General features: G+C 68.1%; 53 protein-coding genes and 2 tRNA genes (1 of these 55 running past the window's edge). 19 read left to right on the top strand and 36 right to left on the bottom strand.

Going from position 1 to position 57308, the window contains the following annotated elements:
* Positions 1–7 precede the first annotated feature (7 nt).
* A complete protein-coding gene (locus ABT130_RS04560) occupies positions 8–559 on the bottom strand; it encodes a dihydrofolate reductase family protein (RefSeq protein WP_350952823.1) in 552 nt (183 codons plus the stop codon).
* Between the two features lie 68 nt (positions 560–627).
* On the opposite strand from ABT130_RS04560, the gene ABT130_RS04565 reads away from it, so the two are divergent.
* Positions 628–1536: a sigma-70 family RNA polymerase sigma factor gene (locus tag ABT130_RS04565; RefSeq protein ID WP_350952825.1), complete on the top strand. Its 909-nt coding sequence runs from the start codon at positions 628–630 to the stop codon at positions 1534–1536.
* A gap of 70 nt (positions 1537–1606) precedes the next feature.
* On the opposite strand, the gene ABT130_RS04570 is transcribed toward ABT130_RS04565, so the two are convergent.
* Positions 1607–2809, bottom strand: a complete 1203-nt coding sequence (locus tag ABT130_RS04570; RefSeq protein WP_350952827.1) for an FAD-dependent monooxygenase — start codon at positions 2807–2809, stop codon at positions 1607–1609.
* 141 nt (positions 2810–2950) lie between these two features.
* Here ABT130_RS04570 and ABT130_RS04575 point away from each other — a divergent pair, with 141 nt between their 5' ends.
* The gene (locus ABT130_RS04575) at positions 2951–3898 is read left to right on the top strand and encodes a TetR/AcrR family transcriptional regulator C-terminal domain-containing protein (protein ID WP_350952829.1); all 948 of its coding nucleotides are present in this window, start codon (positions 2951–2953) and stop codon (positions 3896–3898) included.
* Between the two features lie 233 nt (positions 3899–4131).
* On the opposite strand, the gene ABT130_RS04580 is transcribed toward ABT130_RS04575, so the two are convergent.
* From ABT130_RS04580 to ABT130_RS04590, 3 genes are all read right to left on the bottom strand, one after another.
* Positions 4132–4578, bottom strand: a complete 447-nt coding sequence (locus ABT130_RS04580) for a hypothetical protein (RefSeq protein ID WP_350925467.1) — start codon at positions 4576–4578, stop codon at positions 4132–4134.
* Between the two features lie 124 nt (positions 4579–4702).
* Positions 4703–4936 (bottom strand): hypothetical protein, encoded by a 234-nt coding sequence (locus ABT130_RS04585; RefSeq protein WP_350952831.1) that lies wholly within the window; start codon positions 4934–4936, stop codon positions 4703–4705.
* A 275-nt stretch (positions 4937–5211) separates the two neighbouring features.
* Positions 5212–7380 carry a transglycosylase domain-containing protein gene (locus tag ABT130_RS04590; RefSeq protein ID WP_350952833.1) on the bottom strand — a complete coding sequence of 723 codons (2169 nt, stop codon included), beginning with the start codon at positions 7378–7380 and terminating at the stop codon, positions 5212–5214.
* Positions 7381–7906: 526 nt separating this feature from the next.
* Between ABT130_RS04590 and ABT130_RS04595 the strand changes: the two genes are divergently transcribed.
* Complete coding sequence (locus ABT130_RS04595; protein WP_350925461.1) at positions 7907–8254, top strand: hypothetical protein; 348 nt, start codon at positions 7907–7909, stop codon at positions 8252–8254.
* Positions 8255–8325: 71 nt separating this feature from the next.
* Here ABT130_RS04595 and ABT130_RS04600 read toward each other — a convergent pair whose 3' ends face one another.
* Positions 8326–8490 carry a hypothetical protein gene (locus ABT130_RS04600; RefSeq protein WP_350952835.1) on the bottom strand — a complete coding sequence of 55 codons (165 nt, stop codon included), beginning with the start codon at positions 8488–8490 and terminating at the stop codon, positions 8326–8328.
* Positions 8491–8878: 388 nt separating this feature from the next.
* Between ABT130_RS04600 and ABT130_RS04605 the strand changes: the two genes are divergently transcribed.
* On the top strand, positions 8879–9802 hold the full coding sequence (locus ABT130_RS04605; protein WP_350952837.1) for a hypothetical protein: 924 nt from the start codon (positions 8879–8881) through the stop codon (positions 9800–9802).
* A gap of 201 nt (positions 9803–10003) precedes the next feature.
* Here the strand turns inward: ABT130_RS04605 and ABT130_RS04610 are convergent, their stop codons facing one another.
* Complete coding sequence (locus ABT130_RS04610) at positions 10004–11629, bottom strand: serine/threonine protein kinase (protein WP_350952839.1); 1626 nt, start codon at positions 11627–11629, stop codon at positions 10004–10006.
* A 449-nt stretch (positions 11630–12078) separates the two neighbouring features.
* Positions 12079–13314: a 5'-nucleotidase C-terminal domain-containing protein gene (locus ABT130_RS04615; protein ID WP_350952841.1), complete on the bottom strand. Its 1236-nt coding sequence runs from the start codon at positions 13312–13314 to the stop codon at positions 12079–12081.
* An 861-nt stretch (positions 13315–14175) separates the two neighbouring features.
* Between ABT130_RS04615 and ABT130_RS04620 the strand changes: the two genes are divergently transcribed.
* Positions 14176–14940: a maleylpyruvate isomerase family mycothiol-dependent enzyme gene (locus ABT130_RS04620; RefSeq protein WP_350952843.1), complete on the top strand. Its 765-nt coding sequence runs from the start codon at positions 14176–14178 to the stop codon at positions 14938–14940.
* A gap of 368 nt (positions 14941–15308) precedes the next feature.
* The gene (locus ABT130_RS04625) at positions 15309–15749 is read left to right on the top strand and encodes a tyrosine-type recombinase/integrase (protein WP_350952845.1); all 441 of its coding nucleotides are present in this window, start codon (positions 15309–15311) and stop codon (positions 15747–15749) included.
* A 37-nt stretch (positions 15750–15786) separates the two neighbouring features.
* Here the strand turns inward: ABT130_RS04625 and ABT130_RS04630 are convergent, their stop codons facing one another.
* From ABT130_RS04630 to ABT130_RS04640, 3 genes are all read right to left on the bottom strand, one after another.
* On the bottom strand, positions 15787–16194 hold the full coding sequence (locus tag ABT130_RS04630) for a hypothetical protein (RefSeq protein ID WP_350952847.1): 408 nt from the start codon (positions 16192–16194) through the stop codon (positions 15787–15789).
* A 270-nt stretch (positions 16195–16464) separates the two neighbouring features.
* On the bottom strand, positions 16465–16875 hold the full coding sequence (locus tag ABT130_RS04635) for a hypothetical protein (protein ID WP_350952849.1): 411 nt from the start codon (positions 16873–16875) through the stop codon (positions 16465–16467).
* Between the two features lie 347 nt (positions 16876–17222).
* Positions 17223–18245 carry an RDD family protein gene (locus ABT130_RS04640; protein WP_350952851.1) on the bottom strand — a complete coding sequence of 341 codons (1023 nt, stop codon included), beginning with the start codon at positions 18243–18245 and terminating at the stop codon, positions 17223–17225.
* A gap of 96 nt (positions 18246–18341) precedes the next feature.
* Between ABT130_RS04640 and ABT130_RS04645 the strand changes: the two genes are divergently transcribed.
* The 4 genes from ABT130_RS04645 (at position 18342) to ABT130_RS04660 (ending at position 21896) form a co-directional block, all read left to right on the top strand.
* Positions 18342–19571 carry a replication initiator gene (locus ABT130_RS04645; protein WP_350953024.1) on the top strand — a complete coding sequence of 410 codons (1230 nt, stop codon included), beginning with the start codon at positions 18342–18344 and terminating at the stop codon, positions 19569–19571.
* Complete coding sequence (locus ABT130_RS04650; protein WP_350952853.1) at positions 19568–19753, top strand: helix-turn-helix domain-containing protein; 186 nt, start codon at positions 19568–19570, stop codon at positions 19751–19753. Before ABT130_RS04645 ends, ABT130_RS04650 begins: the two co-directional genes overlap by 4 nt.
* Complete coding sequence (locus tag ABT130_RS04655) at positions 19750–20994, top strand: site-specific integrase (RefSeq protein ID WP_350952854.1); 1245 nt, start codon at positions 19750–19752, stop codon at positions 20992–20994. Before ABT130_RS04650 ends, ABT130_RS04655 begins: the two co-directional genes overlap by 4 nt.
* Before the next feature lie 161 nt (positions 20995–21155).
* Complete coding sequence (locus ABT130_RS04660; protein WP_502992072.1) at positions 21156–21896, top strand: HNH endonuclease; 741 nt, start codon at positions 21156–21158, stop codon at positions 21894–21896.
* 512 nt (positions 21897–22408) lie between these two features.
* Here the strand turns inward: ABT130_RS04660 and ABT130_RS04665 are convergent.
* From ABT130_RS04665 to topA, 11 genes are all read right to left on the bottom strand, one after another.
* Positions 22409–22485: transfer RNA gene (locus tag ABT130_RS04665), tRNA-Thr, on the bottom strand.
* A gap of 64 nt (positions 22486–22549) precedes the next feature.
* The gene (locus ABT130_RS04670; protein WP_350952858.1) at positions 22550–24046 is read right to left on the bottom strand and encodes an alpha/beta hydrolase; all 1497 of its coding nucleotides are present in this window, start codon (positions 24044–24046) and stop codon (positions 22550–22552) included.
* A gap of 148 nt (positions 24047–24194) precedes the next feature.
* Complete coding sequence (locus tag ABT130_RS04675; RefSeq protein ID WP_502991638.1) at positions 24195–25052, bottom strand: PSP1 domain-containing protein; 858 nt, start codon at positions 25050–25052, stop codon at positions 24195–24197.
* Between the two features lie 199 nt (positions 25053–25251).
* A complete protein-coding gene (locus ABT130_RS04680) occupies positions 25252–25920 on the bottom strand; it encodes a permease-like cell division protein FtsX (RefSeq protein WP_350952860.1) in 669 nt (222 codons plus the stop codon).
* Positions 25917–26444, bottom strand: a complete 528-nt coding sequence (locus ABT130_RS04685; protein ID WP_350952862.1) for a SigE family RNA polymerase sigma factor — start codon at positions 26442–26444, stop codon at positions 25917–25919. Before ABT130_RS04685 ends, ABT130_RS04680 begins: the two co-directional genes overlap by 4 nt.
* Before the next feature lie 184 nt (positions 26445–26628).
* Entirely contained in the window at positions 26629–27783 is a 1155-nt protein-coding gene (locus tag ABT130_RS04690; protein WP_350930220.1) for a glycosyltransferase family 4 protein, read from the bottom strand.
* Positions 27780–28532 (bottom strand): hypothetical protein, encoded by a 753-nt coding sequence (locus tag ABT130_RS04695; RefSeq protein WP_350952864.1) that lies wholly within the window; start codon positions 28530–28532, stop codon positions 27780–27782. The genes ABT130_RS04690 and ABT130_RS04695 overlap by 4 nt, the downstream gene beginning before the upstream one ends.
* Positions 28533–29036: 504 nt before the next feature.
* Complete coding sequence (locus tag ABT130_RS04700) at positions 29037–30218, bottom strand: DNA polymerase III subunit delta' (protein WP_350930222.1); 1182 nt, start codon at positions 30216–30218, stop codon at positions 29037–29039.
* Positions 30219–30317: 99 nt separating this feature from the next.
* On the bottom strand, positions 30318–32381 hold the full coding sequence (gene tmk, locus ABT130_RS04705) for a dTMP kinase (RefSeq protein WP_350952866.1): 2064 nt from the start codon (positions 32379–32381) through the stop codon (positions 30318–30320).
* Positions 32382–32575: 194 nt separating this feature from the next.
* A complete protein-coding gene (locus ABT130_RS04710) occupies positions 32576–33982 on the bottom strand; it encodes a metallophosphoesterase (protein ID WP_350952868.1) in 1407 nt (468 codons plus the stop codon).
* Positions 33983–34115: 133 nt separating this feature from the next.
* A complete protein-coding gene (topA, locus tag ABT130_RS04715) occupies positions 34116–36767 on the bottom strand; it encodes a type I DNA topoisomerase (RefSeq protein WP_350952870.1) in 2652 nt (883 codons plus the stop codon).
* Here topA and ABT130_RS47720 point away from each other — a divergent pair.
* Positions 36694–37110: a DUF5703 family protein gene (locus ABT130_RS47720; RefSeq protein ID WP_425427982.1), complete on the top strand. Its 417-nt coding sequence runs from the start codon at positions 36694–36696 to the stop codon at positions 37108–37110. The genes topA and ABT130_RS47720 overlap by 74 nt on opposite strands.
* A 182-nt stretch (positions 37111–37292) precedes the next feature.
* Here the strand turns inward: ABT130_RS47720 and ABT130_RS04725 are convergent, their stop codons facing one another.
* The 3 genes from ABT130_RS04725 to ABT130_RS04735 all read right to left on the bottom strand — a co-directional run bounded on the left by ABT130_RS04725 (position 37293) and on the right by ABT130_RS04735 (position 41797).
* Complete coding sequence (locus ABT130_RS04725; RefSeq protein WP_350952872.1) at positions 37293–39509, bottom strand: chaplin family protein; 2217 nt, start codon at positions 39507–39509, stop codon at positions 37293–37295.
* A 250-nt stretch (positions 39510–39759) separates the two neighbouring features.
* The gene (locus ABT130_RS04730) at positions 39760–40380 is read right to left on the bottom strand and encodes a hypothetical protein (protein ID WP_350952874.1); all 621 of its coding nucleotides are present in this window, start codon (positions 40378–40380) and stop codon (positions 39760–39762) included.
* A gap of 109 nt (positions 40381–40489) precedes the next feature.
* A complete protein-coding gene (locus ABT130_RS04735; protein WP_350952876.1) occupies positions 40490–41797 on the bottom strand; it encodes a M20/M25/M40 family metallo-hydrolase in 1308 nt (435 codons plus the stop codon).
* A gap of 164 nt (positions 41798–41961) precedes the next feature.
* Here ABT130_RS04735 and ABT130_RS04740 point away from each other — a divergent pair.
* The 5 genes from ABT130_RS04740 to ABT130_RS04760 all read left to right on the top strand — a co-directional run bounded on the left by ABT130_RS04740 (position 41962) and on the right by ABT130_RS04760 (position 44166).
* Positions 41962–42050: transfer RNA gene (locus ABT130_RS04740), tRNA-Leu, on the top strand.
* A 448-nt stretch (positions 42051–42498) separates the two neighbouring features.
* Positions 42499–42915 carry a PASTA domain-containing protein gene (locus ABT130_RS04745; protein ID WP_350952878.1) on the top strand — a complete coding sequence of 139 codons (417 nt, stop codon included), beginning with the start codon at positions 42499–42501 and terminating at the stop codon, positions 42913–42915.
* Positions 42916–43128: 213 nt separating this feature from the next.
* Entirely contained in the window at positions 43129–43377 is a 249-nt protein-coding gene (locus tag ABT130_RS04750) for a DNA-directed RNA polymerase subunit alpha C-terminal domain-containing protein (RefSeq protein ID WP_350930230.1), read from the top strand.
* Positions 43378–43550: 173 nt separating this feature from the next.
* Complete coding sequence (locus tag ABT130_RS04755) at positions 43551–43685, top strand: hypothetical protein (protein WP_350952880.1); 135 nt, start codon at positions 43551–43553, stop codon at positions 43683–43685.
* A gap of 223 nt (positions 43686–43908) precedes the next feature.
* Entirely contained in the window at positions 43909–44166 is a 258-nt protein-coding gene (locus tag ABT130_RS04760) for a hypothetical protein (RefSeq protein WP_350952882.1), read from the top strand.
* Between the two features lie 124 nt (positions 44167–44290).
* Here the strand turns inward: ABT130_RS04760 and ABT130_RS47725 are convergent, their stop codons facing one another.
* The 5 genes from ABT130_RS47725 to ABT130_RS04780 are packed head-to-tail and all read right to left on the bottom strand — an operon-like array spanning position 44291 to position 46751.
* Positions 44291–44596, bottom strand: coding sequence for a DUF8825 domain-containing protein (locus ABT130_RS47725; protein ID WP_502992074.1), 306 nt, complete (start codon positions 44594–44596; stop codon positions 44291–44293).
* Positions 44597–44622: 26 nt separating this feature from the next.
* Complete coding sequence (locus tag ABT130_RS04765) at positions 44623–45294, bottom strand: enoyl-CoA hydratase/isomerase family protein (RefSeq protein ID WP_350952884.1); 672 nt, start codon at positions 45292–45294, stop codon at positions 44623–44625.
* A complete protein-coding gene (locus ABT130_RS04770) occupies positions 45291–45599 on the bottom strand; it encodes an acyl-CoA dehydrogenase family protein (protein WP_350953026.1) in 309 nt (102 codons plus the stop codon). The genes ABT130_RS04765 and ABT130_RS04770 overlap by 4 nt, the downstream gene beginning before the upstream one ends.
* Complete coding sequence (locus tag ABT130_RS04775) at positions 45496–46473, bottom strand: acyl-CoA dehydrogenase family protein (RefSeq protein WP_350952886.1); 978 nt, start codon at positions 46471–46473, stop codon at positions 45496–45498. The genes ABT130_RS04770 and ABT130_RS04775 overlap by 104 nt, the downstream gene beginning before the upstream one ends.
* A 14-nt stretch (positions 46474–46487) precedes the next feature.
* Entirely contained in the window at positions 46488–46751 is a 264-nt protein-coding gene (locus ABT130_RS04780) for a hypothetical protein (protein ID WP_350952888.1), read from the bottom strand.
* Between the two features lie 82 nt (positions 46752–46833).
* On the opposite strand from ABT130_RS04780, the gene ABT130_RS04785 reads away from it, so the two are divergent.
* Complete coding sequence (locus ABT130_RS04785; protein WP_350952890.1) at positions 46834–47052, top strand: hypothetical protein; 219 nt, start codon at positions 46834–46836, stop codon at positions 47050–47052.
* Between the two features lie 166 nt (positions 47053–47218).
* On the opposite strand, the gene ABT130_RS04790 is transcribed toward ABT130_RS04785, so the two are convergent.
* Positions 47219–49042: a CASTOR/POLLUX-related putative ion channel gene (locus ABT130_RS04790; RefSeq protein ID WP_350952892.1), complete on the bottom strand. Its 1824-nt coding sequence runs from the start codon at positions 49040–49042 to the stop codon at positions 47219–47221.
* Positions 49043–49668: 626 nt separating this feature from the next.
* Here ABT130_RS04790 and ABT130_RS04795 point away from each other — a divergent pair.
* Both ABT130_RS04795 and ABT130_RS04800 read left to right on the top strand, forming a co-directional pair.
* Entirely contained in the window at positions 49669–51726 is a 2058-nt protein-coding gene (locus ABT130_RS04795) for a cellulase family glycosylhydrolase (RefSeq protein ID WP_350952894.1), read from the top strand.
* 376 nt (positions 51727–52102) lie between these two features.
* The gene (locus ABT130_RS04800) at positions 52103–52774 is read left to right on the top strand and encodes a hypothetical protein (RefSeq protein ID WP_350952896.1); all 672 of its coding nucleotides are present in this window, start codon (positions 52103–52105) and stop codon (positions 52772–52774) included.
* Between the two features lie 209 nt (positions 52775–52983).
* On the opposite strand, the gene ABT130_RS04805 is transcribed toward ABT130_RS04800, so the two are convergent.
* The 5 genes from ABT130_RS04805 to ABT130_RS04825 form a co-directional block, all read right to left on the bottom strand.
* Positions 52984–54966, bottom strand: coding sequence for an FtsX-like permease family protein (locus ABT130_RS04805; RefSeq protein ID WP_350952898.1), 1983 nt, complete (start codon positions 54964–54966; stop codon positions 52984–52986).
* Positions 54963–55676 (bottom strand): ABC transporter ATP-binding protein, encoded by a 714-nt coding sequence (locus tag ABT130_RS04810; protein WP_350952900.1) that lies wholly within the window; start codon positions 55674–55676, stop codon positions 54963–54965. Before ABT130_RS04810 ends, ABT130_RS04805 begins: the two co-directional genes overlap by 4 nt.
* A gap of 165 nt (positions 55677–55841) precedes the next feature.
* A complete protein-coding gene (locus ABT130_RS04815; RefSeq protein WP_350952902.1) occupies positions 55842–56285 on the bottom strand; it encodes a carboxymuconolactone decarboxylase family protein in 444 nt (147 codons plus the stop codon).
* Positions 56282–57106: a class I SAM-dependent methyltransferase gene (locus ABT130_RS04820; protein WP_350952904.1), complete on the bottom strand. Its 825-nt coding sequence runs from the start codon at positions 57104–57106 to the stop codon at positions 56282–56284. Before ABT130_RS04820 ends, ABT130_RS04815 begins: the two co-directional genes overlap by 4 nt.
* Before the next feature lie 3 nt (positions 57107–57109).
* Positions 57110–57308, bottom strand: partial view of a class I adenylate-forming enzyme family protein gene (locus tag ABT130_RS04825; RefSeq protein ID WP_350952905.1) — the 3' portion only. It continues 1475 nt past the right edge of the window; the window shows 199 of its 1674 coding nt (coding positions 1476–1674); the start codon falls outside the window, past its right edge; the stop codon is at positions 57110–57112.

A 57308-nucleotide genomic window follows, 5' to 3' on the forward strand; every position in this document is an offset into this window, starting at 1 on the left:
CAGCCCCCTACCCCACGCTCTGCTGTTGTGGGGCTTGGGGGTTGACCTCGGTCTCTCTTTCTTCCCGCGGGGCCCCGCCCCCCTCTACCCGGCGGGCCCCCCACCCCAGCAGCAGCGGGACGATGTGCAGCCGCAGATGATCGACCAGGCCGGTCCGCAGCGCCTGCTGGACGATGGACGCACCGCCCATCACGTGGACCCGCCTGTCGCCGGCGGCGGCCGCGGCCGCTTCGATCGCGGCGGCGACCCCGCCGGTCACGAACGTGAACGTGGTGTCGCCCTTGCGCACCGCCTCGTGCGGCCGGTGGGTCACCACGAAGACCGGCATCCGGTAGAAGCCGTCGTCGCCCCAGCCGCCGGTCGCCTCGTACACCGACCGGCTTGTCACGACGGCGCCGGACGCGGCGAACGTCGCCTCGCTCAGCCGCCGCCCCTCGTCGTGCTCAAGCCACGCGTGCAGCCGCTCGCCGCCCTTGCCGAAACCGGGCCATGTGTCCAGGTCGGGACCGGTGACAAAGCCGTCCACCGACATCGAGATGTCCACCTCAACGATTGTCATGTCCAGGTAGACGCACTCCGGCCGGAATGTCACCGATGATTCGGCCGACTTTTTTCGTCGGTACAGGTATGAACGTTGCTGTGGACGCCACGAGGTTCGCGGACCTGACCCGCCGCTACCACCGCGAACTGCAGGTCCATTGTTACCGGATGCTCGGATCGTTCGACGCGGCCGAGGACCACGTGCAGGAGGTGTTCCTGCGAGCGTGGCGGTCCAGGGACACGTTCGAGGAGCGGTCCAGCGCCCGGACCTGGCTGTACCGCATCGCCACGAACGCGTGCCTGGACACCCTGCGGCGCACGACCCCGCCGCCGCAGCCGTACCCGGACCAGCTGCTCGACGAGCGCCCCGGCCCCGATGCGATGGCCGTCGGCCACGAGACGATCTCCCTGGCGTTCCTCGCCGCGATCCAGCTGCTGCCGCCCCGCCAGCGGGCCGTGCTCATCCTGCGCGACGTGCTGTCCTGGCCGGCGAGCGAGGCCGCGACGCTGCTCGACACGACCACGCCGGCGGTCAACAGCGCCCTGCAGCGGGCCCGGGCGACGCTGCGCGAGCGGTGGCCGGGCGGTCGTCTGGAGTGGTCACCCGTCGGCGAACCGGACCCGGCGCAGCGCGAGCTGCTGCAGCGGTACATCGCCGCGCACGAACGGGCCGACCCGCAGGCCCTGGTCGACCTGCTGCGAGAGGACGTCCGGCTGACCATCGAGCCCGGCGTCGGCGAGTGGACCGGCAAGGCCGCGGTCGCCCGGGCGCTGCGCCGGGACATGAACTCCCTCGGCCGGTGGCGGATGCTGCCGACGGCCGCGAACCGCCAGCCGGCGGTCGCCGCCTACGTCCGCGGCGCCGGTGACACCGCGTTCCGCCCCTTCGTGCTGATCGTGCTGCGCCCGGAGGCGGGCCTCCTCGCCGCGATGGACGTGTTCGAAACACCCGGCCTGTTCACCGTGTTCGGCCTCCCGGCGAGCCTGGACCACTAGGGTTTGGGGCGGCCGGGCTGGTACGTAGCCAGATGATTTTGAACGGCGGCCCAGGGGCCGTACGGAACGCTCAGGGTCGCGGGGTGGCGGCGAAGCCGTAGTTCTTAAGGGTGATGGCGTCGGACCTGCCGGCCATTCTCTCGACCAGACCGGCCCATGGCATGTGGGGTAGCAGTCTGATCGACAGGTTGCGCAGCCGGATGACCGACCGCGTCTTGGGCACGAAGCCGTTGACGCCGCCCGGCGGGAGCTTCTGGCTCTGCTGGACGAAGCCGCGCATCTCCCGCTCGTACGCGGCGAAGGCGGCCGGATGGTCCCCGCCCGCCTCGGCCAGCTCTCCGGCCAGCACGTAGGCGCCGACCACCGCCAGCCCGGTGCCGCCGCCGCCCAGCGGCGACGGGCTGTATCCGGCGTCGCCGAGCAGCACGACCCTGTCGCGGGACCAGGTGTCCATGACGACCTGGGTGGCCGCGTCGAAATAGAAGTCGGTGGCCGCCGCCATCTCCCTGAGCATGGCGGGCACCTGCCAGCCCGCTCCGGCGAAGACCTCGGCCACGATCTGCTTCTGCCTCCGCACATCACCGTGGTCGAGCGGCTTCGAGGCGAAGCCGAACAGGACCTTGACCTCCTCGGCCCGCCGGGACGGGCGCAGTGCCGCCACCCTCCTGCCCGGCATGTTGTGGAACAGCTCCCAGTGCTGGATGCCGAAGACGTTGGGCGCGGTGAAGTACGCCAGGTAGCAGCCGAGCTCGCGGCCGAAGCGCGACTCCTCGCCGAAGGCCAGGGACCGGGTCACCGAGTGCGCGCCGTCCGCGCCCACCACCAGGTCGAAGACACGCGACGCGGACCGCTCGAAGGTGACCCGTACGCCGTCGTGGGTCTGGGTCAGCGAGGTGATCGTGTCGTCGAAGACGTACTCCACCTCGTCCCCGGTCGCCCGGTGGAGGATGTCGACCAGGTCGCCGCGGAGTATCTCCACCTCACCGACCAGGCCGTTTCCACCGAGGAAGGAGGCGGGCATGTCGGCCACGCGCCTGCCGGTGGCGTCCACGTAGGACATCCCGCCGGAGTCGACGGCCGCGCGTCGGACCTCGTCAAGGAGCCCCATCCGCCTGACCACGTCGACGGAGACGCCGCGCAGGTCGACCGTGTGGCCCTGGGCGCGCGGAGCCGGGGCTCGCTCGATCACGGTCGGGGTGAAGCCGTGGCGATGTAGCCAGTAGGCCAGGGCGTGCCCCGCGATACCGGCACCGGAGATCAGAATGCTCTTCATAAGCGCTCCCTGCTGGACGATGCGTATACCGTACGCATAGTGCGCTTACCCTGTAAATTATGTCCTAGTGCACCAAAGTTACGGCAGTATGCGACCAGGTCATTGCGGAAATGGTGCACTAGGGCACCGGGAGGGCGGACAGTGGACGGGACAGAGCCTCCGTACCTGCGGATCGTCGCCGAGCTGCGGCGGCGCATCGCGACGGGGCGGCTACGCCCGGGCGACCGGGTGCCCTCGACCCGGCAGATCATCCAGGAGTGGGGCGTGGCGATGGCGACCGCCGGCAAGGTGCTGGCGACCCTGCGCCGGGAGGGGCTCGTGCGGGTCGCACCCGGCGTCGGGACCCTAGTCGCGGACGGCGCCGTCGCGGACACCAGCCCCTCCCGCAGGCCCGTGCCCGAGCTCACCAGGGAACGGATCGTGCGCGCCGCGATCGGGATCGCCGACGTCGAGGGGCAGGCGGCCCTGTCCATGCGCCGGATCGCGACCAGCCTGGAGGTCTCGGCGATGTCGCTCTACCGGCACGTTTCGGGCAAGGAGGAGCTGATCATGCTCATGACCGACACCGTGCTGGCCGAGTGCGCGCTCGATGAGTCACCGACGGGCTGGCGCGCCCGGCTGGAGCTGACCGCCAGGGCGCAGTGGGCCCTCTACCACCGTCACCCCTGGCTGGCGCAGGTCACCTCGTTCACCCGCCCGATGCCCACGCCCAACGCGATGGCCCAGGGCGAGTGGGCGATGCGCGCGGTGGACGGCCTCGGTCTCGACCCGGCCACGATGGTCCACGTGTACGCCACCGTGGCCAACTACGTACGCGGGACCGCGATCAACCTGGAGGCCGAGACCGAGGCCGTACAGCAGACCGGCATGACCGACCAGGAGTGGCTCGATTCGGCGGTGCTCCCGCGCATGGCGGAATTCCCGCTGCTGTCGAGCATCCCGCCCGACTCCCTCGACCTGGACACGCTCTTCGAGTTCGGACTGCGACGCCTGCTGGACGGCCTGGAGGTGTTCATCGAGGCCCCCGGTCCCGGCCTTTCTCGCGGCCAGGACGCCACGTCCCTTCATGGAGATCGTCAAGGGACGTAGATCGGACCCCGGCGAACGTGGGCGGTCACCGCGCCAGGGGGTCCGAAAGTCACGGTCGAAGTGCTCCGAGGAGACGTAGACGACATTCTCGGAGCTCGTGCGAGGTCGATGATCTGAATTCCGGGCTTCAACCTCGGTAGCGGCACGGGACCTTCGCCTATGACTTCAGACGAACAATGCCCCCGCCAGGTGAGCGGGGGCATTGTCATCATGTCCGTGAGACGATCGTCGGCTCAAACACCTCGGCAGGTATAGGAGTTCAGCTTGACCGTCTGATTGGAGGAGAAGGAGAACCACAGATTTCCGTTGACCGTGTTGTTGCTCCTGACATAGCTCACACCATTGACGGTGAGATTCACCGAACAGCGGTAGGGGATGCCGTACTGGTCCCAGTCGATTCCATCGTTCCAGTAGCCGCCCTTGTGCTGGCCCGGGCCGATCGATGAGGTTATCCAGGGGCCGCTGTCACTGTCTTTCCGGCGGATGGGCCACCATGTATTGGTGTAATTATAGATGTCGCCACATGGCGGCACCGTGCACTTCGAAAGTACCTTGGCCTGCCCCGCCGAAGCGGATGTGACCAGCCCCGCCGAAGCGGACACGGTCGGCAGGATCGCGGTGAGCGAGGCCACCATGACCACGATCATGGCGAGACGAGAAGTGAAACGACGTGCGTTCATCGGACTCCTGGACGTCTTCATTGGGCGAGATCGCTGGGAGACATGTGGCGGATCGGTGCTCGTCGGATCCGCCAGGTCCGGCAAGGTGATCAGTTCAGCGATCTGCGAGTTGTTCGGAGGGTGATCACTCCGTCAAATAATCGGTTACAGAACAGGCGTACGGAAACCTGGAAGCTTCCAGGGTTGACGAAGAGCCGTCCAGACACCCAACGACGACGGCACCGATGCGTCCGCGGGCCAGCACAGGGGCTCCGAGCTCATCGAGGCCGAGGGCGGCGGCTTCCTCCACATCCGGGAACTCGAAGTCGACGTCTCCGGCATGGAAGATCACGAACGGGCGATACTCGACCGCTTCCACCGGTGGTCACTGCCCGAGGTTCGGAGCACCGCCGAGCGGGTCATCCCGCTCGGCCTGGCCGGGCTGATGGAACGTCTGCTCGCCGGCGACATCCCACGCGAGCCCGTCAACTTTCCCTGGCACCACCCCGACCGACTCGGCCGGATTACCGTCGCTCCGACGGCCTCGCTCATCGACCGGCAAAAGGCATACGGAAACGCTGCTCCCGCCGGTGGACCCGACCTGCGACAAGGGCCCACACCGACGATCGGATCGGGGTGAGCCCTCGCGTCGCGTCAGTCGCCGTAACCGCCGAGGGGGATGTTGACCTGCTCGTTGCCGTCGGGTGCGTCGTCGTTCGACGGGGGCGGCGCGGGCCGGCAGCTCTGGCCGCAGCCGCCGAACCGTGCCGAGTTGATCGGGGTGAACGACGTCGGCTCGACGTTCCTCAGCGCCGCCAGCATCGTGTCCTTCCAGATCGGGCCAGGGATACTGCCGCCGAAGACCGAGCCGTAGTAGCGTCCGCCGATCGTGACGCCGGTCAGCTTGTACTTCTGCGAGCCGCGCGGGTCGCCGATGCTGACCGCGCCGGCCAGGTCCGGGGTGAACCCGGCGAACCAGGCGGTGGCGTAGCCGTCGGTGGTGCCGGTCTTGCCCGCCGCGTCGCGGCCGATGCCGCCGACCGCCCGCATCGTGCCCTTGGTGAACACCCCGGACAGCACGTCCGCCGCCGCGTCGGCGACCTCGGGGTCGAGCGCCTGACGGCACTTGGGCTGGTATTTGGAAATCTTGCCGTCGCGGTCGGTGATCTGGGTGATCGCCATCGGCGCGCAGTACTTGCCGCGCGCGCCGATCGCGGCGTACGCGTTCGCCACGGTCACCGGGTCCATCTCGTTGATGCCGAGCGTGAACGTCTCGTACTCCTGGAGCGCGAGCCCGTCGGAGCGGTGGATGCCCAGCGACTTGGCGATCTTGACCGTGTCGCAGAGCCCGACGTGCTGCTCCAGGGTCATGAAGAAGGTGTTCACCGAGCTCCAGGTGCCGGTCTGCAGGGTCCGCCAGCCGGGTGAGCCCTCGTCGTTGGTCACCGTGTGGGTCGGGTCACCGATGTTCTCGCCCTTGCAGTTCTTGAACGCCGAATAGCCCGAGGCGAGGTAACCGGCGCCGACGTTGAAGCCGTCGTCGACCTTCATGCCCTTGTTCAGCGCGTTGAGCAGCGTGAACGTCTTGAAGGTCGAGCCGGCCTGGAAGCCGACGCCACCGCCGTGCGCGGCGTCCGCGACAACGTTGTAGGAGATCTCGTTCCTGGCCTTGCTCTGACCGTACGCCCGGCTGGCCGCCATGGCCTTGATCGCCCCGGTGCCCGGCTGGACCAGGGCCTCGGCCGCCACCGGGTTGTCGGTGGGGTTGACCCACTTCCTGATCGCCCGGTCCGCCGCCGCCTGCATGGTCGGGTCGATGGTGGTCCTGATCGTCAGACCGCCTCGGTTGAGGAACGCCAGGCGTTCCTTGGCAGTCTTCCCGAAGTCAGGATTTTTCAGGATCTCGTTGCGGACGTAGACGCAGAAGTACGGATAGTCGCTGGCCTCGCAGCCACCGGGCAGCTTCGTACCCTTGTAGCCGAGCTTGGTGGCCTTCGCCTCAGCCGCCTCGGCCGTGGTGATCTTGCCCAGCTCGGCCATCCGGTTCAGCACCACGTTGCGCCGGTTCAGCAGCCGCTCGCGCTGCTTCGCCCCCAGGTTGGGGTCGGTGGCGTTGGGGTCCTGCACGGCGCCGGCCAGTGTCGCCGCCTGCGGCAGGGTGAGCTCGGCCGCCGTCACGCCGAAGAACCGCTTGGCCGCCGCCTCGACGCCATAGGCACCCGCGCCGAAGTAGGCGATGTTCAGGTACTTCTCCAGGATCTCGTCCTTGGAGTACTTCTGCTCCACCGCCATCGCGTGGCGCAGCTCGTTGAGCTTGCGCGCGTAGCTGGCCTCCAGCGCCTTGTCCTTCTCCGCGTCGGTCTCGGCGGAGTTGAGCAGCACCTGCTTGACGTACTGCTGGGTGATGCTGGAGCCGCCCTGGCTCACCCCGTCCGCCTGGAGGTTCTTGGCGAACGCGCGGAGGGTGCCCTCGATGTCGATCGCACCGTGCTCGTAGAACCGGTAGTCCTCGATCGAGACGATCGCGGTCTTCATGACCTCGGACACCTTGTCGAGCTTGACGACCTCGCGGTACTCCTCGTAGAACCGTGCGATCTCCCTGCCCCTGGCGTCCTGCACGACGGTGACCTCCGCCGGCGGAGGTTCGACGAGCTCCTCGGGGTTGAGGTTCAGCCCGTTGGTCGCCGACACGATGCCGAGCCCCGCACCCCCCACGGCCGGTAGTGCGATCCCCGCGACCAGCACCCCCGCCGCCGTCCCCACGGCGGCAAGACGCATGATCTTCGACACGGCCCCTGACTGACCCTTACCCCGTTCCGACATAAGCGTAGATTCTAGGCTTTAACCCTGTTCTGTGCACATAAAGCGCTTTCTGCCACATAGCGCACAGCGCCAGCCATCCCCAGGGGCGGCCCAGATCATCCGGCGGGAAGAGAGTTCTAGATCATCTGCGAACACACAGCCTAGGGGAACTTCCCGACGCCGCAGGCGAGGTTGGCGGCAGCGCCCCGGGAGCGCCAACCGCCCGGCGGGAGCCTCGGCGATCCCGCCAAGACGCTCAGCTCGTGGCGGAACCGACCGCCAAGCAAAATCCAAGTGACATCCAAGGCGCCGGGAGCAGACTCCTCCACGAGGTCTCCTGGGAGGATAAATCACAAAAAGTCGCCTTTCAGCCCGAATATCACATTCGCCATCCGGCTGGCGAAAAGAAGTCCGGGCACCGCGGCGAGAGCGTGGTGGTCCGCACCGCCTCATCACGCGTTCGCACGACAGGCCGCTTGCCGCGCCCGTTCCCGCCATTCCGGTACGACTTTCCGCGCCCAGAAAACACAGCACAAGAAGGAATGTCATGAGAGTACGCAGAGTCGCCGGTGTGGCGGCCGCCGCCGCCCTGGCCGGTGGGCTTCTCACCACCGCGCTCCCGGCCTCGGCCGTCACCGAACCCGACACGGTCACCATCACGAACAGCAAGCTCCTGGCACCGTGGGAGGGCGCCTCCCTGTGGCTCAAGTGCCCCGACTCCCACCCGTACTTCCTGAAGACTGGGTGGGAGGGTCCCTACGTGAGCTCGGTGTCGCCGCCCGCCGGAATCCGGGGATACAGGCAGCAGGCGACGTTCTTCTTCAACAACTCCGGGACCACGCAGTCCAAAACGGCCTCGATATGGATGAAGTGCACTCCGGTGAAGCCGTTCTAGTTTCGGTGTGGGGCGGCACCGGCGCAGCCACCGTGAGCGGTGACCCGGTGCCCGCTTCGCACTGATCTTGCCTACTTTTCGCTGTCGCGATTGATGAGCCGGTACCAGGCGTTGGCGTCGATCACCGCCGCACCCGCGGGACGAACGCAGTGGGATGGTGACCGGCTCATGTCTCCGGTCACCGAGGGTTTCCAGAGGCCGATGTTGGCCTGCGGGCCAGCGTAGGCGCGCAGCAACGCCGGGACGTTCGCCGCCGGGTCGAGCGTGTAGGAGTAGAACGAGCTCGGCGTGAAGGCGGTTCTCCTGGGCGGATCGGACTCCGGGGCGGCTCATCTGCGGTTTCGTGCGAGGAGCAGGCGCTCCATCCGTGACGGCCTGGGAAACGTTCATGTCCGAGGCCGCTGTCGAAATGCCTCGGGGCCGTGGCCACGGTCGGTGCCGCGCGAAGTCCGGCGTCCTCCGCGTCCGGCATGCCTACGTTCACCCTCGGGTCGCGATGCGCATCCCAACAGTTCGGTGACCGGCTGTGGCAGGACGAATCGGCGCGAGTGGCCGGCCTGGTTTCGAAGACCGGGCATCCACCACGGCAAGCGGGCTGCAAGCGGGCTGCACACAATGGCTGGCATGAAAGCCTCCCCCACCGGACGCCTCAGCATGCCCCTCCGGCTTGCCGCCGGCGTGACCCTTGTGTTCCTGACCGTCACCGGATGCGGTGCCGGCGTTGACACGCTCCAGAGTGATCAGCCCGTTCCGGAACGCGTGACCAGCACAGCGACCGCCGAGACCCCCCAAACCGCCGAGACCACCCAGCCCACGGAGAACAGCGAGCCCACGGAGAGCGGCGAGCCGGCCGAGACCACGAACGAGCCGGACGACCCGGGCCAGGCCCAGGAGGCTGTGCAGCCGGGTGGAACCCTCACCGACGGCAGCACCGTCGCGGCCGAGCTCACCCGCGCCGGGCAGCGGGACAAGTTCACCCTGGACCTGGGCGGCACCAGGGAGTTCTACGTCACCGACATGTCCGGCGACGACATCCAGCTCCAGGTGTTCTCCGAGGTCGACGGTAAGCCGGTCGGCCCGTCCGACATCGCTCTCAGCTGGGGCACGTCGGTCATCAAGTTGACCAAGGCGGGCAAGTACCGGCTGGAGGTCTTCGGGAGCACGAACGTCATCGGCCCGTACAGCCTCAGGGTCGCGACGGTGAAGATCCGCACGTTCCCGGCGACGATCGGCCTGCAGATCGGCGAGGGCAACCCGGACGGCGCGGGACGGCTGGACGTCCCAGGACGCATCGACCGCTTCGAATTCGACGCGGACGGCGCGTCGGCCATCAAGATCCTCGGTGGGGCCGGGGCGTGCACGGCTATCGAGCTGGAGCTCACAGATGCCGCGGAGAAGAACATCGCCGGCCCACGGCAGCCCGTCCCACTCTGCGGATACGAGTTCGACATCCCGCTCTCCAATGGAGACGGCAGGTATGCGCTCGTGGTCAGATCAGGTACGGCGAAGACCGGGGCCTACTCGTTCCAGATCGCGCGGGCGGGTTGAGCGTCGGCCGGGCGTCTGGTCGTGGTCACCAGGTAACCGGAGGATGCCCCGGCCTTCAGGACTCCGTCCCCCAATTCGTTTTCGATCTCCGCGACCTGCGTGTCCGGCACCGGATGACGACGCTGGACGTCGACCGGAGATAATTGAGCAACGGAGTCCTTCAGGCCGGGGAGGATGTCACGTGCCTGTGCCGGTCCCGCGTCAGGACCGGCTCAGGCTCCCGCGATACTCCAGCCCGCCGGCGCCCTCCTGGCCCACGAAGTCCAGCGTCGCCGGGTCCTTCAGAGTGAGGGTCATGTCTCCCCCAATACACTGATTCCGCTGCATGCGGGTCAGATCGAGCACATTCCCGGCCCTGACCCGGGTCAGCATGACCTGCTGCTCGCACGCATCGGCCCGCCACGTCCCGGCCGACTGGTCACTCAGCAGGATGAGCGTGACCGCGACGGTCTTCTCCCGGACGTCCTGCGAGACGACCTGGCCCGTCCACGTCCCGGCGAACGCCTCCGGGACTCCGCCTCCCGGCTGGGCCGAGGGCGACGTCGATGGCGGTGTCGACGGTGGTGGTGTCGACTGCGGCATCGACTGCGGCGGGGAAGCCGGTTGTTTGCCTGCGGCCGTGCGTGATCCGGAGTCCCTGCCGCTACTGGTAACGGCCTCCGGCCTCGCCGCGCCGTCGCCGGAGGAGCCACCGAACGCCCCTGTCGCGTACAGCGTCACCGCCGTCGCGAGCGCCGCTGCGATGCCGGTGACCGCGATCAGCACGGCAGGCCTCCGTCCCCGTCGGGGCACCGGCTCACCACGCCGCGGCTCCGTTTCCTGCACCGCCGTATCGGAACGGCCGAGATGGCGGGTGGGGGCCGGGCCGTACGCGGGTCCGGCCGGACCCTGTGCTCCGGACGAATCGGCTGGAAGCAGCCTGGTCGGCCCGGGACCGGCCGCGACCGGAACCTGATCCGCCCGGCCGCTCCAGTCAGCGGGAAGGTAGGCGGTGGGCACCGGGCCGACGTCGGGGACCGTGACGGTGGGGGCTCCGGTGTCGACCAGGCGGATCATGAGCGCCCGGGCGGAGGGGCGTACCCCGGGGTCCTTGGCCAGACAGACGGCCAGCGTCTCCCGCAGGGGCGATGGAATGTCCGTGAGGTCGGGCTCGGCGTTGAGTATCCGGCTGAAGACCGCGGCAACGGTGTCGCTGCCGAACGGCGCCCGGCCGGTAGCGGCGTAGACCATGGTCGCGGCCCAGGAGAACACGTCGGCCGCGGGTGATCCGTGCACGCCGTTGAGCTGCTCGGGAGCCATGTACGGCGGGGTGCCGGACATGGCCGAGGGCATCGTGCTCGCGTCGAGCAACTGGGCGATGCCGAAGTCGACCACCCGCGGGCCGTCCGGGCCGAGCAGCACGTTGGCCGGTTTGAAATCCCGATGGATGACTCCCGCACTGTGGATGGCGGCGAGCGCGGTAGCCGTGGCGACCGCCAGGCGATCGAGGTCGCCGCCACGAAGGGGACCCTCGTCACGCACTCGATCCTGCAGTGCGGGACCCGCGATGAACTCGCTCACGACGTAGGGGTCTGGCCGGTCGGTCTCCGCCTTCAACACCCGGGCTGTGCAGAAGGGGGCCACCCGCAGTGCCGACTGCAACTCCCTGGCCAACCGGCGGCGCGAGTCGGGATCCGCGCCGCTGCGAAGTACTTTGATCGCCACCCGCTCGCCGGACCGGTTCCACCCTTCGTAGACGATCCCCTGCCCGCCCTCGCCCAGACGTCCGACGATCTCGAACTCCCCCAGCACGCGCGGGTCTCCCGGCTCCAGCGGGCCAGCGGGCATCGGCTCCTCCATGCACGGTCGTCTCCACACATTAGCGATGCGAGACCCGCCCCACCATGGTCCTTTATCAGGGCGATGACCAAGGAGCCGGCATGGCGGGGGAATCGGGCTACTGGAGCTTCGCCGAGGCAGCCGCGGGACATGGGAGCCACCAGGTTGGCATATGTATACGACAGAGACCCTCCCGAACAGACCGGAAGGGCCTCTTACTTTGAGCCGCCTTGGGGAATCGAGCCCCAGCCACCTGCATTACGAGTGAACGACACGTCCCGGCTCGGCGGGCTCATGCCCTGGTCGGGCGATAGGTACGGGGCCGTGACGTGTGATCGCGCAAAACGGCGTTGCTGTAGTGCGCCACGAGGCGCTGGGTGACCGAGTGGAGTTGGGAATCCTGAACCGGGAGGCTCCGCACTCTGGCGTTATGCCTGCCTGACCGGGCTCCGGGTGACTTATCGAAGGGTGACGCGGTCACCCTTCGGCGCGTGAACCGGCGAGTGGTTGGCGATGTACGACGCCAGCGCTCCCGTGTCGTCCGGTCCGCCGTGGTACACGTTGGTGCTCCCCTGCCAGGCCGGGAAACCCTCCTGGCCGCCCATCAGGTTGTAGTTGGCCGCGATCTTGATCACCTGGGTGTCGGACACCGGAGCACCGTTCAGCGTGAGTTCGGTGACCGCTGTGCCGGTCAACGTATAGCGAAGCGAGGCTGACGGGGTCAGTACCCCGACCGTCGGGCTCGCGTACCCCAGCAGCTTCTTGAGCTGCGCGCCGGTCATCGCGTGTACGTCGACGGCGAACCCGGCGGGCTGAACGGCCCACAGCTCCTCGGCAGTGACCGGACCCGCCTTCAGGCCCGCCTGGGGCGCGCGGATCGCATGCCTGCTGACGAGGGCGACCTGTGCGCCGGAGACGGCCTGGACCGCTTCCAGTTGGGCGTCGGCGACCAGTTCGGCCAGCGGGCCGCCCATGGTGGTCCGCGAGATGTCCTCGGCGGCGACGCCGACCGTCGTGCCGGCACTCAGCGGGCCGCACTTGAAGTAGTAGATGATGTTGGACTTGAGTCCGTCCGGCTGATTGATCTCGATTCGGATCGAGGTCTTGCCCGACTCCCAGTCCCACTCGACCGTCTCCAGCACGGTGGTGAAGACGGCGCCGTGGTCGGCCGGCACGTTGACGGTCTTCCACTCCTGGGTGCCGACGAGACGGTACCGAACCGTCTGCGCGCCAGCGGGAAGCCCTTCGAAGTAGCCGTGAATCTTGAAGGTCACCGGGCACTTCACCGCGGTGGTCCGCTCGAAGGCGATGCTGGCCTTCCGCACCAGGTTCGGGGCAGGTTCTTCGTCGTCCTGCCGGGTAGGAGGCGGCGTAGCCGGGTCGTTCGGCTTGTCGGCCTCCTGGGCGGCGGTGGCCACGCTGTCCCACACGTCGCCGGTACCCTGCCCGTCAGCGGTACAGGTGACGGAGAACGGGATCTTCTTGGAGGTCTTCTTCACCGGGCCGGCCAGGCGAACCGCGCCCCAGCCACGGGCGTCGCCGGTGGCCTTGATCGACGTGGACAGCCGAACGGTCTTGAGGCCCTTGCCGCCGACCTTGTAGACCTTGGCTCTGCTCTTGTCCCCGTCACTGAAGGTCCACGCGTACTTCAGCGCCACCGGCGCCTTGACCTTCACCGTGATGGACAGCGTCACGGTCGTCGGGCAGGCACCGGTATGGGCCCTGGGTGAAGCGGAAGCCGTACCGAAAACAACCGGATTCGGGGCAGCCTGCGCCCCCGAGGAAAAGGCGCCGGATGCCAGGGCGATAACAGCCACCAACACCCCGATTCGGCGCCCAGACCTACCTGATAATCTCACAGTGTTCCCCTCTTGCGACCTGCGACGACGAATCGCGACAGATCTAGATATACAAGGAATAACGGATTAGCCCGTTCCCTTGGAGGAACAGATGCTAGCCGGACCGGCCGACAATTCCACGAGGACCGAAAGGTGGAAGGTTCGAGCGCTTCGAACGGCACTCGCAAATCTCAGTGACCATGAACGTCTACACGCAGGTCCCGCCCCCGGAGACCCGCAAGGCGCTCGACCGGCTGCACAGCAGCTTCGAGAGCCACTGACCTCGCCACTGCTGAAGACCAGAGAAGCCTTCCAAGATCATTTCGGAAGGTGGCTGAAGTGGTTCAGACACACATTCCGTGAAACCGGCAGGGCTGGACGACCGACGGGACTGTCAACGCGGATCAGGGCGGTTCGCCCGCAGGATGGGCAGAGCCCTCCATGAAATATGCGCCAAAACCTGAAAAATGACAGTGGGTGGACGGGCCGCGCGGTAGCGATACTCCTTTTTGTGCCAACGTGGTCTTTGCCGGGTGTGGCTAGGGGGCGCGGATCTCGTAATGGAGGTTGTCGACGCAGGCTGATCCGCACTCTCGCGCGTGGATGGTTAGCGATAGCTGCCGGGATGTGTCTGCGGACATGCTGGGCGACCGGTGGCCCGATGGCCCGTCGCCGGGCGGGCTGAACGAGCCATGAGCGTGTGCTGAACTGTTCGGCATGGAATATCCCCGACTCCTTGACTGCCTCGCGGCCGACTTCGGCCGCCTGCGGGCCGTCGTGCCGACCGACCCAACCGCGGTGGTGCCGAGCTGTCCCGGCTGGACCGTCGCCGACCTGACCCGTCACATCGGCGAGGTGTACCTGCATAAGATTCTGGCCATGCGCGGGGACGCCGAACCGGACCCGTGGCCGCCGAAGGAGCTCGCGGACGAGGAGCCGATCGCGCTGCTCGACCGTGCGTACGCCGGGCTGCTCGACGAGTTCGGCGCCCGTAAGCCGGGGGATCCGGCCGGCTCCTGGTACACCCCGGATCAGACCGTCGGCTTCTGGATCCGACGGATGGCGCAGGAGACGGTCATCCACCGCATCGACGCCGAGCTCGGCACCGGGCAGCCGGTCACGCCGGTCCCGGCAGACCTCGCCGTCGACGGCATCGACGAGCTGCTCAAGGTCTTCGTGGCATACAGCGTCGCCGAGTGGGGCGACTACTTCACCGACATCCTGGCCGGCTCGCCGGGCCGGACGTACACGGTGCGGACCGACGGCGCGGCGTGGCGGGTGCGGACCGGCCCGGGGCTGTTCGCCGTCGAAGACGGCGCTGACGACGACGCGGCCGACGTGACCGTGAGCGGCCCGCCGACGGCCGTGCTCCGCTGGATGTGGAACCGGGAGAGTGCCGGCGAGCCGAGCGGCGTGACGGTCGAGGGCACCCCTGAGGCGGTCGAGGAGCTGCGGCGCTGCATCGTCATGGCGACGCAGTGAGGCCGGTCGGTCGGCACGGCGTGCTGAGCGATCGGGCCGCCTGCCCCTTACCCAACTCGGCGGTCCGATCCGCACCGGGCTCAGGCGGATGACCGCCCAGGCCTCCTGACGCCTTCGTGGTTCACACCAGCCTGATCACTCCGTGACACCTTTTCTGGCACACATTTCGTGGAGGGCTCTGCCCGTCCTGCGGGCGAACCGCCCTGATCCGCGTCGACAGCCCCGTCGATCGTCCAGCCCTGCCGGTTTCCCGGAATATGTGCCAGAACCTGTTTTCATCCGTCGTTGACACTGGCTCGTCTTCGCCGATGAGTCCGGCCGGAACCTGAAACCGCCCAAGCCGCAAGGGGCAGCCCCCGGCGTCGCGGGTGTCTTATCGCGGCCATGGGCGGACGGCCTCTCTGCTCCTGTTCGGGTTGTGCATAGCAGCGTTCCTGGATCGTCAGCGGATTCAGGATGCCGGGAAGAGGTGGAAGCACTCCGGCCTCGTGTTCACCACGAAGAACGGGACCCCGGTCGAGCCGCGCAACTTCTACCGGTCCTTCGAGCGCTACTGCGAGAAGGCCGAACTTCCCCGTATCCGCGTCCACGACACCCGGCACACCTGCGCCTCGCTCCTGGCCGCGCTCGACGTTCACCCCCGGGTCGCGATACGCACCCTCCGGCACTCGCAAAGCTCGGTGACCATGAACGTCTACACGCAGGTCCCCTCACCGGAGACCCGTAAGGCGCTCGACCGACTCGGCCAAAGCCTCGACGGCCAATCACCGTCCAAGCAGGACAGAAAAGGACTCTTCCGGATGACCTGAGAGGAACTCTTGAGCATTAGCCGGATCCAACGCTTGATCAGCGGTTAAACCAAGCTCTCGCGGAGGGGAGAAGCAGTAGAACGACCACTATGACCGGCAGAACCACGTTGATATTCAGCAAGCTACGCATGCTGAGATCGGAATCCAAAGCAAGCACGGAGACGAAGCCAAGCGCCATGAGGGTTTCGAGCGCGAGCACGGCGATTCGGTCTCGCCTTTCACGATAGATCCACTTACTTGCCAACCAACCGGTCAGGACTGCGATAACGACGCAGAAGCCAACGGACAACAGCACAAGCCCGGAGTTCACGTCGTCAGCTGAGTTCACGAAGACAAAGACGAGCAGCGCACCACCCGCCAGCGCTTGCACTGCCTGGAGCGACACAATGAACTCGGCGACCTTCATCACGCGCGGCATGTGTTGGGTCTTGCCTGTCTCAACCACGGGAACCTCTTGAGGGGTAGGAGATCACCGGCAATCCCCCTAAGTGTATGGCCTAGATCACATCCGCCAAAGGGCCGGCCTCGCCGCCGCGGCTAGGCGAAGCACAGTTCGCCCGACTGCAGGCCGCACTGCTGCAGGGGCCGACCGCGCACGGCTGGGACGACCAGTAGCAGCACACCCCATCCCACAGACACTCACGCTTAACCTGTAGAAACAGGATCACACGAAGGTCAACTCATACACCACTCCGCTGGACGTGACCTAGGACTATCAGAGAAGTTGCGGCTTGGCATGGTCTGTCTGCCGCTTCCTCCATTCGATGCGTACGGCGCGGACGATCAGGTAAGTCAGTAGCAGTACACCTATGACGAAGGCGCTCACGCGGATAGCGGGGGTCTTAAGTTCTCCTGACGCCCCTTTGAACACGACGAATACCCCCAGATAGAGCAGGTAGCCTCGTCCGCCGAACCATAGGTGGACACGGGGAATGCCGCTGAGGACCATCAAGCTGAGAAGTGCGTAAGCAAGGATCAGGAAGAACGGCGCGGGCTCCATTAGTGGCCCAAACACGAGGTAGGCCGCTCCACCTACGGAGCCGATCAGCGACATTACGATCGCGACCACCTGTTGCGGCTTGGACAGCGCGTTGAACCACGACGAAGGCCGATCCGGGGAATTCACGAGATCAATCTTGCACGGGACGACAATCCACCGCCAGATGTGGCCCGGGTACACCCACCACCGACATGGCCATGTAGACGGTCCCGCCCTGGGCTCAGTCACGCGGTTAGACACGCAGAAGGCCCCCACGATCTTCGTGGGGGCCTTCTGACCTGAAGCCGCCTTGGGGGAATCGAACCCCAGACCCCTTCATTACGAGTCAGAACACGATCGTCCAGAACCGTCCACCGCCGTCTTCTGGGCCTGGTCAAGCGGGTGTTACGGAGTCCCTTAGTCCATGGTCGTCCAGGACCGTCCAGACCTGTGGTCAGCACCCGCGTTAGCAAGATCATGCCGATGGTGGCCGGTTACGTCTGAGGCTGAGAGTCCCGTACCCGGTCGCGTACCACCGCGGCGCCCAGCCAACGGTCATGAAGAACCCGGCCTTCGGGATCGAGGAACATCCACAGCCCGCCCGCGAGGAGACACAACAGCCCGACGTCGGGAACGAAAGCGAGGAGAGGAAAGACCAGCGTGCGGAGCACGGTCCTGCCCGCGCCCAGCCGTCCACCCGTCCGCACGGCGATGACCCGAACACCCAGCAACCGCTTGCCCAGCGTCCGCCCCCACAGAGCGTGCTGTACCCCGAAGTAAAGGAACAGCCCGGACAAGATGACCAGCTCCTCGAGGTCCGTACCGACCTGAAACAGGTCGACCTGCACCAAAAGCCCGAACCCCATCCGGAACCCGGAGCCGAGGCCGATCAAGGGCCAGACCGGTCCCACGACGACACCCAGGACGGCAACAGCGATCAGATAGTCGACCAGGGCCGCCGCCAGCCGCCGCCACACCATCCCGGCCCGTAACGCAGTCGGCTCGTCCTCGGTGACAGGCCGCATCTCGCGCGACGCGGCGAACACCAGCGCCGCGGCCGCCAGGAGACACAGCTGGGTGATCCCCCACCCGCTGGCGCTGAAAAGCGGGATCGTCTCGCCGTAGATTCCCCACCCGCTGTACAACCAGGCGAGAAGTTCGATGCCCGCGATCAGGACGAGAAGCCCCGCCACCCTCCGGCCCGTCACCCCGGGATCCCTGCGGCCGAGACACGCAAGGAGGCCGAGCAGGACCACGAGAGCCGGAACCGCCCAGTCCTCCGTGATCGTCATGACCGTTTCGAGATCACGGCCCAGCGGGGCAAACGGCGACAGCGTCGTTCCGCTGTTGTACAGGCCCACGACCCCGTAGATCGGGTCGGCCCCCGCATGGGTCCGGGTGAACTCCTCAGCAGCGAGGCGCTCGCGCCACAACTCCCAGGTCGGCAAGGCGGCGACGACCGCAGCCGCCACCCATACCGACAGCGCTGACCGCGATAATCGGGAGAACTGCGGCACAATGATCCTTTCGGCCTGAGAGCGACACCTTACGACGCCCCGGCACGCAACACAGACACGACGGCCGGGTCGGACACCGCACCGCACCGGGGAAGGATCCGAGCCGGTTTCCCACCGAGCTACAGCACCGCCACCGAACCGGACGGCATCCTGCGCGCCCCCTGCAAGACCCGCCGCGCCTCCCGCTGCCCGTCCTGCGCCGAGACCTACCGGGCCGACACCTACCAACTCATCCGCGCGGGCCTCATCGGCGGCAAGGGCGTCCCGGCCTCGGTCACCGCGCACCCCTGCCTGTTCGTCACCCTCACCGCTCCCTCCTTCGGAACCGTCCACACCCGGCGAGAGAAGAACGGCACCGTCCTGCCGTGTCACGCTCGACGAGACGCGGCCACCTGCCCGCACGGACGCGTCATGTCCTGCACCGCTCGGCACGGAGCCGACGAGAGTCGCCTTGGTGAACCGCTCTGCCCGGACTGTTATAACTACGCGGGCTCGGTGCTGTTCAACGCGATGTCCCCGGAGTTGTGGCGGCGCTTCACCGAAGCTCTCCGCCGACGCGTCGCCAAGAACGCCGGGCTGACCCAGCGGGAGCTACGGGAACAGGCTGTGCTCTCCTTCGCCAAGGTCGCCGAGTACCAGCGGCGCGGGGTCGTCCACTTTCACGCGGTCGTCCGCGTCGACGGTCCCGAGGGGCCGGCTACCCCTCCACCGGCCTGGGCGACCGCCGACCTACTGACCGACGCCGTACAGCACGCCGCCTCCGCCGTCGCGGTCACCGTCCCTGCGGTACCCGGCGAACCCGCGCGGGCCTTCCAGTGGGGCGCTCAACTCGACATCCGCGAGATCACCATGACCGGTGACCTCACCGAGCAGGCCGTAGCCGCCTACATCGCCAAGTACGCCACCAAAGCCGCCGAATGCGTCGGCACCCTGGACCGGCGCATCAACCCCCTCGACGACCTGACCGCCCTGCCAATTCGGGACCACGCCCGGCGGCTCATCGCCGAGTGCCTGCGCCTGGGCGCCTTCGACGAACTGACCGAGTTCCGGCTCATCAAATGGGCTCACATGCTGGGCTTCCGCGGCCACTTCTCCACCAAGAGCCGCCGCTACTCCACCACCCTCGGCGACATCCGCGCCGCTCGCACCGAGTACATGCACGGGGAAGCCATCACCACCGGCCGCCTGCCGCTCTTCGACGAGGACACCGTGCTCGTCGTCTCGCACTGGGAGTACGCCGGACAGGGTCACTCGGTCGGCGACGCCCTTTTGGTAAGCGCCCTTACCGGAAACCGTCTGTCCACCTTGCCCGGGGGTGGCTCATGACACGGCTCCTTCTCACCGTTCCCGAAGCCGCAGCTGCCCTGGCGGTCTCCCGGAGCAAGCTCTACCAGCTCATCGCCTCCGGCGCGGTCGCCTCGATCCGGATCGACGGCTCCCGGCGGGTCCCGGTCTCGGCTCTGCAGGACTACATCACTGACCTGACCTCGGCGGAGCGTGCGGCATGACCAAGCCCCTCGCCGGCACCTCTGACAAGCCGAACAAGAAAAGCGCGCCCAAGCTCCGAGACGGCGTCATGAAGCGCGGAACCACCTGGTCCTACGTGATCCGCGTCAAGGATTCGGAGACAGGCGAGAGCAAGCCCAAGTGGGTGGGCGGTTTCGCCACTGAGGAAGCCGCCAAGGCTGCTCGTGACGAGGCACGTGTGAACGCTCGACGCGGCGAGTACGTCGACCGGAACGAGATCACCGTGAGCGAGTTCCTCGATGACTGGATCGAAGATCACGCCATGGAAATCAAGCCGGGAACGCTTGAGGACTACCGGATCACTATCCGCCTCTACATCAAGCCCTTCATCGGGAAGGCGAAGCTTCAAGCGGTCCGGCCTGCCACGATTACGAAGCTCTACCGGGACCTGCTGTCCAGGGGCGGACGCGGTGGAAAGCCACTGGCGGTGTCCACCGTCGTTCACACTCACGCGATCCTGCGCCGAGCCTTCCGTGACGCTGTCGAGGTTCACGAGTATCTCAGCAGTTCACCCGTCGACAAGGCCAAGCGTCCCCGCGGGGACTGGCGTGAACCAGGCCTGATTTGGACCCCCGCCCAGCTCCGGACGTTCCTCATGCTGGCCCGGTCGCATCGGCTCTACGCCTTCTTCCACCTGGCCGCATATACGGGCGCGCGACGGGGCGAGTTGCTGAACCTCCGGTGGCCTGACGTCGACCTGGAGGGACGGCAGATCACCATCAAGGGATCAACGGGCGTTGTCGACGGTGAGCACATCGCAGGCACCACGAAGAGTGGCCGGACTCGCGTGGTCACCCTCGACGAGGGAACGGTGAACGTCCTCCGGGCACACTGGGAAGCACAGGAAGCCGAAAAGCTCCAGGTCGGTGACGTCTGGAAGGGTGAGGAGAACGGCCACGTCTTCACAACCGCCTGGGGCGGCCCCATCTACCCGACCACCGTGACGGCGCTACCGGGCAAGCTCATCAAGGCGTACAACGAGCCAGAGGACAGGAGCCAGATTCCGGCCGAACCTCTGCCCTACGCCCGTCTCCACGACCTCCGGCATATCCATGCGACCACGCTCCTGTTGGCTAGCGTCCCGGTCCACGTGGTGGCTGCCCGACTTGGACACTCCGATCCGGCGATCACCCTCCGTGTCTACGCCCACGTGATCCGCTCCGCGGAAACCGCCGCCGCTGACGTCTTCGCTCATAGCCTCCAGCTCAACGAAGGAACTTAATACATACCTGCGCCTCGTAAACCTTGTCCTTAAGTAGAGGGCTCCTAATTTTTGTTGCTTCAGACCCTTGCCGCGGCATGCCGCGGCAAGGGTCTGGTGTATGCTGATCTAAGACAGCCTCAACTGGCAGCCCTCGACACCATCGCCACAGGAGAGATCAGGTGCACCCCATCGCTTCTCATGAGCGCCCTAGCTGGCGCAGCAGGAAGCTGGGTACGAGAGTTCGGGTTGCCCTATGGCTTCTAGATGAGGTTGGCGAGGGGAAGACCTTCACAACTGATCAGCTACACCAGGCGTTCCCCGAAGATGAGCACGTTAGTCGGCGGCTACGAGACCTTCGCAGGTCAGGATGGGTAATCCAAACTTCCAGAAACTCCTCGGAGCTGGGCGGCTCAGAGATGCTCTTCGCGAAAGCAGGCGAACCCGTCTGGGAGCCAGATCCCGCCGTCTACACGAGGCGCGCCCCAGCCCGCCGGATCCGGGACGAAGTTCTTGCACGCGACGGTTACAGCTGCACCAACTGCGGACTCTCAGTCGTCGAGGGATTCATTGAGGCACCTGTTACAGCCGTACTTGAGCTTGCCTACCTGAGGCCCCTCACTGCTGGCGGCAGTAACTCTCCCGAGAACTTGATCACGCTCTGTGCCAATTGCCACCTGGTTTTTGACCGGGAACGGGACAAGCTGTTCGACACGGAAGACGTATGGAACCTGGTGAGCGTGCTCTCCTCGCAGGATCGGGCCCGCCTGCTCGCCTGGATAGCCATGGATCAAAAGCCACCTACCCCCGCAGAAAAGGCTTGGGCGCTGTACCGGCGCCTTCGTCCCGATCAGCGAACTGCCATAGCGCGCCGCCTAGGGCAGGCCGTAATCGATCAAACGGAGTCCGACACGCCTACTTAATCATCCACCTCAGACTCCGTCGGCCCCTGCTCACCTCTCACAGCAACACAGGGGCCGACGGTTGCGACCCATCCTCAAAGAACAGGTGCACTACCTATGATGACCGATCCACGCTCCGAACCCCCACCCAGGTTCAAAGCTCCCCGCCCCCTGCTGATCATCGTCCTCGTTCTGGTTCTCGCCTTCCAGGCCAAATACACCCCGGAGCAGGTTGGGGAGATCCTCACCACCGTTGTGGCTTCGCTTGTAGCCCTAGCAGCAGCGTGTGTCCTGAACCACCCGCTCACTGAATGAGATGAGTGAGGTGGAGCCTCGCCTCCAGGTACGCCTGGCGAGGCTCCACCCCTCAAGCAGGACCCATCATGACGTAAAGCGCGCAGACAGTACCGCGCCCGCCTCAATAGATGATCATTTGCTCTAAGCGACGACGACACCAATGCCAACAGACTTACCGTTGTTAGCAAGGGTGTTAGCAAAAGGCCCCCACCGGTGTCCGGTGAGGGCCTCTGACCTGGAGCCGCCTTGGGGAATCGAACCCCAGACCCCTTCATTACGAGTGAAGTGCTCTGGCCGACTGAGCTAAGGCGGCGTGCCGTGTTTCACCACGACTTACGGCAGTCTACAGGCTCCCAGGGCCTTCCCGCGCACCGGAATCAGCCGATCTTGGGACACTGGATTCCATCGGCGGGGACGGTCAGATCGATCAGGTAGTCGTCCACCAGGCGATCCACGCATGCCGAGCCGGTCAGATAAGCGGTGTGGCCGTCTCCGTCGAAACCGACGAGGACGCCGGAGGAGAGCTGGGAGGCGAGGGCCTCTGACCACTGGTAGGGCGTGGCGGGGTCGCGTCTGGTGCCGACGACCATGATGGGCGGGGCTCCGGGGGCGTCGATCTTCTCCCGGGCCCCCGCCTTGACCGGCCAGTACGCGCAGGGCAGTGAGCTCCACATGACGTACGCGCCGAACAGGGGGGCGACCTTGGCCGCCTGTTCGGCCGCCTTGGCGTAGGCGGCGGGGTCGCGGGGGTAGATGCTGTCGACGCAGTTGACCGCCAGGTTGGACTCGGTCTGGTTGGTGTACTCGCCGTCCTCCCCACGGTCGACCAGCAGGTCGGCCATGCGGAGCAGGACGGTGCCGTCACCCTTCAGCGCCTGGGCCAGCGCCTGGCGGAGGACCGGCCATGCCTGCCGGTCGTAGAGCGGGGTGATCACACCGAGGATGGCCCAGGCCTCGGTCACCGTACGGTCGTCGCCGGTCCTGTTGGCCAGGGAAGCGGTGTCCGCCCTGCGGAGCAGCGCGGTGATCTCCGCACGCGCGGAGGCGACGGAGCCCTGGAAGGGGCAGTCGGTGGCCGCGAGGCAGTTTTCGAGGAACGCGTCGAGGGCGACCTCGAAACCGCGTGCCTGCGCGGTGTTCAACTCCAATGGGCCGAGCGAGGGGTCCACGGCGCCGTCCAGGACGAGGGCGCGGACCCGGTCGGGGAAGAGATCGGCGTAGACGGCGCCCAGCTGCGTGCCGTACGACTTGCCGAGGTAGGTGAGGTGGGAGTCACCGACGGCGGCACGCAGCAGGTCCATGTCCCTGGCGGCGTCGGCGGTGCCGACGTACGGCAGGAGCCTGCCCGATCGGGTCTCGCATCCGGCGGCGAACCGTTGCGCCCCCTCCTCGAGCACGGTGACCTCCCCCGGCGAGTCGGGCGAGCTGTCGAGGCCGACGAAGGTGTCCAGCTCGCTCGGCGACAGGCACCGGACGGGCGCGGACTCGCCGACCCCGCGCGGGTCGAAGCCCACGACGTCGAAGCGCTCGCGAACCGCCTCGCTCACCGCGGTGCGGGCACTTCGCGCGTACTGCACTCCGGAGGCACCCGGCCCGCCGGGATTGAGGAGGATCGAACCGATCCTCTCCCCCGAGGCCGGGAGCCGGATCACGCTGAGCTCGATCTTCTCACCGTCCGGCTTGCTGTGATCGAGCGGTACGGCGAGCTTGGCACACTCGAAACCGTCCTCGCACTCGTGCCAGCCGAGAGCCGCTCCCGCCACACCGCGGCCGGCTCCGGTGCCGCCACTGGCGTCGGCGGGGACGTCGGTGCCGGTGCACGCGCTCGCGAGCAGGGCCACCGCCGCCAGTACGGCGGTCACACGGGATCTCACGCCTTGTCCGCTCCGTAATCCGTAGGTCGGGGTCACACGCGGATCCGGCAAGGGGGCCGACACGTGGAGAGGCCGAACGGTCGAATCCTATGTGCCCGCGCCGAGCCCCCATGACGGGACATCGACCTCAGCGGGGACAGCCGATCGGTCACCCTTCAGGCCCGCTCTCGGCGACCCGCACCGCGCCACCGTACGCCTCGTCGTGCTGCTTGCGCGGGGAGCAGACCGAGGCCGACGGGCAGGCGCAGCGGCGGCCGCCGTCCTCCAGGCGGACCACGACGGAGTCCGAGGGTACGTTGCGGCCCACGACGGTTCCGGTGCCCTCGGGGGTGTCGACCTTCAGCCCGATCCGGGGCATCCTGCTCTGGGCGTCGAGGTAGAGGGGGTGCTCGTACTTCAGGCAGCACATCAGCCGCCCGCACGCCCCCGCGATGCGCAGCGGGTTGACCGGCAGGTCCTGGTCCTTGGCCATCCGGACGGAGACCGGCTCGAAGTCCTTGAGGAAGGTGGCGCAGCACAGGTCACGGCCGCAGGGGCCGATGCCGCCCTGGAGGCGGGCCTCGTCGCGCGGGCCTATCTGGCGCAGCTCCACCCTGGCGCGCAGGTTGCGGGCCAGGTCACGGACGAGGGCGCGGAAGTCGACCCGGTGCGGGGCGGAGAAGTAGACCGTGTAGACGTTCTCCGCGTCCAGGTAGTCGACGCCGACGACCTTCATCGGCAGCGTGTGCCGCTTGATCAGGCGCTTGGAGACGCTCCGGGCCTCCGCGCGGCGCCGTTTGTTGCCCTCGTCGCGGGTGAGGTGCTCCTCGGTCGCGATGCCCGCGCACATCGGCAGCCCGTCGATCTCCTCGCTCGTCCACTGGGGAGCCCAGACGCACTCGGCGACCTCGGGCCCGGCCTCGGTGGGCACCAGCACCTTGTCGCCGACCTTGGGGCTGTGCTCTCCGGGGTCGAGGTAGTACAGCCTGCCGTAGCGGGTGAAACTCACCGCCATGATCATGCCCATATGGCTCCAAACCTGGGGGTACGGCTCGTGCTCACCCTATGTGTCGTGCCCCCGGATGTGCGGTGCCACCCGGTGCGATCATGAACAATCCCCCCGACCGCGGCATCGTCGTGCCGGACGTGCGGCGCCACCCGGCCACGGCTACCGGCCGCGTTCGCGACCTGCCCCTACCACTGTCGCCCGCTCAGTCCGCCCCCTCCTAGGACTCCGGGGGCTCGAACTTCGGGAACGAGCACTGCTCCGGCTCATCCGACCACGGAAGGAGACGCTCGACGAGCGACCCCAGCCACGACCTTCTCAGCAGGCAGTGCCTATCGATCGCGTTGGACACCCCCGGCAGTTCGCCCATGGCACGGGCGACGACCTTGGGGTCCGCGCCCGGCCTGAGCCAGGCTCGGAAGGACTCCGGCATGTCCTCGACGGCTATCGCCTGCAGCAGCGTGGGTTTGTCCGTGTTCTGGCTCCGAAAGTTCTCCCATGCCTGCTGCTGGTCCTCAAAGAGGACCCTTTTCACCTCGGGCCGGGCCTCAAGCGTCCGCCGGATCTCCGCCCTCTCCCCCTCGGTCATCACATGGTCACATTTCGGGAATGGGTCATGCTGCTTGCAGAGGAAGACCGACACGTCGGCATCTCCGGACTGCTCGGGGCCGCTCATCGCCATGGTGACGACGTTCTCCTGTGACAGCGGGGAGGGCGCGGTGAGCCGTACGGCTCCGAAGACCACCACGGCGACGGCCAGGGCCGCGGCGGCGATCCGGAAGGGAGCTCTGAGGCGGCGGCGGGCGGGGACGGTGAGCGGGCGGATGTTCTCGGCGGTCGCGGCGGCGGCGGACAAGGCGTCGCGGAGGCGGTTCTCGATGTCGGTCATGACTCCTCCTTGAGCATCCGGGCGAGGGTGGCCAGCCCACGCGCGAGGGTGGACCGGGCGGTGCCGGCGGCGATGCCCATGGTCTCGGCGATCTCCAGGTCGGACAGCTCCAGGTAGTAGCGGAGGGTCAGCGCCTCCCGCTGCCGCCTGGGCAGCGCGCGCAGGGCCATGAGCACCTCGCGGCGCTCCTCGCCGAGCAGCGCCGCGTGCTCGGCGGACCAGGCCGGCGGCTCGTACGGCGCGGCCCAGCGGAAGGCGACCGCGCGGCGGCGCAGCACCGATCGCGCCCCGTTGAGAACCGCCGAGCGGATGTAGGTCAGCGCCCTGCCTGGGTCGCGCAGGCGGCGCCGTCCCGCGTGGGTGCGGGCGAACGCCTCCTGTACGACGTCCTCGGCGGTGGCCTGGTCGCCCACCATGAGCAGCGCCAGCCGTACCAGCCCGAGGTGATGTTCGGCGAACAGCGTCGCGATGTCGACGCGGTCCCTGGCCAAGGGCTCTCCGTGGGAGAGCAGTTCGACTTCCACATCACAGAGACGCCGTGCCGGGCCTTCTGCTGCTTCACCCGGCCCACGAGCTCCACCCCGTCCGTGTTCTCCCTGCCTACGGCCCCCTTCCGGCTCGTAAACCCCGTCCGGCCCACGTGTCCCATCCGGTGAGTTCCACCCGGCACACCGGCTCGGGCCGGCGTACGACCGCGTCCGCCCCCGCTCAGCGGCCGAGTTCGGCGAAGGACTTCTCCCAGCGTTCGGCGATCATCGAGATGTCGTAGCTCTGGGCCGTCTGGATGGCGTTCTTGGCCATCCTGTGGCGGCCCTCCTCGTCGTCGATCATCTGGATCAGCCCGTCGGCCAGGGCGTCCACGTCGTCGGCGGGAACCAGCAGTCCGTCGATCCCGGGTGTGATGATCTCGCGAGGTCCGCGGGGGCAGTCGAAGCTGACCACCGGCACCCCGGAGGCGAACGCCTCGATGATGGTCATGCCGAAGCCCTCGAAGCGGGAACTGACCGCGTGGATCGACGCCTTGGCCAGCTCGCCCTCGATGTCACCGGTGGGGCCCATGAAGGTGACGTTGTTGTGCAGCCGCAGCTTGACCGCCTGCCTGACCAGTTTGTCGCCGACCCGGCCCTCGCCGTAGATCCGCAGCTTCCAGTCGGGACGTTCCCTGGCCACCCGGACGAACGCCTTCAGCAGCCGGTCGTACCCCTTGACCGGCACCAGCCTGCCCGCGGCCAGCACGATCCGGTTCTCCTGCCTGGAGCGTGGACGCGGCCCGCCGGGCAGCCCGTTGCCGATGGTGAACACCCGGGTGGGCGACCCGTTGAGCATGTTCCGGTAGTCGTGCTCGTCGGCCTCGGTGAGGGTGACGACCGCGTCCAGTTTCGGGTACCAGGTCCGGATCTCCTCGAAGATCCCGGGCTGGTGCGCCTCGAAGTGCAGGTGCTCCTGGGCGATCGTGACGACCTTCCTGCGGGTGTACCTCGCGGCCATGATGTTGAGACCCGCGCGGGTGGTGATCAGGACGTCGCTGCGGAGCCTGCGCAGCTCGCGGACGAGGACCTCGTCGCTCCAGGCGCTGAAGGACGCGTAGGCGCGCTCCTCGGGGTGGATCAGCGCGCTCTCCCGCGCGCCCAGCCGCTCGGCCCTCTTCGTGTACGGCCAGCGGACCCTGGCCCCCTCCCGCAGGTCCACCAGCGAACGGAGCCTGACCCGGGGGCCCAGCGGCAGGAAGGGGGTGTCGGTGTGCTGGAAGACGCTGACGACCTCGACCTCGTGCCGCTCGGACATGGCGGTGGCGAGGTCGAAGGTGGCACGGATGGTGCCGCCCATGCCGTAGGCGTTGAGAATGAGAAAGGAGATCTTCACGGTTTCTCCTCTTCGATGCTGAGCGCGACGGCGAGACTGTCGGTCTCGGTGTAGTACGGGCGGACCCTCACCTGCCCGACACGCTGGGCAGGAAAACGAACTTTGATCTTCTTATCTGTTATGTCATCAAGACGGGTCGCCAGCGGCAGCCGGACCCCGGAGATCTCCGCGTACAGGTCCCAGAAGACCCGGCGCCGCACCTGCGCCTCGGCCATCGGCGCGATCTCGATCGCTCCCTCGAACCACCGTCCCTGGAAGGTCGCCGGCCCGCTCACCGGCTCCGGCCCCCGGCGGGCCACCGCCACCAGCCCGGCCTCCCCCCGGATCGGGTCGCCGTACGCGACGGCGCCCTCGACGGCGATCACCCCGTCGTCCGCGGTCACACGGATCACCTCGACGTACGGCTCGACCTCGCGGACCCGCAGGCCCAGCGTGCCAAGGGAGGTGCGGAACGCCCTGATCTCCCGGTTGCGGCGGGTCTCGGCGTAGGACCAGAGCCCGTCGAGCGAGAACCCCGGGTCGTCGGTGGCGACGGGCTCGCCCCGGCATGAGGCCATCCAGATGCCTGGGGCCAGCACCGTCAGGTCCGCCGTCCCGCACTCCTCACCGGTCTCCACATGCCGCAGGACGATCTCCGCGTCCGTCGGTGCCGACCATTCGATCCTCAGCGTGTCGTCATCGCCCACCCGGCTCGTGACGGCCCGCCCGCTCACGGACGGGACCACCCCGTGGCGCGCCTCGGTGCTCACCAAAATTCCCCCGGTCTTCGCTGCTCATCCCCATAGAGCAGGACACTTCCCGTTGTTTTATAACAAAAGCATTGATTTTTGCCCGTGAATCCTAACGACCCACACTCATGCTTTGAGGTGATTTAGCGATGAATGGTTCCATCTAATCGAAAAAAGATGGGTAGAGGGCGCGCGGTCGCGACGGCCCCCTACCCTCACCAGCCGATATCCGTCACACCGGGTTACCGGAAACCTTGAGGTGTCCGATATCGGCCAAAGTTGATCACCTCGAACTCCGGTCCCCGCCGGACCACGATGTGCGCCTCCGAAGCATCCATGCCGACCGGACGGGAACCTCCCGGCCATCGCGGTAGCGCATGTCCGCCCGCCTGCCGCCCCCGGCGCAGAGCCTGCTGATCGTTTCAGCGGGCTCCGGTCCGCCCAGTTCCAACATTTCGGTCTGCATGACCAAAAACGTGAAAACCACCGCCCGTCGTGAGGCGGATCAGGCCCGGCCGACGCGGTTCAGAGCCGGGGCTCACGCAACGAGAGGGTCATCGACTCCACGGCCATCTGCGGGCTGACGTTGGCCGCCAGCCGCCTCCGGCAGCGCATGATGGCGTCGATCCTGCGCAGGGTGTCCTCCGGGGTGGAGGCACGGGCCAGGTCTTCCAGATCGGCGCGGCGGTCCTCGCCGGCCAGTTCCACGTGCGCGCCGAACTGCACGGCCAGCACGTCGCGGTAGAACGACACCAGGTCGAGCAGTGCCGCATCGATGACATCGCGCTTGGTACGGGTCGCCCGGGACTTCTGCCGGTCCTCAAGGTCCTTGAGCGCCCCGGCACCGCCGCGGATCAGCCCCCTGTTGAGCCCCTTTCCGGTGGAGCCCTCGCCGTAGACCTGGCGCAGCTCGGTGATCTCCGCCTCGTTCAGCACCGCCGTGACCGCGGCGGCCTCGTCCTCGGCGGTCTTCACCAGGCGTTCGGCGGCCATCACGCACTCACCGACGCCGGTGAGCGACCTGGGGATGGACAGCACCGCCTCGCGACGCGAGCGCGCCTCCTCGTCCAGGGCCAGCCTGCGGGCGCGGTCGATGTGCCCCTGGGCGGCCCTGGCCGCGAACTCCGCCATCGCCGGCGGCACGTTCTCGCGCGTGGCCAGCACGTGGGCGACCGCCGAGGTGGGCGGGGTGACGAGCGTGACGATCCGGCAACGGGACCTGATGGTGATCATCATGTCGTCCGGAGCAGGCGCGCAGAGCAGCCAGACGGTCTTCGGCGGCGGCTCCTCGATGGCCTTGAGCAGCGCGTTGGACGCCCCCTCGGTCGCCCGGTCGGCGTCCTCGAACAGCACGACCCGCCAGCGGCCCAGCGTCGGCGCCCCGGCCGCGCGCAGGATGAGCCTGCGGGTGTCCTTGATGCCGTACGAGAGTCCCTGCGGGCGGACGATCTCCAGGTCCGGGTGGGAGCCGACCGACACCTGATGGCACATGTCGCAGTGGCCGCACCCCTGCTCGTGGCAGAACAGCGCGGCGGCGAACGCCCGAGCGGCCTCCTCACGCCCGGACCCGGGCGGCCCGGTGAACAGCCACGCGTGGGTCATCCCGGCGCCGCGCCCCCCGGCCAGCAGGTCGGCCCCGGCCGCCGCGGCCCGGCGGAGCGTTACCGCGGCCCGCTCCTGCCCCACAAGATCATCAAAGACTCCCACGGACCCAACCTACCGCCGGTGCCGGTCGCCGGGTCAGGAGCTCACGGAGAGGACTCCCCCGCGACCTCGGCTCCGCTCACGGCTCGCGAAGGCGCCGGGTCAGTCACGGATCGCCGGGATGGTCCCGGTGACGTCCTCCGACTCCTGTGGCACCGGGTCGGGCATGATCTCGCGGACCCGGTCGTAGATGAGCGAGGAGATCCGTTCCTGGGTCAGGGTCCCGTCGACGACCAGGTAACGATCCGGCTCCGCGGCGGCCAGTGCCCGGAACTCGCGGCGGACGCGCTCGTGGAACTCCAGCGGCTCCGACTCGATGCGGTCGGCGGCTCCGCCCAACCGGGCCAGCCCCACCGACGGCGGGGTGTCGATGAGCACGGTGAGATCGGGAACGAGCCCACCGGTGGCCCAGCCGTTGATCCTCTTGACGTCCTCGATGTCCAGCGCCCGGCCCGCGCCCTGGTAGGCCAGCGACGAGTCGACGTACCGGTCGGAGATCACCATGGAACCCCGCTGGAGAGCCGGGTGGATGACCTTCTCCACATGCTCGGCCCGGTCGGCCGCGTACAGCAGGGCCTCCGACCTCGCGGACAGTCCCTGGTGCACCGCGTCGAGCAGGATCGCGCGCAGCCGCATGCCCACCTTGGTCGAGCCCGGCTCACGGGTCTGTACGACGTCGAACCCCTGGTCGCGCAGCCAGATCGCCAGCAGCCTGGACTGGGTGGTCTTGCCCGACCCCTCACCGCCCTCGAAGGCGATGAACATCCCGCGCGCCTGCTCGACGCTCTCGGGGGTGAACCGCTCCCCGCGCGCCGCGGCGATCAGGTCGGCGACGATCGAGACGCCCCTGCGGTCGTCCATCTGCCGTAGCGCGACGGCCCCGACGGCCATCGCGAGCAACCCGCCGACCAGCAGCACCAGGTTGGAGCCGTCGAACTGGTAGACCGGCTCCTGCCCGACCCTGATCTCCCGCTCGCCGAACAGGCCCGCCAGGGTCGGCGCGACCGCGACCACCAGCAGCAGGGTCACCCGGGCGAGCGACTGCAGGAAGGAGAACGTGCGGCCCCGCAGGTTGTCGTCCACCTCCAGCCCGATCATCGTGTAGCCGATGATCCAGGCGATTCCCGCGCACGCGCCGAGCAGCACGGTCAGCAGGACGACGATCACCAGGTTGTGGACGAGCGCGATCGCGACGAGGACCACCCCGGCCACCACGATCGACAGGCCGAACAACCGCCGCCGCGACAGTTCCCTCAGCAGCCTCGGCCCGAAGAACATGCCGGACGCCATGCCGACGAAGACCGCCCCGAAGACCACGCCGTACGCCGCGTCGCCGCCGCCCAGCGCGTCCACGTAGATCTTGGCCACCCCGACCACCGCGCCGCCGGCGGCGAACGCGCCCAGCATGCCGATGATCAGGCCGCGGATCAGCCGGTTGCCGCCGACGAACCGCCAGCCCTCGAAGATCTGCCGCAGCACCGACGGCGTGGAGGTCGTGGCCCGCGCGCCGGCCTTCGGGATGTCCTTGAGCGAGAGGATGATGAAGGCCGAGACCAGGTAGGCGAGCGCGTTGATGAACAGCGCCAGGTAGGTCTCCCGCTGGGCGAAGAACGGCACCAGGTTGCCCAGGGCGTCGTCGGCGACCGACAGCACCGCGAACAGCAGCGCGGCGATCGGCGCGGTCCCGTAGGTGACCAGGAGGTTGAGCTGGTTGGCCTCCTCCAGTCGCTCCTTGGGCACCAGGTTGGGCACCGTGGCGTCCTTGGCCGGAACCCAGAAGAGGTTGACGCACTCGACCAGGAAGGTGGCGATGATCACCCACTGGTAGTTGCCGATCAGCGGGATCGACAACACCAGCGCGAAGCGCAGGAAGTCGCAGAAGAACATCGTCATCCGCCGGTCGAACCGGTCGGCGAACGCGCCGGCGAGCGGGCCCAGCAGGATGGCGGGGAGCATCTTCGCCACGAAGACGCCTCCGATGGCCAGGCTCTGGACCTTGTAGCCGGACCCCACCGTGAGGTTGCCCGCCAGGGCGGTCAGTGCCAGCAGGTTGAGCCAGTCTCCGAGGCTGCACACCGACATCGCCGTCCACAGCTTGCGGAACGGGGTGTTGGCCAGCACGTGGGGGGGCTTACGTCGCGCGGTGCTCCGGCCAAGGGTGGTCATAGTGTCAGCGTATCCAGGTGCTCGCTGGGCTGGGGAAAACATGAGCCAGGCGGAAATGCCCGGCTGCTCGTCGCATGAGGGTAATGCCTACACCCTGTGCCCCGCAGGTGCCACACCCGAAAAGAAGCGTCAGATGCTCGTGTTTCCAGTGATGCGTCTCCGCGCCCTGGCCGGCTCTCCCGATCGGTGCCGGGCTACCGGAGCCTCTCGTTCCTGACTTCCAGCAGGGTTATCTCGGGTGGGGCACCCACCCGGACCGGCGGCCCCCAGAAACCCGCGCCCCGCGTCACGTAGACCTGGGTGCCGTCCACCTCGCCGAGACCGGAGACGACCGGCTGCTGCATCGGGATGATCAGATTGAAGGGGACCATCTGCCCTCCGTGCGTGTGGCCGGACAGCTGGAGGTCCACCCCGTAGGTGGCCGCCTGGACCGCCTGGACCGGCTGGTGGGCGAGCAGGACCGTGGACCGGGAGCGGTCACGGCCACCCAGCGCCCGCTCGAAGTCCGGACCGTCACCCGATGCGACACCGCCGACGTCGTTGACCCCGGCGAGATCGAGCACGGCTCCCCCGTGGGCGATCTCCACGCGCTCGTTGCCCAGCGGGCGGATGCCGAGCTCGCGGAGCTCCTCGATCCACTCCTGCGGGCCGTTGGCGGTGTAGTACTCGTGGTTACCGGTGACGAAGTAGGCGCCGTAGCGGGATTCGAGGTCCTTCAGCGGCCTGGCCAGCGGGCCGAGCTCGGCCACCGTGCCGTCGACCAGGTCGCCGACGACGGCGACCACATCGGCCTCCAGTGAGTTGATCATGCGGACGATGCGCCGGGTGTGCTCCATACCGGTGAGCGGGCCCAGGTGGATGTCGCTGACAACCGCGAACCGCAGGCCGTTCAGGCGTGGATCCAGCCTGGGCAGCACCACCCCGGCCGACTCGATCACCGGGTCGCTGAGGGCGGTCCTGATCCCGAACCCGATCGTGCCGAGCGCCCCCGCCCCGGCGGCGACCGCCGCCGTACGGGCGATGAACAGCCTCCTGCTCAGCCCGCCTGCCGTGTCCTTCGCCCCTCCGCCGCGCGGCGTGCCTCCAGGACCCGGTACGACGACCACTCCACCGATCGGGGACTCCCCACGGTCCGTCTGGGCCGTGGAGACGGGCCGGAGGGAGCGCTCGGGGTGAACGGCGGCCACGGACGCCGGTGTGCCGGCGGTTTCGGATCGAACGGCGAGCTCCGGCTGCGCGGCTCGTTTCGCACGGCGGGCGACCACCCCCGGCGGCACCAGGTGCCGCTCGGCCCGATGCTCCACCCCACGCACCACCAGCAGGGCCACGGCCCTGGGGATCTCCAGGACCACCAGGAACACGACGAGGTAGAACATCGTCGCGATCCAGAAGAATCCCGGCCACGCCAGGAAGTGCCCCCACTCACTGCGGGAGACGATCAGCGTCACGGGGGCGAGCACCGCCAGGCCGACGAGGATCCAGGTCAGCACCCGGCGGGTCCGCCCCGGCCGGGTGGTCGAACGGACCAGGCGACGCCACAGGTAGTAGTGGACCACCGTGATCGCACAGATGACCAGCGACACGAAGCCCACGATCGTCACTTGCCTTCCCTCTCGCGCCCACCGGCCCGTCCCGGCGCGTTCCGAAGAACGCCCGAAACGGCGAATGCGTTCCCAGCGGGTGCGGAAACCCCGCGGGCCAGAGCCCCGTACGAGGGGCCCTGGCCCGGCGGCGTCAGGCCTTGGCCTTGGCCCGGGTGGTGCGGGGACGCTTGGGCGCCGGACCTCGGGCGCGACGGTCGGCGAGAAGCTCGGCGGCGCGTTCGGTGGTGATCTGCTCGACCTCGTCCCCCTTGCGCAGCGAGGCGTTGGTCTCCCCGTCGGTGACGTAGGGCCCGAACCGCCCCTCCTTCACCACGATCGGCTTCTTGGAGACCGAGTCCTCACCCAGCTCGCGCAGCGGCGGCGCGGCCGCGGCCCGCCTGCCCCTGGTCTTGGGCTGGGCGAACAACTCCTTGGCCTGATCGAGGGTGACCGTGAACAGTTCCTCCTCCGACCCCAGGGAACGAGAGTCGGTGCCCTTCTTGATGTACGGCCCGAACTTGCCGTTCTGCGCCGTGACCTCCTGGTCGTCGATCACCCCGAGCACCCTCGGCAGCGAGAGCAGAAGCAGGGCGTCCTCAAGGGTGACGGTGTCCAGGGACATCGACTTGAGCAGCGACCCGGTGCGCGGCTTGGGGGCGTCGGCCTTCTTGGTCTTCTTCTTGCCCTCGGCCGGAGGCGTCTCCACCGGCAGGATCTCGGTGACGTACGGACCGAAGCGGCCGTCCTTGGCCACGATCACGTGCCCGGTCACCGGGTCCTTGCCCAGCTCCCGGTCACCCGTCGGGCGGGAGAACAGCTCCTCGGCCATCGAAGCGGTGAGCTCGTCGGGTGCCAGGTCCTCCGGCACGTTCACCCGGACACCCTCCCGGTCCAGGTACGGACCGTAGCGGCCCACCCGGATCATGATGTCGGTGCCCCTGATCGAGAACGAGCTGATCTCCTTGGCGTCGATCTCGCCGAGGTCGGTGACCAGTTCCTTCAGACCCTCGCCGCCGTCCACACCGAAGTAGAACCGGCGCAGCTCGGGCACCCGCTCCGCCCGGTCGTTGGCGATGTCGTCGAGGACCTTCTCCATGTCGGCGGTGAAGTCGTAGTCGACGAGGTGGCCGAAGTGCTGCTCCAGCAGGTTGACCACCGCGAACGCCAGGAAGGACGGCACCAGGGCGGTGCCCTTCTTGAAGACGTAGCCGCGGTCCAGAATCGTTCCGATGATCGACGCGTACGTCGAGGGACGGCCGATCTCCCGGTCTTCCAGCTCCTTGATCAGCGACGCCTCCGTGTACCGGGCCGGCGGCTTGGTGGCGTGCGACAGCACGTTCAGCGCGGACGCGGTGAGCGGGTCGTTCTCGCTCAGGTTCGGCAGGCGCTTCTCGGAGTCGTCGCGGTCGGTGGACGGGTCGTCCGCGCCCTCAACATAGGCCTTCAGGAAGCCGTGGAAAGTGATGGTCCGCCCGGAGGCACTGAACTCGACCTGCTCCCCCGAACTGGACGTGCCGTCCACCTTGACGGTGACCGACTCGCCGACCGCGTCCTTCATCTGGGAGGCCACGGTCCGCTGCCAGATCAGCTCGTACAGGCGGAACATGTCACCGGTCAGCCCGGTCTCGCCCGGCGTGCGGAACTCCTCACCCGAGGGACGGATCGCCTCGTGCGCCTCCTGCGCGTTCTTCACCTTGCTGGCGTAGACGCGCGGCTTGTCGGGCACATAGGCCGAGCCGTAAAGCTTGATGGCCTGGCTGCGGGCGGCGGCGACAGCGGTCTCCGACAGCGTGATGCTGTCGGTCCGCATGTAGGTGATGAAGCCGTTCTCGTAGAGGCGCTGGGCGACCTGCATGGTCGACTTCGCGGAGAAGCCCAGCTTGCGGCTGGCCTCCTGCTGCAGCGTGGTCGTCCTGAACGGCGCGTACGGCTTGCGGGTGTACGGCTTGCGCTCGACCGACCTGACCTTGTACGGCACACCGGCCAGGCGCCCGGCCAGGGCCTGGGCGGCCTGCTCGTCCAGGTGGAGCACATCGGCGCTCTTGAGGGTGCCGTTGCTCGCGAAGTCCCGGCCCTGGGCGACGCGCTTTCCGTCCACGCCGGTCAGCATGGCGGTGAACTCGTGCGGAACCTCGTCACCACCGGTGTCGAGCAGCGCCTGCAGGTCCCAGTAACTCGCGCTGGTGAACGCCAGGCGCTCGCGCTCGCGCTCCACGACCAACCGGGTCGCCACGGACTGCACGCGCCCGGCCGAAAGCCGGGGCTTGACCTTCTTCCACAGGACCGGGCTGACCTCGTAGCCGTAGAGACGGTCGAGAATGCGCCGGGTCTCCTGGGCGTCGACCAGCCGCAGGTTCAGGGCGCGGGGATTGGCCACCGCCTCCTGGATCGCCCGCGGGGTGATCTCGTGGAACACCATGCGGTGCACCGGGACCTTGGGATTGAGCACCTCGCGGAGGTGCCAGGCGATCGCCTCGCCCTCACGATCCTCGTCAGTGGCGAGATAGAGCTCGTCGGCGTCCTTGAGCAGCTGCTTGAGCTTGCTCACCTGCGCCTTCTTGTCGTGGTTGACGACGTAGAGCGGCTCAAACTCGTGATCCACATTGACGCCGAGGCGTGCCCAGGACTCTCCCTTGTACTTCTCAGGGATGTCCTCGGCCTTCTCAGGGAGATCACGAATATGCCCGATGCTGGACTCCACGACGTAGCCGCGGCCGAGGTACCCGGCGATGGTCTTCGCCTTGGAAGGCGACTCGACGATCACCAGGCGGTTTCCGCCGGCGTTGCCGTTCTTGGCTGGCACGCTGCTTCCTACCTCGCTGTTCGCATTCGTTCCCCGTTTACTTCCCCTCGGGTTACCCGATCTGAGTCGGGAACACTCCCAAGGAAAGCCGCAAGGACGCAGAATAAAGCCCTATGAGTGTCGACGTCCCTCGGCTCACCCTCGGAGACTAATCGCTGTGCTGGACTACTCCTACTTGGTTCTCCACCTCCCGCGTGGCACCTCACGGGACGCAGCCCGCCGGATACTGACCGAACATGCAGAATACGGCGACTGGGAGCTCGACCGCCTGCGACTGTATCCCGATGGCCGCCGGGACGTCCGGCTGCGCCGGAAGATCATACGTGTGACCAGGACGATGTGATTCCAGACATGGCTTTGCCCGCCCCGGGCCGCGCCCCCGGAACGGGCAAAGCTTCCGTGCCTCGCCACGCGAGCGAGCACCGCACCACGCAGGCGCGGTCATCCTGTCTCGCCGCCGTCGAGGCGTCTGCGCGCCTTCCTCAGTGGCTCTGAGGAAGGCATGCCTAATGGGTGACTAATGCCTTACTTTTTACCGAAACGGATGCGGCGGGTGGTGCCGAAGACGGTCGCGGAGGCCGCGGCCAACGCGCCGATCAGCAGGGTGACCAGGGAACCGACGTTCATTCCGGTCACGCCGACGGGCTGAGCGGCACTCATCAGGCCCAGGTCACGGATCGGCAGGTCACCGGCCGGGGTGGAGGACGTCAGGCCCGTGACGGGAGCCAGCGGCGAGCTGCTGTCGGCCGCCGCGGCCCGCTTGCTCACCGGGGTGGCGGGCATGACGGGGAGCTCGGGCAGGCCGGCGGCGGCCGGAAGCCGGGACTGGCCCGCCTCCTGGGCACCGCGGGCGTCGGACGGCGACGCCTGACCGTCCTCCCCGCCGATCCCCGGAACGGCGGGGAGGACGGACAGCAGGCCACTGGTCCTGTGCCTGCTGGGCTTGCCGTCCCAGTCGCCTCGGCCGCCGTTGTAGTCGCCCTTGGGTCCGCCCGGTCCGCCCCGGTGACCACCCTCGTGGCCACCCCACTGACCGCCGTTGTGGCCGCCCCACTGGCCACCGCCCGGCCCTCCGGCACGGGAGCCGCCGAGGCAGCCCGCGGCGGCGTCGCCCAGGACGGCGACCGCGTTGCCGCAGATGTTGATCGGCGCGGTGATCGGCGCGACCACCTGGTTGCCGCCCAGGACGCTGCCCTGCCCGGAGGTACGGTTGCCACCGGCCCCCGCACCCGCGCCGCCGGAGACCGAGGCGCCGCCCCTGCACCCGGCCGCGGCCCGGCCGAGCACGCCCACCGCGTTGCCGCAGACGTTGACCGGCACGGTGATCGGCGCCACCACCTGGTTACCGCCGCCGATGCTGTGATCACCGTTCGTACGGTTGCCACCGGCACCGCCGCCACCGGGACCACCGGTCCCGACGGACGCACCCCCCTGGCAGCCGGCGAAGGCTCCACCCAGCACGGCCACCGCGTTGCCGCAGACGTTGATCGGCGCGGTGATCGGCGCCACCACCTGGTTGCCGCCCAGGACACTGCCCCGCCCGGAGGTGCGGTTGCCGCCCGCACCACCGCCGCCCTGGCCCGTTCCCGCGGACGAACCGCCCGGGCAGCCCGCCCGGCCGTTGCCGACGGCACTGCCGCAGACGTTGGCGGGCGCGGTGATCGGCGCGACCACCTGATTGCCGCTACCGGCTCCGAAGCGCCCGTCGGTGTCGTTTCCTGGCCGGCCGTAGCCCGAGCCGGGGCCGCCGGGACGCGGGCCGCGCTCCCAGCCGCCGCCGTGGCCGCCGTGGTCTCCATGCCCCTCATGGCCTCCGTGACCGCCGTAACCCGGCTTACCCGGCCAGTCGGGCTTGCCAGGGCCGCCGTGCTCTCCGGGGCCACCCGGCCGTCCCGGACCACCGGGGTGCCCAGGACCACCGGGCTGTCCGGGCCCGCCGGGGTGCCCGGGACCACCGGGGTGCCCAGGACCACCGGGCTGCCCCGGCCTGCCGGGCCTGCCGCCGACGACCTCGGCACCGCCCTCGCAGCCGGAGAACGCCTCGCCGACGACGGCGACCGAGTTGCCGCAGATGTTGATCGGCGCAGTGATCGGCGCCACCACCTGGTTGCCGCCCAGGACGCTGCCCCGCCCGGAGGTGCGGTTGCCACCGGCACCGCCGCCGCCACCGCCCTGATTGCTCACCGAGGCACCACCCCGGCAACCGGCGGTTGCCCCACCGAAGATCGCGAAAGAGTTGCCGCAGGCGTTGATCGGCGCGGTGATCGGCGCGACCACCTGGTTGCCGCCGCCGATGCTGTGATCACCGTTCGTGCGGTTGCCACCGGCACCGCCACCGTTCCCGCCCTGGTTCCGCACCGAGGCACCGCCTCGGCAACCCGCCTCGGAACGGCCGATCACCGACACCGCGTTGCCACAGGCGTTGACGGGCGCGGTGATCGGCGCCACCACCTGGTTGCCACCCAGGACGCTGCCCCGCCCGGAGGTCTCGTTGCCCCCCGCGCCGCCGCCACCGCCGTTCTCGACGGACGCGCCGCCCTCGGAGGAGGCGGCCGACTGTCCGGCCACAGCGACGGCGTTTCCGCTGATGTCGATCGGCAGGGTGATCGGAAGGTTGACCTGGTTGCCTCCGGCGATCGAGTGGTCACCGTCGGTGTCGGCAAAGGCCGTACCGCCGCCCATGGCCATGACGCCCAGTGCGAGCAGTGCCGCAGGGGCCGTGCCCCTAACCCACGTACGCATGATTGAAGCTCCTAGCAGTCTCGGGGGGACCTTGAAACCCTCGTGAGGGCATGCGAGAGCCGTGTGAGGACCGGACAGGTCCGCACAGCGGAGGCCCAGGCGGGCCGTCATGAGGAGTTGGGAACTGACTGACTCGTCGGCCTGCTCGTCGCTCACCGGTGGAGCGGCTCTCCTGGGGACGGAGGATCGAGACAGGCTCCGCGACCGGCGGATCACTCGAAAGGAGATCAGGCCGGTCTACAAGACGATGTCAGTCAGGAGAGAAAGAAGGGTCGTCCGCCGCTGTGCGGACGACCGGGGGGAGCACGAACGCCAGCGGAACACGCTGTGTCGCCAGTCGCGGGTCGTAGGCGAACCACGCGACATCCCCCGGACCCGAGCCGAAGAGGCCGGATCCACCACCGCTCTGGGGCACGAATCCATTGCTGCCAGAACCGTGGTCGACGGTGGCGGGTGCCGGGGCACCCGGCTTGGACTGGCTGGTGAGCCCGTCCACACCTCGCCCCGCCATGGCTTCGGCGTTGTCCGTCGCCGACGGTTTGCCGCTGCCCGTGGGGAAGTCATCGACCTTTGAAGCCGATCCGGAAGCGGCAGCGTCAAGGGGCTGGGAACGGGCCACTCCTGTCGCCGCGGTGGCGTCCGCGACCGCGGGAGTGGCACTGAGAAAGCCGAAGACGATCGCGAGCAGCCATGCGGCGGCCAGGAGGCCGCCGATGGCGAGGGCTTGCCTGATGCCCCACCGGGTGCCGGCCGCGAACCGCGCCATCCGGTCAGCCCGGTCGGGGATCGTGTCGTCGACGGAGAAGGCCACGGGCACGCGTCGAGCAGCGGGCGAGGACGCCCTCCACTGCTCGTGCGGCACGTGCGCCACATGGCCTCCCAAAGCTCCTGGACAGGCCCGCTTGGACACGAGCCACCCTTCAACGGAGAGTCACGTTAGCACTACATGGAGTCAACGCAACGGGTTTCCCGAGAACGGATCAGCAGCCGTCCAGGAATCGGTCAAGAACCCGGACCCCGAACCGCAACGAATCCACCGGAACCCTCTCGTCCACCCCATGGAACATCCCGGAAAAGTCCAGGTCGGCGGGGAGCTTCAGCGGCGCGAACCCGAACCCCCGGATTCCCATCCGGCTGAACGCCTTCAGGTCCGTACCCCCCGACAGCGTGTACGGCACGGCCAGCGCGCCCGGGTCCTCGGCGAGGAGGGCGTCGGCCATCGCACGCACCAGCGGCCCGTCGAAACCGGTCTCGATGGCGATGTCGTGGTAGATGAACTCCCTGGTCACATTGGGGCCGAGCAGTTCGTCGACGGTCTGGAAGAACTCGTCCTCATATCCGGGCAGGAAGCGGCCGTCCACGTGCGCGGTAGCGGCCTGGGGGATCACATTGGCCTTGTAGCCGGCCTCCAGCATCGTGGGGTTGGTGGTGTTGCGCAGCGTGGCGCCGATCATCCGCGCCAGCGGCCCCAGCTTGGCGACGGTCTTCTCCGCGTCGTCCAGGTCAAGCTCCAGCTCCAGCGCCCTGGAGGTCTCCTCCAGGAACGTCCTCACCGTCTGTGTCATCCGGACCGGCCACTCGTACCGGCCGATGCGGCCCACCGCCTCGGCCAGCTCGGTGACCGCGTTCTCCGCGTTGAGCATCGAGCCGTGCCCGGCCCGGCCGGTGGCGGTCAGGCGCATCCAGGCGATGCCCTTCTCGGCCGCCTCGATCAGATAGAGCCTGCGCGCCTCGTCGATGGAGACGCTGAACCCACCCACCTCACCGATCGCCTCGGAGCACCCGTCGAACAGGTCCTTGTGCTCTGAGACCAGCCACTGCGCGCCGTAGTGGCCCCCGGCCTCCTCATCGGCGGTGAAGGCCAGCACCACGTCCCTCGGCGGGCGACGCCCCTCGCTGAGCCGCTGTCGTACGACCGCGAGGATCATCGCGTCCATGTCCTTCATGTCAACCGCGCCGCGCCCCCAGACGCAGCCGTCCGCGATCTCACCGCTGAGCGGGTGGTGGGCCCAGTCGGCGGCGTTGAAGGGCACGACGTCCAGATGTCCGTGCAGCAGCAGCGCGTCCCGCGAGGAGTCCTCCCCCGCGATGCGGGCGATCACGTTGGCCCGCCCCCTGTCCGACTCCAGGATCTGCGGCTCCAGCCCGACCTCGGCCAGTTTCTCGGCCACGTACTCGGCGGCGGCCCGCTCCCCGGGCCCCGAATTGTCACCCGCGTTGGTCGAGTCGATCCTGATCAGGTCGCGGCACAGCCCGACGACCTCATCCTCACCGTTGAGCGTGGCCATGTGGACTCCTTGGGTTCGGTACGGCTTCCACCCCCATCCTCCCGCCGTACCCTCCTTCCCGGCACCCCGTCCGCACCCGCCCTCCTACCGATATGACGCAAGCTCAAGAGTTTGCTAACCTAAGTCCGCCGACGCGGGATGACGGTCCCGCGTGCAGGCACCACGTCCGGGTGGCGGAATAGGCAGACGCGCTAGCTTGAGGTGCTAGTGCCCTTTGCGGGGCATGGGGGTTCAAGTCCCCCCTCGGACACCAGATGGGTCCCGAAACTGTGCAGGTCACAGGTTCGGGACTTTGTCATTTCGGCCTCGATTCTGCTTGTGATACCGCCGCTGATACTGATCATGGTTTTAGACCCCTGACACCAGGGTCGCGAACGTGTCTGCGGCATCCCGCTGATTGCCAGGAAGCACGTGGGCGTAGACCTCGAGGGTCACGACCGCGCCCGCGTGGCCGAGCCGCTCAGACACGACCTTGATCGGTACACCCTTGGCGAGCAGAAGCGTGACATGAGCAGGCTGAAGAGTTCGAGGCGGCTCTCGGCAGGGTCGCGCGGTAGCGGCTTCGGCCGGCGCTCCTGCCCTTTCGTGGTGAGGGGGTGTCGTCGTACCTGGCACACCAACAGAACGACGTTCACTGGCCAACCCGCGGCCCCTTTCAACCGTCCTCACCTACCCGTCCGCCACAGCACAGGAGCGCTCGCATGAGAATCGCCGGCTCGATCGTCGTCGATGCAGTCGTTGCCGCTCTCGCCGGGTGCGGGGCGGGTGCGGACACTGCGGCACCTGTCGTGACCGTCACCGCGCCGGCACCTGTGGAGAAGAGCCCTAAGCCGATCGAGAAGGATGACAAGGAGCCCGATCCCACTCCGGCCGGGGAGAAGGAAGAGGTGGCGGAGAAGAAGGTCCTGCCGGACGTTGTCGGGATGAACCTGCAGGAGGGGCAGGACACCATGCAGGCCGCGGGGTTCTACATTCTGAACGACAAGGACGCCACCGGGCAGAACCGCTTCCAGGTGTACGACCGCAACTGGGTGGTGACCAAGCAGACGCCGGCCGCCGGACGGAAGGTGACGGTCGACACACTGATCACCTTGTATGCGAAGAAGATCGGCGAGTAAGACGAGTAGTGCGCGGCGCCCCTGCCCTTCGGGGTGGGGGCATCATCGTGTCCGGACCCCTCGCAGGGGCGATGAGCGCCCCGCCAGTCCGGCCCCGCAGCACAGGCCACCGCAACCCCCTGCGGACGATCACCCCGGAGCGCGAACATGAGCCGCATAATGCGTTACCTACGCTCCTCCACCGCGGAGTAGCTACGAGCGCAGAGAAGACCTATGACGCCCGCAGAGTCACAGCCGCACGACAACTACGCCAGGTTGCCCCTTGAGGAACTCGGCCTCACGGTTCGGGCGTACGCCCCCCTTAAGCGTGCGGGCATCAACACCTACGGCGAACTGATCGCTCACGGAGAGCAAGACCTGCTAGCGATCGACCGCAACAACCTCATGTATGTCGAGGAAGTCAAACGAAAGCTCGCCGCTATCGGCCTGTCCCTGCAACAGCCCCCTGCCTCACCGCACTGAAGTAGCGAGGGCACCTGCTGACTGCCGGCGCGTGATCACCCAACCGCGCGAGCATGGGCGGCATGGATCCTGAGCTGAGCGCGGCCAACGGTCGACTTCTGCTACCAGCAACCGGACACCACCACCGACTACAAGTGCACAGGCCCATTCGACCTCAGCAGCAGCCTGGGACTGTGGGTCCACAGCTTCAACGGCCTGGCCCCAAGGGCACGATCACCGTCAACCACACCCTGCACGGAGGCACCTATCCCGCGGGCGGCGGAACTCAAGACCGCGTCACGGTGAATTACCAGTACCAGCTGTACTGACCACAACAACGCCCCGCCTGCCCTCCGCGAGGAGGACGAGCGGGGCGCCCACGTGTTCAGGCCAGGCGAAACAACCTCGACAAACGCACCATCCGGCCGAAATATGGAGAACCGGTATCTCCTCAAGCCCGGTAGCCGGTGCTCATCTGAAGGTGTTCTCCTTCCCGAATGCGAGGAGTCACCCACAATGAGGATCCGCCGATTACATTCCGCTGTACTCGCCGTGGCGCTGGGCGCCAGTGTCCTGGCTGGTACCGCACCCGCCGTCGCCGCCACCCAGACCAGCGCGGCCGTGGCCGCCGGGGGCTGGCCGACACCGGACTGGTACCTGCAGGGCCCCTACCAGACCCTGGCCGCCTGCGACCTCGCCTACGAGGACGCTGCGCAGAACGGTCAATACACCGGGCTCGTCTACTGTCACTGGTTCCGCGGGGGTGGCCCTTATCCGGCGGGCTTCTACTACGAGGTATACATCCCCTGAACTTCAACAGGTGTGATGGGCGAGCCCCAGCCACCAGTGCACACTCAGGCCTTGGCGGCCTTCTGCAGGCGCATCCACGCCGCGTGCCGGTTCAACATCTCCAGGGGGCGACCAGGCGTGCTTCTCATACCTCTGCCAACCGCTGCCGTTGTTCGTCCGTGATCTCAGCCTCGCCGGCCACGATCGCCGTTGACGGCGGGAGCGCGTCCGTCACCTCCTGTACTGCGGCGTCCGCCTCCCAGTAGGCGCGCTGCGCTTCGATCGGGTCGTCAGGGATCTCATAGTCAGCCGTCGGCGTTCTCCCCCCTCCCCCGGGGTGTTGCGACGACCGCTGGAAGGGAAGAGACAGGCACTCTAGGTATCCGCTTGTTCCCTGATGATCTGGGTGTCCTAGGAGTTCAAGTCCTCCTCGGACACAAGCCTTTTGCACACGTGGAGGTCGGGTTGAACCCGGGCCTACACGGATCGTTTCCGGGGCCGACGGGTCAGCCGTAGATCTCGGCCTTGTCGACGGGGTCGGCCTCCTGGATGACCTTCACGAGGTCTCCTAACGTGGTCATCACGGCATCGATCCCCGCTCGTGTCATGCGGCGCGGGCAACCGGCCTGCCGCAGTTGAGCCTGGGCCGCCACGCGCCGAGCCTGCGTCTCGGCCATCCGCCGAGTGACGAGGGCGGGATCCGCCCCGGCCCCAAGAGCGGCCCGGTACCGGGCGAGCCTGCGGTCGCATCCGGAGATCCGCCAGGCCCAGGCCGCCGGCCCGGACCGTGCCGTGCACCCGCGCCACCACCGGCTTGGGCATGGTCACGACGAGGCGCTGCACCTCGACGACACCCTCGACGATCGGGGTCATCGCGCCGGAGCGCACCGCCGCGAGGTCGGCGCCGGAGCAGAACGAGGGGCCGTTGGCGCGCAGCACGACGACCCGGACGGCGTCGTCGGCCGCGGCCCGCCGCAGCAGTGCGGTCAGCTGGTCCAGCAGCGGGCGGGACAGCGCGTTGCGGTTGGCGACCGAGTCCAGGGTCAGCACCGCGACACCGCGCTCGCGGTCCGCGTCGTACCCGACCAGCGCGGGTCCGGCGCCGGTCTCACCCGTCCCGGCGACGCCGGGAGTCCCGGGGGCGCTCATCGGGGCGCCCTGGGCAGGCCCAGGCCCACGGTGGCGATCAGCTCGCGCTGGATCTCGCTGACGCCGCCGCCAACCGGCAGCTTCAGCTCGGTCTTGAACGCGTGGTCGGTGTCGCGCAGCACGGCGGCGGTCAGCTCGTCGGCGGGGTCGCCGTACCGCTGCACCAGCTGTGCGATCCGGGCGCCGGCCTCGACCAGCCGCTCAGAGTTGTACAGCTTGTTCACCGAGGCGTCGGCGGCGCCCAGCGTGCCGGTGCCGGTGTCGGCGACGATCCGCCAGTTGAGCAGCTCGTTCGCGGTGACGATCGCGTCGAGCTCGGCGAGCGCCCGGCGTACCTCGGGCAGGTCGGCCCATCCGGCGCCTCCCGCCCGGCCCGCCCAGCGGCGTCTCGGCGGCCCAGTGCCGGAGCCGGTCCAGGTGTGCCTGGATCTTGCCGGCCGGGCCGACGATGAACCGCTCGGAGTTGAGCTGGCTGACCACCACCGACCAGCCCTTGTTCTCCCGGCCGATCAGCCGGTCCGCGGGTACCCGGACGTCGTCGAAGTAGACGGCGTTGACCTGGTGCGAGCGGTTCAGCGTGCGGATGGGCGTCCAGCTGACGCCGGGCAGGGCGGTGTCGAGCAGCAGGATCGAGATGCCCCGGGTGCGCGGCTCCTCGGGGTCGGTGCGGCAGGCCAGCCACAGGTAGTCGGCGGTGTGCGCGCCGGAGATGAACATCTTCTGGCCGTTGACGACGTAGGAGTCGCCGTCACGCCGGGCGGAGGTGGTCAGCGAGGCCAGATCGGTGCCGGAGCCGGGCTCGCTGTAGTCGATGGAGACCTGCAGGTCGCCGGCGAGGATGCGTGGCAGGAACTCCCGCTGCTGCTCCGGGGTGCCGAACTCCTGGAGTGCCGGGCCGACCGAGTAGACGGTGACCAGTGGGTAGGGGACCTCGTACCGGAAGACGGTGCTGACCACGATCTGGTCGGCCACCGGGCCGAGGCCCCGGCCGCCGTGCTCCTCCGGCCAGCCCAGGCCGAGCCAGCCGTCGCGGCCCAGCCGCCGGGACACCGCCCGGTACGCGGGGCCGAACTCGTCCTCGTGCAGCTGGGCGCGCTCCTGCTCGGTCACCACGCCGGCGAAGTAGGTGTCCGCCTCCCGCTGGAGCTCGCGCTCCTCGGGGGTCAGGTCGATGTACACGCTGGTGTCCTCTCTCAGCTGACCCGGGCGGAGCCGGCCGCCGCGTCCAGGCAGGCCTCGGTGCCGCCCAGGAACTGGCCGAGGGCGAGCCCGCCGGTGACGTACCGGTGCAGCGGGTGGTCGATGTCGAGGCCGGTGCCGCCGTGCAGGTGCTGGCAGGTGAGCAGCGCCGGGACGGCAGACCAGGGCCGCCGATACCGGTGGTCCAGGGGCGGCTCGGCGTGGACCCGGCAGCCACCGTGGACGCCGTGAGAGGCACTGTGGACCTGGCGGATCATGCCGGTCAGTCAGACATGCCGGACGGCCCGGACCAGTGGCGGCCGGTTGCGCCAGGCGTGGAAGCCCGATTCGGAGACGTCCATGACCTGGCAGGCCTTCGCCGGTCATCACGGCGATGGCCGCGAACCGTCTTTTGGGGACAACCGCCTGCTTGGGCAGCTCGCCGACACGTCAGGGGACGGCCGGTTCGGTCTCCGGCGCCGCGACCGGCTCCGCGTTGTCGGAGAAGGTCGCGCCGGGCTTCTGGCCGGAATCGATCAGGTCCTGTTCACGCCGGTTGCAGATCGTCTGGCCGGCTGATCTGTGGATCGAATGCGATCTCTCGCACGGTACGACCGGCCTTCAACAGGTCCAGGACCTTCCGGCGGAACTCAGCGGGATATCTCCTTCTGAAAGGGGGGCAGAGGCGCGGCAGTCAACCAGAGCGACTCCACGGAACCGGGGGCACATCAAAGCCCGGGACGATTCAGTTCTCCGCCAGGACGATCACGCTGTCGTCCTGGGCGAGCGTCAGAGGGTCGGATTTGGGCGGGTTAAGAAGCACCCCATAGGAAGGCGCCTCCTCACCATGACGCTTGAGACGGTAGCCGATTGCGGTTTCGCCGCGCCGCCGTGCGGCCTCGACAACCGTAGCGAAGTTCGCTTCTTTCCCCGGAATGAGATAGTCAGAGGATGGCTTGAGATAAATCTCAGATCCGTCCGGCTCGAAAAGATGGGTGAACACCGCATTAAGGTGCTTGTTCTCCGCCATCTGGGTGAGCAGTAGGCTGATGAGCTTGGTGCTGACGATGAAGTCGTCAGCCTTGGTGACCTGGGCGACTTCCCTGTTGCCGTCGTCGTTCATCTCGGTCACGATCGAATAGGGGTCTCCGAGTTGCACCTCGATGTCTCGCAGATGCAGCAAAGTCACCAGGGTGCGGTCATCGGCATTCCCGGGATCGGTGCTGTCATCTGACAGCACCACGATGTGCTCATAGCTGCCCAGATCAAGCGTTTCCAGCGATCGCCTACTCGTCAGTTCGCAGGGTTTGTAGCCGATCACCAGGTTGGTACGGCCCTCCGTGAGGAGCACGGTGGGCCGTGTGGGCGCGGCGATGTCGAGAGTGGACCCGGGCTCGACCAGGCGATCCAGTAGATCGATGATCTTCGGGGCGCGGGAATTCCAGCCGATGAACAGAGTTCGATCGGGTTCCGGGGTGCGGGCAGGAACCATGGCGATCGCGGACTCCAGGATAGGGACCGGCGTATCGGCCAACTGGATGAGCAGGTCGTCCTCGGCGATCATAATCATCTGGTCTTGATCGCCGACTGGAGTACTCATGGACGGGTTGATCAGCACATCTCCGTCACCGCGCAGAATGCCAACCGGACTGCCGAGTCGGTAGGCATCAAGCGTCTCGCCGTAGGTCTTTCCGATCAACGCGGGCTCGGCGCGTATGTAGAACTCATTGCCGGCGAAGTCGAGCAGATCGGCGCACACGGTGGACAGACCCGCCTGCCGGTGGGACTGCACGACAAGCCGGACGGCGATGTCGTCGGCGTCGATGACCTGGGCCTCGGGACCGGCGGCAAGCTTGGCGGCCGCGAGATTCTCCGAGTCCTGGACGGCGGCGACCATATGCGGCCGTCCGTGAGGCCAGGATCGGTTGCTCAGCAGCAGCAGAGACTTGATCACATTGATGTCGGAATCGTCGCCGGGGGGCGACAAGACCATGATCGCTCGCGCGGTTTCCGGGCTCACCAACTCCAGATCGTTTCGATTGAGGGGATTGCCGGAGCGGCAAATGACCCGCGTGCGCCCTGTGTCGCCGATCTGAGCGCGGATCTGCTCATCCATGTCGACCTTGTCGTGGTCGGCGAGGATCACCACACACGAGCGCCGCTGACTTTGGTTGGCCTTGGCCAGCTCCGCCACGACCGTGAACACCTGGTCCGACCAGCCGAGCAGCACGGTATGGCCACGCTCGATCACGCGGGAGCGCCCCTTGCGCAACTCGGTGATCCGGTTCTCCAGGCCCGTGGTGAGCACACCGATCAATGAGCTGACAATGAAAACCCCGCCGATCGTGACCGTCAGCATGAGCATCAGGAACATCGCGCTGCCGGTGTCTCCGCCCATCGTCCCTGGATCGATCGCGCGCATCAGGGTCATCCAGGTGATGCCGAGCCAACCGCCGTTGGAGATGGCGTCATCGCGTGCCAGCAGCAGCACGGCCCCTGCGACTACGATGATCAAGAGCAGTGATGCCAGGGTGAGCCAGCCGATCAGAGCCGGGGTGCCCCGATCCATCGTACTGTCGAACCAATATCGCAGCCGGCCCCGAAACCTCGCCCGCACCCCTGCCCCCTCCAGTGTTGACTTAAGAACGGAAAGGACCGTATCAGCGGCCGTCCCGGCTGGAGAATCTTCACTACAGAAACCCCCTTATGTGAGGGTTTGTCCTCTTTCGCCGTCAGCTCTTCACTTGCCTCAGGCTGGGTATCTCCGCAGGCAAAGCGCGCTGTTCCCAACCTGAAATGCACCCTTTGGGGTAATAAAGCCTCCTCGCCTCACCTGCCGCTTCACCCCATTTCACGACGAGCGACCACACCGGCTTCGCACCCGACTGCGGGGCGCCCGTCCCCGCCACCCGGACAACACGCCAGGGCCGTGCTCGACGAGTACACGGCGCTTCAGTCGGCTGGGTGGTCAACGACCGCAGATTCCACCATTCGGAATGATCTCAGCCCCTCAATGCGGCGTTCCTGCGCATGAGGGCGACCTGCACCACTGAAATTTTCATACCTCCGCTGAATTCTTCATGCCAAGGAGCAGGTCAGCGGTACGGCCTGGGGAAACGTCCTGTACACGCGCGCGAAACAGGCCAAACATGGGAGCGCTCCCATATGAGCGTTTCCTCCATGGAAGGCTTGAAGATGAAGACACTGCGTTTGTGGGCTCTGTCCACAGCGGTCGCGCTCCTGGCGGCGATCGGGGTGGCCGTCACCTCGCCCGCGGCCCAGGCGGCGGTCGCCTGTTCCGTGACCTACACCAAGGCCTGGGACAACGGCAGCGGGTTCGGCGCCAACATCACGATCAACAATCTCGGCGACCCGGTCAGCCCGTGGACGCTGCGCTACACCTGGCCCGGCAACCAGCAGGTCACCCAGGGCTGGGGCGGAACCTGGACTCAGTCGGGCCAGAGCGTGACCGTGACCGCCCCGTCGTACGCCCAGGGCCTGGGCACGGGAGCCGGCGTCACCGTCGGCTTCAACGGCAGCTACAGCGGCACCAACACCGCCCCCACCGCTTTCGCCGTCAACGGCGTGGCCTGCGGCGGTACCCCGACGTCGCCGCCCACACCCACACCCACACCGACGCCGACGCCGACGCCGACGCCCGGCAACGCACAGGCTGTCGTGGCCGCGATGCAGCCCGGCTGGAACCTGGGCAACTCCCTCGATGCCACCGGCGCGGACGAGACCTCATGGGGCAACCCGCGGATCACGGCGGCGCTGCTCGACAACATCAGGGCACAGGGCTTCAACAGCATCCGGATCCCGGTGACCTGGGGGCAGTACCAGGGTGGGGCGCCCAACTACACCATCAACGCGACGCACATGAACCGGGTGAAAGAGGTCGTCGACTGGGCCCTCGCCGACGGTTTCTACGTGATGATCAATATCCATCACGATTCGTGGCAGTGGATCCAGAACATGCCGGGCGACCGCACGAACGTACTCGCTCGGTACAACGCGATCTGGACCCAGATCTCCAGCACGTTCCGGAACTCCTCCGCCAAGCTGGTGTTCGAGAGCGTCAATGAGCCGACCTTCACCGGCAGTTCCGGAGACGCCCAGAACGCGACGCTGCTGAACGAGCTCAACACGTCCTTCCGAAACATCGTGCGCCAGTCGGGCGGCAACAACGCGACTCGGCTGCTCGTCCTGCCGACCCTGCACACCTCGGCCGACCAGGCCAGAGTCGACGAGCTGGTCAGCACGTTCAACGCGATGAACGACCCCAACCTCATCGCGACGGTCCACTTCTACGGGTACTGGCCGTTCAGCGTCAACGTCGCCGGCGGCACGCGCTTCGACGCCACCGTTCAGCAGGACCTGACCGGCGCCTTCGACCGGGTGTACAGCGCCTTCGTGACCCGCGGCATCCCCGTGATCATCGGTGAGTACGGCCTGCTGGGCTTCGACCGGCACACCGGCACGATCCAACAGGGCGAGAAACTGAAGTTCTTCGAGTTCCTCGGCCACTACGCGCGTACCAGGCAGATCACCACCATGCTGTGGGACAACGGCCAGCACTTCAACCGGACCTCGTTCCAGTGGGCCGACCCCGAGCTGTTCGCGCAGATCAAGTCCAGTTGGACGACGCGCTCGGGGACAGCCTCGTCGGATCAGGTGTTCAACGCCAAGGCGTCCGCCATCACGAGCAAGACGCTCACGCTGAACCTGAACGGCACCTCGTTCGTGGGGATCCGCCAGGGCAGCACGGATCTGGTACGCGGCACCGACTACACCGTCTCGGGCGACCAGCTCACGTTCACCGCATCCGCGCTCACCCGGCTGACGGGCTCCCGGGCCTACGGCGTCAACGCGACGCTGTCGGCTCGGTTCTCCCAGGGCGTCCCGTGGCGGATCGACATAGTCACCTACGACACGCCGACCGTGCAGAACGCGAGCGGAACGACGAGCTCCTTCGCCATCCCCACCACGTTCAAGGGTGACCAGCTCGCCACCATGGAGGCCAAGTACGCCAACGGCACCAACGCCGGCCCCCACAACTGGACGTCGTTCAAGGAGTTCGACGTCGCCTTCGCGCCCAACTACAGCACCAACACGATCACGCTGAAGCCGGAATTCTTCGCCGAGGTCAACGACGCCTCAAAGGTCACGCTCACCCTCCACTTCTGGAGCGGCACGACCGTGACCTACTTCGTCACCAAGTCGGGAAGCACGGTCACCGGTACCACGACCTGACCGGGCGGGCTCCCCGCCCAGCAGCGTCCCGGCGGGCCACGGTTCAGGAGAACGGATCGTGGTCCGCCGGCATCCCAGGCCATAACGGAACGTACGCCTGCGACCTCATCCGGCCGATCTTCGGCCTGACGTACAGCCGAATGATCATTTGAGGGGCCGTGACCTGACCTGCACGGCGTGCGCCTCGATCCAGTCATCCAGGTACTCCACCACCGTGATCGCGTTCCGATCGACGCGGGCGCCCTCTCACACCGGGGCCGATGATGCGAAGACCGCTCCACACGGAGGGTGATCATCAGAGCACGAACGGCGTTTACGGCAGTTTTAGGCGGCCTGATGCATTGTTCTCCTATTACAGCTAGTGGGAGGAAGAAAGATGACCTCTGGGTCGGACGAATTCAGCACCGCGGAAATGCTGGCGAACGAGCCACCCAGGCGCCGCGTCCCCCGCTCCGCACTGCTCATCGCCACCACCGCACTCGTCGTGGTCACGGGTGCCGGCGTCGCCACCGCGTCCGCGTTCTCGCCCTCGCCCTCACCGTCCTCGACACCCACGGCCGGCGACACCGTGACACCGTCGGCGGCCCCGTCCGAGACATCTTCCGACAAGGCGCCGGGGCAGGGCCGGGGCCGGGGCCACAGGATGGGCTTCGGCGGACCTTCCATCCACGGCGAGTTCGTCGTGCCCGACGGCGAGGGCGAGTACGTGACCGTCGCCACCCAGTACGGCGACGTCACGGCCGTCGACCAGGACTCGATCACGGTCAAGAGCGAGGACGGCTACACCAAGGAGTACGCGATCAACGGCGACACCCGGATCAACCGCCGCGGCGAGGACGGCGACGCGCTGAAGACCGGGCAGAAGGTCATGGTCATGGCGAAGGTGGACGGCAGCACGGCCACCGCCGTCGCGATCCACGACGCGACCATGCGCGACGGGCAGGGCCGACACGGCAAGGGAGGCCAGTGGCACGGCAGGGGAGACCGCTCGCACCACGACCACCAGCCCGGCCAGTCACCGACCTCCTCACCCGCGCCGACCTCCTGAGCGCTGGGAGTCACCCCCGTTCCATGCCGCCCGAGGCGGCATGGAACGGGTTACCGCACCTTGAAGAGAACCGGCGTTGGCCCTGCGCCGACGCCTCGGCCGCCCACCGACGACAGCCCTCGTCGAGGGGGTGATCCGTGGAGACGCCATCGACGGAGGAGAGGGCGCTCCGAACACGCGGTGATCTCGACGCCACGGTTTCGGCGATGTCAGTCCGGTCGTGGGGCCGGGTTGGCGGTGACCGAGCGGAGCAGGGGCCGTGACAACGCGCCCGCCCCCAGCACCCCGGCGAACCCCACGGCGACAGAGGTCAGCAGCGTGACCGCCCCGCTCACGCTCATCGCCGCGTACACGAACGGCAACGCGCAGAACATGCCGATCAGGATGGAACCGCCGCCCATCACCGCGAGGGGGACGAGAGTCTCGGTACGCCGCGCCCGATCCAGCACTTCGAGCGGGGTCCCGGCCAGGCGGAGCAGGGCGTACGCCTGCCGCCGGTCGAGCACCGACGAGGCAGCCGTGATCCCCGCGCTCGCGATCGCCACCAGGAAGGAGACCACGAGCACGACCAACGTCCCGGTGCGGACATCGTCGAGCAGACGGATACCCTGCCACTGGTCGTCCACCGGCGAGGTGGCGATGCGCCCCGGCGCCAGGCCGGCGAGTGCCGTACGGACGGTGTCGACCCGCACGGTGTATCCGTCACCCGAGGGCAGGCTGATCGTGAGCGTCCTCTCCTTCGCCCGGCCGGACCCCGACCCGCCGGAGGTCGTGACGTGAGCGTCGATCCCGGCTCCGGAGAGCCGTTCCCTCGCCTGCTCCGCGAGGGCGGCCGCCTGGGCGTCGGGGACCACAAGGCGCAGACCGGCCGTGGAGGGGGGAGCGCCCAGCAGGTCGGACGACGGGCTCAGCAGCCCGATGAACCCGGCGATGAAGCCGGTCAGTGCCACTCCGCTGACGGTCCGCCAGGCCGACTTCGGGTCGTCGACCAGGCGGCGGCCGGCCAGCAGCCTCGCGGGCCGCCGCGCCGTACGGGTGGTGATTCGGCCGATGACGCCCACCACCCAGGGCCCGACGAGGTTGACGCCGAGGAAGGCCAACCCGAGCACGCCCGCGACGACCGTTATCGACGTGTTCCGGAACGACAGCGGGACGGCGATCAGGATCACGAACAGCGCGACCACCCGGACGAACCGCATCGCGGGCGGCGTCTCCCGTTTCGCCACCCCGAGCGGGCTGACCACCACCCGCCGCAGCCCGACCACCGCCGACAGGCCGACCAGCAGGGGTACGGCCAGCAGTACGCCGAGCACGGGGAGGATTCCGGGCCACAGGTCGGCGGCGAACCACGACCCGCCGGCCATCTCGATCCGGCTCAGCAGCGGAATGGCCGCACCGTACAGCACCAGGCCGAGCACGGCCCCGCCGAACGCCGTGATCACCGCCTCGGCGACCGTCATCATGACGACCTGCCACGGCGTCGCCCCCACCAGCCGCAGCGCGGCCAGCCGCTGGTCCCGCCGCGCCACGGTCAGCCGGGCCGCCGCGCCCCCGAACACGAGCAGCGGCACGACCATCAGCACGCTCGCGATGAGCGCCATGATCTGGTAGACGACGGTCTCGTCGCCGGCCCTCCCCGCGAAATCACTGATCTTCGTCGGCGGCGCGGACGTCAGCGGGTGGTCCGTCCGGGAGGCCGCCATCGCGGGGTCGGCGGCCGTGCGTCCCACAACGGCGACGAGCTCGTCCGGGTACAGCAGCCCGTCGTCCCCGATCGTGCCCGCCACCTTGCCGGGGAAGCGCGCGGCGAGCTGCCCGGCCGGCAGTTCCCTCATCAGCTCCGCGAGCCCCGGCGACACCCACACCTCACCCGGCCTGGGCATCCGGCTCATCCCCGGCGGCCTCACCCCGGGAGCGTCCCGCAGCGGCGCGACGTCCACGACCGTGATACTCAGGTCCCGGACGTAGTCCTTGGCCGTGGCCTCGATCGCGACGGGCGTCCCCTTGGCCTCCACCGGGTTGCGCCACGCCTCCCGGTCGGCGCGCGCCGCGAAGGCGACGTTGGCGGCCAGCGCGAACACCAGCAGCGCCGACGAGATCGCCACGGCCGCGGCCGTCAGCCCCGTCCCCAGCATCGACTGGCGCCCGCCGCCGCGGAGCAGCCGCCAGCTCAGCTCCAGCAGGTTCCTCACGCGCTCCCCCCGGACAGCGCCTGGGGGTGGTCCTGCCTCTGGCCAGGGGTGAGGATCATGCCGTCGCGGACCTCGACGACCCGGTCGCACCACCGGGCCACCTCCGGGTCGTGGGTGACGACGACCAGGGACGCGCCGTTGTGCTTGGTGGCCTCGACCAGGATGCGCATGATCTCATGGCCGGTGGCCTGGTCGAGGGCGCCGGTGGGCTCGTCCGCGAAGATCACGGCGGGGCGGGTGACGAGCGCGCGGGCGATCGCGACCCGCTGCGCCTGCCCTCCGGACAGCTCGCCCGGCCGCCGCCCCTCCATCCCGCCCAGTCCGAGCGGCCCGAACCACCCCCGCGCCTCCGATACGGCCCGCCCTCGCGTCATCCCGCCGAGCATCAGCGGCAGCGCGACGTTCTCGTCCGCCGGCAGTTCGGGCAGGAGCTGCCCGAACTGGAACACGAATCCGAACCGGGTACGGCGCAGCGTGCTGCGAGCCCGCTCCCCCATCGTGTCGATCCGTTCTCCCAGCAGACGCACCTCTCCGGAATCCGGCTTCATGATGCCCGCGAGACAGTGGAGCAGGGTGGACTTCCCCGACCCGCTCGGCCCCATGATCGCCAAAGCCTCCGCGCGGCCGATCCCGACATCCACCCCCGCCAGGGCGACGGCCGGTCCGAACCGTTTGACCAGGCGGTGGCCGGAAAGCACGAATTCACTCATGCCTCCGACCCTGGCCTGCCCGCCCTCTCTCCCGGATCGGCCGACCGGCTGATCGTCCATGTCCCGCATCGGCCGAAAGTCCACCCTGGTAAAGACGCCCCCCGGGTGCGGTGGCGGCCGGAGACATCACCGGCTGAAAGGCCACGTCGCCGGTTGGGACCGGGATCAGCGGAGCGTCACTTCGCCCGCGGCGGTGGCGACGCCTATCCGGTTCCAGGCGTTGATCGCGGCGATCGTCCACAGCAGATGGACCAGTTCGGTGTCGTCGAAGTGCTCGGCGGCCGCGTCGAGGACCTCGTCGGGAACGCCCTTCTCCGCGATCAGGGTCACGGACTCGGTCAGTGCCAGGGCCGCGCTTTCGGCTTCGGTGAACAGTGGGCTCTCACGCCAGGCCGACAGAGCGTCCAGACGGCGCGGGTCCTCTCCCGCGTCCAGGGCGGCCCGGGTGTGCAGGCCATGGCAGAACGCGCAGCCGTTGAGCTGTGATGCGCGCACCCGCACGAGCTCGACGAGGGCCGGCTCCAGTCCCTCGCACGCGGCCGCGTCGAAGACCGTCATGACGGAGTGGACATACGGTGCCGTGGCGTGCACGTTGACGCGCGGCTTCATCGGGCCTCCATCGGGCGGCGGCCCTGCACCGAGTAGATCACGCACGAGCTGGCCCGGAAGCCGGGGTCGGCCAGCAGGACGCGCACGTCGGCGAGTTGCCGGTCGGTCATCCCCTCCTGGACGAACTGATCACGCAGGTGCCGGGTGTGGTGGGCGACAAGGTGCACCCCCGGGGAATCCGAGTGCCACAGCTCCAGCCTGGGCAGCGGATCGATGTCGACCAGGCCGGCACGGCACATCGCGGCGGCGGCGTGGCGCCCCCACGCCACATCGGCGCCCGCGCGGGTCATCAGGCGAATCTTGGCCTCCATGAACGTCTCGTAGAGCCGCCGCGCGGCGGGGTCGGGCATCAGCAGCGCGGGACCGTAGGTGATGTCGAACTCGTCGAGTTGGAGCACGCCGCCGGGTTTGAGCGCGCGTACCAGGCGGTCCAGCACGGCGAGGCGTTCGGGCAGGTGCAGCAGGACCAGCCTGGCGTGCACGAGGTCGAACTCGGCTTCGGGCAGCGGGTCGCGTACGATGTCGTGGCGCAGGATCTCAAGGCCGGGGACGGCGGGAATGCGCTCGGGCTTGATGTCGGTGGCCACCACGCTCCCGGTGGGACTCACCCGCCGAGCCAGCCACACCGCCACACTGCCGCCGCCCGCCCCCACCTCCAGACACCGCCACCCCGGAGCGACCCCGGCCTGGGCGAGGCGGTTCGTGGTCATCGGGTCGTAGGCGCGGGCCAGGCAGCGGTGCTGGTCGAGGGCGTGCTCACCGTGATTGTCGAAGACGTAGCGCGACGCGCTCGTCCCGGCGGCGGTGACGGTTGGGTGCATGGATCACTCCTCGGTCGGGATGAGAGAGCCGGGGACGGCGGACTCGGCCGCGATGCGGGCGAGGGTGGCGGCACAGACCTTGCCGGTCGGGCCGAGCGGCAGTTCGGGCAGCACCACGAACCGTTCGGGCAGTTTGCGCGGCTCCAGGCCACGCTCGTCGCGCAGGTAGGCGGTCAGTACGGCCGGGGACGGCGACGGAACG

The sequence above is a fragment of the Streptosporangium sp. NPDC001681 genome (genome assembly GCF_040298085.1).
GTDB lineage: Bacteria > Actinomycetota > Actinomycetes > Streptosporangiales > Streptosporangiaceae > Streptosporangium.

Excerpts from the sequence above, each read along its gene's own strand:
- tmk (WP_350952866.1), bottom strand. The coding sequence starts at position 32,381 with ATGACCACCCTTGGCCGGAGCACCGCGCGACGTAAGCCCCCCCACGTG.
- ABT130_RS04620 (WP_350952843.1), top strand. The coding sequence starts at position 14,176 with ATGGAATATCCCCGACTCCTTGACTGCCTCGCGGCCGACTTCGGCCGC.
- ABT130_RS04815 (WP_350952902.1), bottom strand. The coding sequence starts at position 56,285 with ATGAAGCCGCGCGTCAACGTGCACGCCACGGCACCGTATGTCCACTCC.
- ABT130_RS04790 (WP_350952892.1), bottom strand. The coding sequence starts at position 49,042 with ATGGATCGGGGCACCCCGGCTCTGATCGGCTGGCTCACCCTGGCATCA.
- ABT130_RS04795 (WP_350952894.1), top strand. The coding sequence starts at position 49,669 with ATGAAGACACTGCGTTTGTGGGCTCTGTCCACAGCGGTCGCGCTCCTG.
- ABT130_RS04590 (WP_350952833.1), bottom strand. The coding sequence starts at position 7,380 with ATGTCGGAACGGGGTAAGGGTCAGTCAGGGGCCGTGTCGAAGATCATG.
- ABT130_RS04745 (WP_350952878.1), top strand. The coding sequence starts at position 42,499 with ATGAGAATCGCCGGCTCGATCGTCGTCGATGCAGTCGTTGCCGCTCTC.
- ABT130_RS04750 (WP_350930230.1), top strand. The coding sequence starts at position 43,129 with ATGACGCCCGCAGAGTCACAGCCGCACGACAACTACGCCAGGTTGCCC.
- ABT130_RS04800 (WP_350952896.1), top strand. The coding sequence starts at position 52,103 with ATGACCTCTGGGTCGGACGAATTCAGCACCGCGGAAATGCTGGCGAAC.
- ABT130_RS04610 (WP_350952839.1), bottom strand. The coding sequence starts at position 11,629 with ATGCCCGCTGGCCCGCTGGAGCCGGGAGACCCGCGCGTGCTGGGGGAG.
- ABT130_RS04735 (WP_350952876.1), bottom strand. The coding sequence starts at position 41,797 with ATGGCCACGCTCAACGGTGAGGATGAGGTCGTCGGGCTGTGCCGCGAC.
- ABT130_RS04680 (WP_350952860.1), bottom strand. The coding sequence starts at position 25,920 with ATGACCGACATCGAGAACCGCCTCCGCGACGCCTTGTCCGCCGCCGCC.
- ABT130_RS04560 (WP_350952823.1), bottom strand. The coding sequence starts at position 559 with ATGACAATCGTTGAGGTGGACATCTCGATGTCGGTGGACGGCTTTGTC.
- ABT130_RS04725 (WP_350952872.1), bottom strand. The coding sequence starts at position 39,509 with ATGCGTACGTGGGTTAGGGGCACGGCCCCTGCGGCACTGCTCGCACTG.
- ABT130_RS04570 (WP_350952827.1), bottom strand. The coding sequence starts at position 2,809 with ATGAAGAGCATTCTGATCTCCGGTGCCGGTATCGCGGGGCACGCCCTG.
- ABT130_RS04785 (WP_350952890.1), top strand. The coding sequence starts at position 46,834 with ATGACCTGGCAGGCCTTCGCCGGTCATCACGGCGATGGCCGCGAACCG.
- ABT130_RS47720 (WP_425427982.1), top strand. The coding sequence starts at position 36,694 with ATGGTCTTCGCCTTGGAAGGCGACTCGACGATCACCAGGCGGTTTCCG.
- ABT130_RS04580 (WP_350925467.1), bottom strand. The coding sequence starts at position 4,578 with ATGAACGCACGTCGTTTCACTTCTCGTCTCGCCATGATCGTGGTCATG.
- ABT130_RS04655 (WP_350952854.1), top strand. The coding sequence starts at position 19,750 with ATGACCAAGCCCCTCGCCGGCACCTCTGACAAGCCGAACAAGAAAAGC.
- ABT130_RS04675 (WP_502991638.1), bottom strand. The coding sequence starts at position 25,052 with ATGGGCATGATCATGGCGGTGAGTTTCACCCGCTACGGCAGGCTGTAC.
- ABT130_RS04780 (WP_350952888.1), bottom strand. The coding sequence starts at position 46,751 with ATGATCCGCCAGGTCCACAGTGCCTCTCACGGCGTCCACGGTGGCTGC.
- ABT130_RS04820 (WP_350952904.1), bottom strand. The coding sequence starts at position 57,106 with ATGCACCCAACCGTCACCGCCGCCGGGACGAGCGCGTCGCGCTACGTC.
- ABT130_RS04765 (WP_350952884.1), bottom strand. The coding sequence starts at position 45,294 with ATGAGCGCCCCCGGGACTCCCGGCGTCGCCGGGACGGGTGAGACCGGC.
- ABT130_RS04605 (WP_350952837.1), top strand. The coding sequence starts at position 8,879 with ATGAAAGCCTCCCCCACCGGACGCCTCAGCATGCCCCTCCGGCTTGCC.
- ABT130_RS04565 (WP_350952825.1), top strand. The coding sequence starts at position 628 with ATGAACGTTGCTGTGGACGCCACGAGGTTCGCGGACCTGACCCGCCGC.
- ABT130_RS04595 (WP_350925461.1), top strand. The coding sequence starts at position 7,907 with ATGAGAGTACGCAGAGTCGCCGGTGTGGCGGCCGCCGCCGCCCTGGCC.
- ABT130_RS04650 (WP_350952853.1), top strand. The coding sequence starts at position 19,568 with ATGACACGGCTCCTTCTCACCGTTCCCGAAGCCGCAGCTGCCCTGGCG.
- ABT130_RS04810 (WP_350952900.1), bottom strand. The coding sequence starts at position 55,676 with ATGAGTGAATTCGTGCTTTCCGGCCACCGCCTGGTCAAACGGTTCGGA.